Raw genomic sequence first — 57,671 nt, forward strand, 5'->3', positions numbered from 1 at the left:
TAATAGTTGCTTGAGACTGAGCAGAGCTACCTGAACGCTCTGAGAATGAGCCGAATGAGTTCAATGAACTTGAACGAAGAGCGTCAGCTACAGTGAAATCACCTTCCATTTTGATATCAGCAGATGTGATGCTGATTACAGGTGATGCACCTTCAAGGTCAGTACGCTTGATGCGTGAACCTGTTACTTGAATGCGTTCAACTTTCTCTGCACTGTCGTCTTCAGCTGCAACAGTCGATGCAGAAAATGCAGCTGTTGATGCAGCACCAAAAGCAATCGCTAAGCGAACTGCTTTAGAAACTTTTTTATTTAACATTTGATTCTCCCTGGACCACTATATTGTGGCTATATTTAGCATAAGCTTGTTTATTATTTGTTATCACATCAGGACTGCGACCAACAAATAATAAACAAATTAAACAAAATATCCAGACATTTGTTTATAAAAAATTAATAAAAAACCACAAATGAAACCAAACTTTAATCTATCGCGCAAAATTCGTACAAAGACATCCATAGCCAAAACCCTTAGAAATAGGGACAAAAAGCAATATTCAGACCTTAAAACATTCGAATTTGCTTATTATTTCCAAATGAAATAATAGTACCCAAATCTGCAACTATCATTTCAGCTATTGGCAACAATTGCTTATTAACATAAACACCATAATCGTAATGATGTTTACCTGTGTAGTACTCAGCGCCACAATCGGTGTACACATATTCAATTATTTGCCCACGCTTGAAGCTAACAGTAGGATTTTTAACTATATATTGCTTAGCTGCTTTAACATGAGGAGGGATATTTTTTTGATAGTCTGTCAAATGCTGCCCTAATCGTTTACGGTAGACTAACATTGAGTCAAATTCACCTGCATAAAGCTTTTTGACATAATTATCAAATGCTTGGATTATTAAATCCTGGCTATTCTGTTCACTAAATAAAATTTTGAAAAGCTCTCTTTGAAATTGATGAGCCAATTCAGTCCAATCACTTCTGACTGTTTCCATTCCTTTAAAAACAAGTTCGCTAATTCCATCTTTAACCACATTTCCGACATATCGCTTTTTAGAACCCGTTGTTTTTCCTCTAATCGTGGGCATAAAAAAAGGGCTATAGTGGATTTCGAACTCAATTTCTAAAAAACTGTCTATTTTATAATGTTGTTGTAACTCGTGCTGCCAACGTATGTTTATTTTTCTTGCCAGTTCCGTACCGATTTCATTACAGTCTTGAGGATTCAGCTCATCAACTAATTTCACAAATGTCGAGTCAGTATCTCCATAAATTACTTCATAGCCCCATTCTTCAATCCACTGCTTGGTAGTTTGCATTATTTCATGACCACGCAGAGTGATTGAACTAGACAAGCGTGGATCATAAAAACGGCACCCTTTTGAACCTAACACTCCATATAAACTATTCATAATGATCTTAATCGCCTGCGAGAGCATAGGTTGGTCATTATCTTTGGCGACCTGTCTTTTAGCAGCGAGCTCTCGAATCAGTTCAGGTAAATGATGTTCGGTTCGTGAAAATAGCGCTTGATTAAAACCCTCTATTGCATTTTCTGGGCTTTTTAAACCCTCAATCAAGCCAAGTGGATCTATACAAAATGTTCTCATTATCGATGGATACAGGCTTTTGTAATCGAGCACGAGTATATTTCTATAAAGCCCTGGTTGTGATGGCATAACATAGCCACCGGGGCTGTCGAATGTTAGGCCATGATCCCCCAAATTGGGAGCTACATAGCCACTTCTATGTAATAAAGGTAGGTAGAGGTTAGTGAAAGCGGCAACAGATCCCCCCATTCTTTCAAGCTCTAAACCTGTTAACTGACTTCGTACAACTGCAAAATCGAGTAACCTAAGCTTTTCAAAAATACGCAGTACTAAAATGCAATCTTGTCTGTTGTAACTCGCAAGTGAAAGTTTATCTTCATTAAACTGACGAATGATCTCAGCAAGACGGTCGTCGGTGCTAATCAGTTTATCTTCGCCAAGCTCAATGCTTGCTACATTGGCAAGACTGAAGTTATCGTAATGATAGGTTGCATTTTTTAAGGTATCGATACCATCAATCACAACCCGACCAGGTATAGTTAAGCGGGTAAAGCTACCAACTCTCAACTGCATTTTTTCTTTATTGCGCCCTAAAGGTAACTCAACCCCAAGCGCTTCAGCACGTGCATGTAATACAGTAAAATCAAACTCAATGACATTCCAACCTATAATCACATCTGGATCTATAGTTTGAATAAGCGAGCAAAGGTGGTCTAGTAAATCAATTTCATCAACACACCATTGAATGCTAAATGGCAGTTCACTGGTATCTTGTGGCTGTCCTATCATTAACACCATATCGATGTTTTCGCCCACTAAGCCAACTGAAAATAGTACTCCCTCACCATTACATTCAATATCGAGTGACAAGCTTGAGAATCGAGGCGTAAACTCGCTATTTTTTTTGAATTTAGCATCAGTTAATACTGGATATGGGTGGCTTTTAATTAAACGACCTTTGGCCCAAACAGATCCTCTGATAAAACGCTCCATTAAAAACCTATCGACTGGGCGGATATCATCTTCATAGACTTTTATATGCTGTGCTTTGAGTCGTTTAGCTGCGTTGTAATAATGTTTCAATGAAGAGAAATAACAAGAAACCACTTGTTGCTGCATGAAGCTTTTAAGCTTCACATGCTTAATTTCGCAGATGATCCCATACTCGTTGAACACGCTTGTTGCAGCGTCTAATTGTGATTTATTAATAAAAAACACAGCGTGTTGTAAAGAGCTAATTAGCTTTACAGGCCCCTGCTGAGATAATATCCACACCACAATAGAAATGCCTTTAGCGCTATCATAGCATTGGGTGGAAAGAATAAAGCCAGAAACTAACTGCATGTTATTAGACCTTTTTTCGGAAATTTAGGCATTTTAGTTAAACAAAGCTAAGTGGATTAGCTAATTAAAGTAACAAGTCGCTTGTAGTTGCCCAGTTAAATCTCTAAAATTAATTACTGTAATTATATACATACTTTAGGTTATCTGGGCATGCTTTCTGACTCTTTAAAAAAAACAATTCGGCAAATTCATAAGCATGTTGCTGATAACCTCACCGATTACCGCCCTAGAAGTAGTCAAAACTATTTAGTTGCCGAAATAGCAAAAACGCTGGCTGGCGAGTACCATAAAAGCCAACGCATCTGTGTTATTGAAGCTGGTACAGGAACCGGCAAGTCGCTGGCTTATTGTTTAGGTGCAATGCCTTTGGCGATGGCCAAAAAAAAGAAATTAGTGATTTCGACGGCCACCGTTGCCCTACAAGAGCAGTTAATTAATAAAGAACTGCCGTTTTTTAAAGAACACTCTGGCCTTGATATTAAGTTTGATTTAGTGAAAGGACGACAGCGCTATATATGTGCGCAAAAACTCAGTGCTGCAGTAAATGGCGATAGCCAAACGCAAATGGAGTTTATGCCGACCCTATCATCGCCGCTCTCAGATATGGAAACCAAATGCTTAAAGCAACTTTATGATGCTTACTCAAAAAAGCAATGGCAAGGTGATCGCGATAGTTGGGCTGATACTATCCCCGATAAAGTTTGGAATTTAATAGCCTGTGATAAGCACTCATGCCAACGACAAATGCGTGCTCATCAGCTGTGCCCTTTTCATATGGCGCGTCAGCGTCTTATGCAAATGGATGTGTTGGTGATCAACCATTCTTTACTGCTGGCTGATCTAGACCTCGGTGGTGGTAAGATTCTTCCTGAGCCTGACGATACTATTTACGTAATTGACGAAGCGCACCATTTAGCTCACATCACCCGAGACTTCTCATCTGCAGCAGCAACAATCAAAGGCACCATAGATTGGCTCGACAAGCTTGTTAAATTCGCTGGTAAAATGGCAAATGTATTAGTAGGACAAAAAGCAATTGGGCAAAATTTTAAGCTGAGTGACAGTATCAATGATGCTGCAAAAAACTTAAAAGTCGTACGTGATATTCTTGATAATGCGGATTTTAGCTACAACAGTGATGATACCTATCGTTTTGAGCACGGTGAGATCCCTGCATCTTTACATGCTAAAGCAAAAGATATCAGCGATGCCACTCTTGATGCTCTAAGAGCACTAAACAAAATGCACGATACCTTGGTACAAGACGTAAGCGATGGCGATATAAAACCTTATGTAGCTGATCCTATCTTGGCTGAAAGTGGTCATTACATTAACCGTCTAGAGTTATTAAACAAATTGTGGTTTAGTTATGCAACAAAAGGCGAAGGTATTCCCCATGCTCGATGGATCAAACGCCTAGAGTATAAGAACCATCACGACCACTTACTCAGTGATTGCCCTATTGAAGTTGGCTATTACTTAAAAGATAAATTATGGAATCAATGTGCTGGTGCTGTGCTTTGTTCAGCTACTTTAACTGCACTTGGCTCATTTGATCATTTTGCTTATGAATGCGGCCTAGCCAAAGAAGAAGGCGTCAAATACATCAAAGTTCCCTCGCCGTTTGATTATCCTAAACAAGCAACACTGCATATTCCTGCAAGCCACATCGAGCCAACAGATAAAGCCTTTAGTGATCACTTGGCTGAACAATTACCTAAGTTTCTTGATGATAAAAAAGCTAATTTAGTCTTGTTTGCTTCTTATTGGCAGATGGATCACGTAGTAAAAGCACTGCGCAGCAAAGGAATTGACGTATTAGTTCAGGGTGAAATGTCTCGAGAAGCATTATTGAAAAAGCATAAAGCGAATGTTGACTTAGGTCGCGCAAGCTACTTATTTGGCACACAAAGCCTATCAGAAGGTCTAGATTTACCGGGCAAATACTTAGAAAACCTCGTCATTACAAAGATTCCGTTCGCGGTGCCTACCTCACCAATAGAAGAAGCACAGGCTGAATTTGTGCAAAGTAAGGGGGGGAATCCATTTTTGTCTATTACTGTACCTGATGCAGCAAAGAAATTAGTACAGAGCTGTGGTAGACTACTTCGAAAAGAGAATGATCAAGGACGAATTATTATTCTTGATCGCCGTTTAGTGACCAAACGATATGGCAAAGCCATGCTCGATACCTTGCCACCCTTTAAAAGACAAATTGATTATTAATGTTTGAATTAGCTTTAGATCCAACAACATGGGCACTCCTTTGCGCAGTAGCGCTGGCTGCAGGCTTTATTGATGCCATTGCTGGCGGTGGCGGCATGCTAACTGTACCAGCCTTATTGACAGCCGGTTTACCACCGCATCTCACTCTAGGGACCAATAAACTTGCAGCCAGTTTTGGCTCATTAACTGCAAGTGTGACATATTTTCGGAAAAAGTTATTTAACCCCCGGTTTTGGGCTGCGTCTATTTTAGCAACTGCCATAGGGGCACTTGTAGGTACATTAGTTGTAGATTACTTGAGTATTGAGTTTTTAAATAAATTACTACCGGTGGTGATTATTTTAGTGGCTTGTTACAGTCTCTTTGGCAGTTTAAGTACGACTGAGCATAACGAATTACCTGAGCTTGATGGCAAAACCAAAATTAAACAATGGCTACAAGGACTTGGCCTTGGTTTTTTTGATGGTTTAGCAGGCCCTGGTACTGGCACCTTTTGGACTGCCTCAAATAGCCTATTATATAAGATGAGCTTATTGCTAAATTGTGGGCTTGCTCGCTCAATGAACTTTGTTTCGAACTTTATTTCATTGATCACCTTTGTTGCGCTGGGCCATGTGAACTTTTTGCTTGGTATAACAATGGGCTTTTTCTTGATGTTAGGTGCCTGGTTAGGTGCGCATTCAGCAATTAAATTTGGTAGTAAAATGATCCGCCCAGTATTTAATACTGTGGTTATAGTGTTAGCATTAAAGTTAATCTATGAGGCTTATTTGTAAATGCATTCTCCTGCTTTTGACAAACTATGCGAGCAAATATCTAGGCTTAAACATCAAGCAAGCCAATTTGATAACGGCAACCTATTTGCTAAAAATCGCTACATGCAGGCACAACCAAGTTTGTTTGATAAGGCAGTATTTGCGACTAAAAGTATGAAACTTGCAGATTATGTAGCTGAAATAGAAGAAGAGTTAGCTAACCTGCCCCCAGCAGAACATCGCCATGCTTACCAATATGCTTTAGAGCGAATTGCACAGCAAGTTCAGGCTGTTTTTAATGTTATTAAATCAACACCTGTGTGGGCAAAAGAGAACAAATACAGTTTTAAACCCAAGAGCAAGCCACAAATATATAAACAAGCAGTTAAAAAGATCATACAGTCTTCACATGAACTTTACGATGAGCTCAAGCAAAACCATGAGTTTGAGCGCCGCTTAGTTTTAATGATTGAAGAAAGAAAGCTTAAACTTGATGCAGCTAGCCCAGCAAAGGCCACTGAAATAAATAAAGAGATCTTAGCTTTACACGCTCGTTTGGGTCGCTGTCGAAAAGCAATTTCAGCCACTGAAGATAAAATTCAACAAGTAGAAAAACAGCAGCTGAGATAATGTTTTACTACCACCCAAGTTATTCAGCGTTAGCTTTACCTGAGCGTCACCGCTTTCCGATTGAAAAATATCGCATGTTAAGGCAGCTTGTTAGCGACTTTATTGATGAGCAGCACTTCATTACCCCACAAAAAGCCACTCGCGCGCAGCTTGATCTATGCCATGACCCTGATTATGTCGACGCTTTTATAACAGGTAGCCTTGACAGCAAAGCGATAAAAAAAATGGGTTTTCCTTGGTCTGAAGCCTTAGTCGAACGAACACTTTATTCTGTCGGTGCAAGTATTCAAGGTGCTGAATTTGCACTACAACAAGGTGCTGCATTTAACTTAAGTGGCGATTATCACCATGCTTTTACGAGCTATGGTAGTGGTTTTTGTATTTTTAATGACTTAGCAATAGCCGCAGCACACTTAATTGAGAGCGAACAAGCCGATACCGTATTAATCTTTGACTGTGACGTTCACCAAGGTGATGGCACAGCCGAAGTAACACAAGCACACCCTCAAATAATTAGCTGCTCTATTCATTGCCAGCAAAACTTTCCGCGTATCAAGCAGCAATCAAATTACGACTTTGCTTTAGAGCATGGCACCTCAGATGCTGAATACCTTGAGACAGTAAATCAAGCATTAGCCTTAACAATTAGACTCCACCAGCCTGATATCATTTTGTACAACGCCGGCGCAGATATCGCAACGGATGATGAGTTAGGACACTTTCATGTCAGTTTAGAGGGCGTGTATCAACGTGACCATTTAGTATTAAGCCAAGCAAAGGAAGCAAAAATCCCACTCTTTGCAGCCATGGGCGGTGGCTATCAACGAAATGTAAGCCGTTTGGTTGATGTTCATGGTCAGCTTTTTAGAGCCGCTGTCGATTTATTCTAAGGCTTGGTATACACTTAAATATGACTTTTCTACTAGGTTGTTGGTATATGAAATTGCATGATGACATCCACAATTACTATGAAAAACTTGTTATTGAAGATATCGCTAAGCGCAAGTTAGATTCGTTGTATAATGATGATATTATGGCGGATTTATGCTGTACCGTACTTAATCAATTACCTGCTCGCTATATTCGCTATGACGTTGATATGGAATTTTATTTACCACAAACAGAGCGAATAAAAATGGAGCAACGCGTACAAACGGCTATCGATGTAGCAATCAGCCAAGTTGCGAAAAAAAAGGAATTACAAAATGAGCAGTGACTTAGAAAATGCTCCTGACTACATAAAAATCGCTGTTGATCTCATTATGCTCTTAGAGCAAAACGATGTGCCTGCCGAGGACGTTTTAGCAGCATTAGAAATCGTTAAATCTGACTTCGAAAAAAAACTTCCACAATCAACTGATTAATAGTCCGAAAATGGCGAGTATTGGGGCATAAATTTGATATGCTCAGGTTTTATAATTTAAGAATGTAAAACCATGTCATTGCCAAGTTTATTACGCTTATTCATCCTTGCTGCTATTTGGGGCGCTTCCTTCTTATTTATGCGCATGGCAGCGAATAGCTTAGGCCCTGCGGTATTAATTGAGTTAAGAGTTGGCTTTGCAGCAATTACACTGTTTATTTTTGCGTTGTACTTACGCAAGAAACTTGCGTTCGCGACCCACAAAAAGCATTTTTTCATTATTGGTGCGCTTAATTCCGCCATTCCCTTTTTATTGTTTGCTTATGCAGCACAAACAATTAACGCTTCAACCTTATCAATATTAAACTCAACAACCCCAATTTGGGGTGCCATCGTCGGTATTATTTGGAGCAAAACTAAACCCACTAAAAGTATGCTGCTTGGCTTGCTGTTAGGTTTAACGGGCGTGGCCATTTTAGTGGGGCAAAATAGTCTCACTATCGACAGCCAAGCCATTACGGCAATTGTTGCTGCGCTGTGTGCTTCACTCAGTTATGCCATTGCATCCCATTACACCAAACATGCACCAAAGTTGTCTGCTTTTGATAATGCCCATGGCAGTATGTGGGCGGCAAGTATTATGGTACTCCCGCTTATTTTTATTATTCCTGCCAGAGAAATGCCAAGTAACGAAGTTATGCTTGGTGTAGTGGCACTCGGTGTGCTGTGTACTGCTGTAGCATATATCCTGTTTTTCCGTTTGATTGATGATATTGGCCCAACCTCAGCACTGACTGTTACCTTTTTGATTCCACTATTTGGCATAATATGGGGTAATCTAATTTTAGATGAACAAATTGGGCCGAATACCTTAGTTGGCGCACTGTGTGTTATAGCAGGCACCATGCTGGTCACTGGCTTTATCCGTATCAAGCCGTTTTTAAAACGAAACACCTTGTAACAGAATGCAAATTGCATTTTTAAATACAACCTATACTCTATTAGGGACTAAAAATGGAAGGAGAAGTGTATGTCAGGTACTACCATGGTGGTGTTAATTGTGCTGATATCTGTGGGATCTGGGGTGATTTATGATATGTATAAAAAGCATCTCGAATTCAAATCACGCACCTTAAAAAATTCAAAAGAAGCGAACGAGCATGTAGCAGAAGTGACAAAAGAGCTGCAAGAGTTAAGAGAGCGTGTGCAAACGCTCGAAGCCATTGTCACCGATTCAAGCTACAACGTAAAACAAGAGATTAATAAACTTTAATTAAGTTAGCTCTAATTAAGATAATAATGCACTGTATTGATCAAGCACTGGCTGATAATAATCGGCGTCTTGATTCAACATGCGTTGGTAATGAGCACATAATTGCTTTAAATAAGCTTGGTGCTCTTTACTTGTTAGTTGCCACATTTGCTGTCCAATGCGGGTGATGAGCTGCGATGATGACGCACTCATTACGATGATTTCGTAAAAGCGTTTATTTTCACAAACCAACTGCTCAGACACGAGCCCTAATTGTAGTGTTTGTAAATAACTGCGAACTTGATAACTGTGATGTACAGGGCAAACAATAAAGTCGATGTAAGTATTTGGGTTTTGGCTAACAATCTTAGCTAAAAACTGTACTAACAGCTCTCCCCCTACTCCTGCAATAATAACTAGGTGGCGTTTTTGTGGGTCTGGTGTAATCGCTGCAACATCTTGGCAATGCACCTGCCAGCGTCCGCGTTGCTCTTCGTTGCAAAAGCGTTCTAGTTTATCATTTAGTGCCTGCATTAACTCAGGCACTATATCAACGAAATGTATTAACTGTGCTTTATCTTGCTGTAAAAGCTCAATCCCTAACAAACCGTGGTCGCAGCAGCAGTCCCAGATTTCGTCATAACCTGAATCAACTAAATCAACGATGGCTGATAGTCGTTTACTCAGTGCCATTAGTTTGCTGTTTTATAAACTAAAGCTTTTAGACTACGATCACTGTCTACTTCAACAAAGCCATCGGTAGCTGCGAGTCGCTCAACAAAGCTAATTGCCCCTTGCGTATGATCGCTAATGAGATCTTTAAACGCCTGCTCTGAAAGCTCAGGACTATTCGCACACAGTAGTAATTGAGTGTGTTCATTTAGTAGCTCAGGTAAACGACGCAGAATTTTTTGATAATCCTTGGTCAATATAAAGCTGCCTTTTTGAAAGCTAGGTGGATCAACGATGATCAATTCATAGGGCGCAGATTTCTTTAGCTTACCGAATGACTTTAAAATATCGTGCGGGAAATAACTAACACCTTGCTCAAAACCATTTAACTGATGATTTTGTTTACCCGTTCGAAGCACACCTTTATTCATATCCATATTTATAACTTGGTCAGCACCACCTTGCATTGCTGCAACAGAAAAACCACAAGTATATGAAAACAGGTTGAGCACTTTTGCGTTTTTACTATTGGCTTGAACAAACTCTCTGCCACGGCGCATATCAGGGAAAATTCCCGTGTTTTGGCGACTCAGTAAATCAACTTTAAACTTAATGCCATTTTCACTGACAAGGTGTTCTTGTGGTAATTCGCCAAACATTAGCGCATTACGGGTATTAATCCCGCTACGTTGCTGGTATACCAATGCAGTAACAAGCTCAGGCGAGTTCTCTTGCGCCCATTGCCATAGGGTATCTGTTAATTGCGCAAGTACCTGCTCATCTATTTCTTCATATGAAACTAAAAAGAGTGCGGGCGGATAAAAATCCAAATTAATGTGGCTCAGCTCAGCCACTGAGTGGCCACGACCATGAAATACACGGCATAATTCATTAGCAGCAAGTGGCGCCTCTGCTAATGCATTTAAAATGGCAGAAAAATCGTTTGTCATCATCTTTAGTTAATTAACTGTTGTTGTAATTCGTGAATCTCATCTCGCACAGAAGCCGCTTTTTCAAATTCAAGGTCGCTGGCGTAGGCATGCATTTTCGCTTCAAGGGCTTTAATTTGGCTGGCAATATATTTTGCGCTGAGCACTTTTTTAGACTCTTTACGCACCAATTTAAGATTATCTTTAGGACTTGCTTCTTCGCCCAGATCCATAATATCGGTGATACTTTTCACCAGTGCTTGCGGCTCAATACCGTGCTCAAGGTTATAAGCTTGTTGCTTTTCGCGGCGGCGATCTGTTTCGTCAATGGCTTGTCGCATAGAATTAGTAATGCGGTCGCCATACAAAATCGCTTTACCATTTAAGTGACGAGCAGCACGACCTATGGTTTGAATAAGCGAACGAGTAGAACGTAAGAAACCTTCTTTATCAGCATCAAGTATCGCAACCAGTGAAACCTCTGGCATGTCGAGACCTTCTCGTAATAAGTTAATGCCCACTAACACATCAAATACACCAGCACGCAAATCGCGGATAATTTCGACCCGTTCAACGGTGTCGATATCTGAGTGCAAGTAACGCACTTTTACATCATGGTCGTTGAGATAATCGGTTAAATCTTCTGCCATACGCTTAGTTAAAGTGGTTACAAGTACCCGCTCGTTCACTTCAACTCGTTTATAGATTTCTGAGAGTAAGTCATCAACCTGGGTGCCCACAGGGCGAACTTCAATTTCTGGGTCAATAAGCCCGGTTGGACGAATAACCTGCTCGGCAACCTCCCCTGATGAGCGCTCAAGCTCAAAGTCACCAGGTGTTGCCGACACATAAATAGTTTGCGGCGCAATGGCTTCAAATTCTTCAAAACGTAATGGCCGGTTATCTAATGCTGATGGCAAGCGAAAGCCATACTCAACAAGATTTTCTTTACGGCTTCTGTCACCTTTGTACATAGCGCCAATTTGCGACACTGTAACGTGTGATTCATCAATAATCATCAATGCATCATCGGGTAAGTAGTCAAGTAAAGTCGGCGGCGGATCGCCCGGTGTTCTACCAGATAAGTAACGCGAGTAGTTTTCGATGCCTGAGCAATAACCAAGCTCGGTCATCATTTCAATATCGTACTGGGTGCGCTGCGCAATACGTTGCTCTTCTATAAGTTTGTTGGCACTGAGTAATTGAGCTCGGCGATCTTTCAACTCATCTTTAATTTTATCTATGGCATCGAGAATTTTTTCACGGGGTGTTACATAGTGCGTTTTCGGGTAAATAGTCGCGCGTACTATGTGCTTCTCAACAGCCCCAGTTAGCGGATCAAAAATACTTAAGCGCTCAATTTCATCGTCAAACATTTCCACACGAACGGCATAAGTGTCAGATTCAGCAGGAAATATATCAACTACTTCACCACGAACACGGTATGTGCCACGGCTAAATTCAATATCGTTTCGTGTATATTGCAGCTCAGCAAGACGACGCAGCATATCGCGCTGATCGACGGTTTCACCAACCTTCAGCAATAGCATCATCTTCATATATGAGTCAGGGTCGCCCAAACCATAAATAGCAGATACCGAGGCCACAATAATTGTATCGCGTCTTTCTAAAAGCGCTTTGGTAGCACTTAAGCGCATTTGCTCAATGTGCTCATTGATAGACGCATCTTTTTCTATAAAAGTATCACTGGCAACAACATAAGCTTCTGGCTGGTAATAGTCGTAATAAGATACAAAATACTCAACCGCGTTATGCGGGAAAAACTCTTTCATTTCGCCATAAAGCTGTGCGGCGAGTGTTTTATTGTGTGCCATGATAATGGTTGGGCGATTCAAATCATTAATAATATTGGCCATGGTGAAGGTTTTACCCGTCCCTGTAGCCCCTAATAATGTTTGATGAGCAAGCCCAGCCTCAAGGCCATCTTTTAACTGTGCTATTGCCGTTGGTTGGTCACCACTTGGCTTAAATTTAGAAACTAGTTGGAAATGGTCGCTCATGAATGACACTCCTTCATATATGACTCACTTAACCCATCAACTTCTTTGATGAACCATTTAAAGGCTACCACTGCCGTAAATAAATTACCGATGGCTGCACCAATAAAGAGTCCTTTTAAACCGGCAATTTCACTGCCAACATAAGCAAAAGGTACATAAAAAACAAACAGACGAACCACACTTAAAATCAGTGCATTCATTGGCTTATGCAGGGCATTAAATGAAGAGTTAGATAAGATAATTATTCCTTGCAGACCATAACTTAGCGGCAAAATATAAATGAATAGCTTAATCACATCCATTACTGCTTGCTCTTTACCAAATACATCAGCGATAAAACCAGAGGTTAACAGCAGTAAAATATAAATAGCGAACTGCCAAATCATCACAAACTTTAAAGTTTTTGTGTAGGCTTCTTTGACACGTTCAAACTTACCCGCCCCAAAGTTTTGACTAACAAATGGCGGCAAGGTCATCGACAAAGCAAGTACTACAAGGCTTGCAATAGATTCAATTCGGCTTCCTACACCAAACGCCGCGACGGCTTCAGGACCATGTTTAGCCACTAATGCTGTCATGACAGCCATTGCAATTGGCGTTAACATATTTGCGCCAGCCGCAGGTAAACCAATTTTTAGGACTTTTCGAATTGAGCTCAATGGCGTTTGCGAACCAGCATGCAAACTTAACAACCCATTCTTAACAGCAAGAATATAAAGGATGATAATTACTGCCACTGCCCAAGCTATGACACTTGCGATGGCTGCACCTTGAATTCCTAAAGCGGGGATAGGCCCAAAGCCAAAAATAAGCATAGGGTCTAAAATGGCATTAATGAGCCCCGCCCCACCCATTACTATGCTCGGTGTTTTAGTATCGCCACTGGCACGTAGCACAGAGTTTCCGACCATTGGGGTAATTAAAAACACACTGCCTAAAAACCACACACTCATGTAATCATGGATCAAAGGCAGTACTAACTCCCCAGCCCCAAGTAATTTAAAAATAGGTTCGATAAATACATAACCGACAACCGATAAAGAAAACACCATAACAACAGCGACAAGTAATGACATACTTGCATCAAAGCGCGCCTCGTCTAGCTTGTCGCTGCCAAGTGCTTTTGCAATAACTGCTGAAGTGCCTATTCCTAAACCGATAGCAAGGCTGATAACGGTAAACGTCACGGGAAACGTAAAACTCACCGCAGCGAGAGGTTCAGTTCCAAGTAAACTGATGAAAAAGGTATCTACCAAATTAAACATCATTAGTGTAATCATTCCAAAAATCATCGGAATGGTCATTTTCTTTAAGGTCGGCAGAATGGGAGAGTTTAAAAGATCAGGTTTAGATTTGCTCTGCGGTGTCACGCTCATAAGAATATTTTGCCTCTTTATCTTAGCTTGTAAGTTTAAAGCATCCTCGGCTTGCAAGCTATGCTTTATTAAAAGAAACAAACGAGATAGATAAAACTCCTTATTTTGATGCTTTCATTGATAAATAGTGACTAACCCCTATAAAAAACAAAATACAAACATCATTAATATCTTTATTACAATTAAAAGGCAGATATCGCTGTTTTTTTACACACTAAATACTGTTGTTTCATCGTCACAAATAATTTTACTAATCAATTCAGCATGGCTTCAGGTAAAAATATTAACCTGCTGATTTAATTAGATTTAAAAAAACTGAATTAAATACTTGAAATTGCTAGAGCGCCCTATATTTCTGGCATCAACGCTGTTCTTAAAGTTTCATAAACAGAGTTATCCACAGAAATCGTGGATAACTCTCTGTAAGCCGCAAATATAAAGGCTTTTAACAGCTATCGATCTTTGAGTTAAGCTTAAAGACTGAAGTGTATTATTTTAAGCCTTTTAATTGTTCCGCAATAGAAATCAGCAAAAATTTCTACAGCCTGAACCAAAAATGAAAACAACAAACAAGGATGCAGTAGCTTTTTTTAAAACTAAACAACTGATTTAAATGATTAAAAAAACACCAGCTAAGCTTTGTTAAACTGCCATATTTATTTATTGGCAAAAAAACCTATCGTTTCTGTGAGATAAATACAGCTAAAAAATACGACTCGATACAGTTACAAACATACCAATGTTTAAAAATTCAGTACTGTCGTTTTGTGATAAATACAAATACTAGATAAGTAATTATTTTCTCCGTTAAATTGTAAAAAACATCTTAACTAATACTTTTTTGACGTTTAAAACCACAAGCCTGCTCAAAAAAAATGCAATGATAGCGTTTTAGCGACATAAAACTTTAACTGAATGGCGCTATCCAACATGATTTCAAGCCATATTTTGCTCAGATCGAACATAAAAACATCGAATAAGCTTCTTTTTTGAATTTATGAAGTTTTTATGTTGACACTTTGCAATGCTGTCATTAATATTTCGCCCCGTTGAAAGGCATGACGCTTCCCCCTTAGCTCAGTTGGTTAGAGCGACGGACTGTTAATCCGCAGGTCCCCCGTTCGAGTCGGGGAGGGGGAGCCAAGTTTTTCAGCCATAAACGATTCCCCCTTAGCTCAGTTGGTTAGAGCGACGGACTGTTAATCCGCAGGTCCCCCGTTCGAGTCGGGGAGGGGGAGCCAAGTTTATGAATATGATTGTTCCCCCTTAGCTCAGTTGGTTAGAGCGACGGACTGTTAATCCGCAGGTCCCCCGTTCGAGTCGGGGAGGGGGAGCCAAATCATAGCACCACACTACTCTATTTAGTTCCCCCTTAGCTCAGTTGGTTAGAGCGACGGACTGTTAATCCGCAGGTCCCCCGTTCGAGTCGGGGAGGGGGAGCCAACTCCAAGAATCTATTAAACTTTCATCTACAACTATTCTTCGATTGTATTAGACTTTAAAGCGCATATAATCTACTCTACTTTAAGTAATTTCTATACTTTGCTATAGAATATGATGCAAAATTATTACAGCAATGAATCAAGGAATTGATTCCTTCCTTTTCGCTTTTAAAAGATAAGAAAAATGGCTGGTTTTAAAAAACTAATATTTATACAACTTATATCTTGGTTACTGTTTACCGTTTTAGGTGGCTATCTAGTTGCTCTTAGTTTTGATAGCTCAGTGAGTGATACGCAAAAAAAAGCACAACTGACCGTTAATTCATACATTAGCGACTTAACAATGGATGACTTATCTGCAGAGAAAATCCAACGTACATTTGCTGATGCGAGTATCTTTTCAAGCTTTACTCTTCGTGATCACGCTGGTAAAACCCTTGTAGCAGTTCAATCATCAGAGTCGCTTCCGCTTCTAGCAGAGATGGTTAACAGTTCATTTAATTCTATCCGTCCGCAATTTGCTGTTAACAATGCTTCTGATATAAAAGTTGAATTTACTATTAATGCACAAAGCCTTGCCAATTTAATGCAGCAGGCGATGTTCGTTGTTATCTTAGTTTCTGGTCTTATTGCCCTTCTCCCTATTTTCTTTATGAAGAGCATGTTTAAGCGACTTAATCGTAAAATCAGCACCACTATTGCTGATATTGTTGATATATACATTAACCAGAATCAGGTAGGTGGCGACCTTGAACAAGCGATAGACACGTCGCGAATTAAAAAGCTAAGTAAAGATTTAATCCCTTCGTTTAATCGTTTGTCTCACTTTTTACAGACAAAACATGATGATATTCAAAATAACGCATTAAATATTAAAAAAGAAGCGTACAAAGATGTTGTAACCAACTTAGGTAACCGCAACATGTTTGTTGAGTATTACGAGAAAAATATTGAAAACTCAGATAAAAGCACTTTTGGTTCGCTTGCCATGGTGCGTTGCAGTGAGTTACAAGCAATAAACCAAACCCGTGGCTACCAGAAAGGAGACGAGTACGTTAAAGGTGTTGCTGATATCATCAAACATATCAGTGGCACGTACACAAATAGCCAAGTTTTTCGTTTAAATAGCTCAGATTTTGCTGTGGTTTTACCGAACACACCACTAAAAGAAGCTGAACGCTTTGGTGATAATCTACAATCTCGTTTCACTCAATATCAACAAAACCAAGAATTAAGCTCTGTAGCAAATACAGGTATCGTTGGTTATGAAAAAGGTAAGCCTTTAGGTGAGCTGCTTTCAGTTGTTGATAATGCAATGAGTATGGCGCAGTCAAAACAAGCAAATGCTTGGCATGTACAACGAGAAACAGACTTAGTAAATAATGCTAGCGCAGGTTTTGGTAACCAGAACTGGCGTAAAGTGATTAACGAAGTTATTGAATCTAAACGTGTACATTTAGTAATGCAAAATATTATGCCGGTTGGTAAGAGCGTTAAAGCTTATGCTGAGATTCAAGTAAGATTTAAAACTGCTGAGAACCAAACATTACCAACGGCTTCATTTTTAGCTATGGCTGAAAAGCTAGAAATGGCAATGGAAATTGATCGATTGATTATCGATACTACTCTGGACAAAATTAAGACTCGTAATTTTTCTGAGAAATTCTTTGGCATTAATGTAACTGCATCAAGTGCCCATAATGATCAATTTGTGATCTGGCTTGAGCGCCGCCTATTAAAAGACAGTAATATCGCCTCTAAGCTTATATTTGAAGTGAGCGAGTTTGGCTTACAACAAAATATTAAAGCAAGTAAACGCTTTATCGATATGGTGCATCGTGTAGGTGCGCGTATCACTGTAGAGCGTTTTGGTGTTGGTTTAACGTCATTTAAATTCTTTAGAGACTTAAAACCTGATTTCATCAAAATGGATGCAAGTTATACCCGCGGCCTTGAAGAAGATAAAAATAATCAATATTTTATGCGCTTAATGGTTGATCTTGCTCACCGTATTGGCGTGAGTGTTTTTGCAGAAGGTGTTGAGAGCCAAGAAGAGAAACATATCATTGAAACTTTATGTTTAGATGGCGTACAAGGCTATTACATCGAAAAGCCAAAAGACATTTAAGCCCCCTACCCATGGCCCAAAAAACCACACGTTTTTTGGGCCTATTCTATTCATTAACCTTGCTTTAACAGTTTAATCATAAACAGCTTTGTTAATTTTAGCTATTCGTCCCTGATGTGTTGTGTCAGCCCCCAGAAAAAAGGATAATAGTGCCGATTTTAAACTCGTGAGGCACGCATGACAGAATATGTCTTGTTATTGATTGGCACCGTGCTAGTCAACAACTTTGTTTTAGTACAGTTCTTAGGTTTATGCCCTTTTATGGGTGTATCAGGTAAGTTAGATACCGCGATCGGTATGTCTTTAGCCACAACCTTTGTGCTTACACTAGCTTCTGTAACGAGTTACCTAGTGAATCATTATATTTTGATTCCACTTGATATCGCCTTTTTACGTACTATGAGCTTTATTCTAGTGATAGCGGTAGTCGTGCAATTTACTGAAATGGTCGTAAGAAAAACCAGCCCGACACTTTATCGCTTATTAGGGATTTTCTTACCGCTTATTACCACCAACTGTGCCGTGTTAGGTGTTGCTCTACTAAATATCAAAGAAGATCATTCGTTCTTGCAATCTGCTGTGTATGGTTTTGGTGCAGCTGTAGGTTTTTCTCTTGTACTGGTTTTATTTGCAGCTTTACGTGAACGCTTGGCAGCTGCAGACGTCCCTGCACCATTTAAAGGTGCGTCAATTGCTATGATCACCGCAGGCCTGATGTCGATGGCCTTTATGGGTTTTACAGGATTAGTGAAGTTTTAATATGACCTTGTTTTATGCTTTGATAGCGTTAGGTTCATTAGCGCTAATATTTGGTTTAATTTTAGGTTTTGCCGCCGTGCGTTTTCGCGTTGAGAGCAACCCTATTGTTGACCAAATTGATACCATTTTACCGCAAACACAATGTGGCCAATGCGGCTACCCTGGCTGTCGTCCATATGCTGAAGCGATCGCCAATGGTGACGAAATCAATAAATGCCCACCAGGCGGCGAAGCCACGGTAAAAAAACTCGCTGATTTAATGGGTGTTGAAGCAAAACCGCTGGCTGGCGGTGAGCAAGCAGATCCTGTTAAAACCGTTGCCTATATTCGTGAAGATGAATGTATTGGTTGTACCAAATGTATCCAAGCCTGCCCTGTTGATGCGATTGTCGGCGCAACCCGCCAAATGCACACTGTATTAATCGATGAATGTACCGGTTGTGACTTATGTGTTGAACCGTGCCCTGTAGACTGTATTGATATGCTGCCTGTAAAAGAAACCAAACAAACTTGGAAATGGCAATTAAACGCAATCCCTGTGACTCAGGTAGATTAGGAGCACAGATGGAAAAGTTAATAGATCAAATTAAACAAGGCAAAGTGTGGTCTATACCTGGGGGCATTCACCCACCGGGTCAAAAGCTGCAATCAACAACACACGCAATTGCAAGACTGCCACTACCAGATAAGCTTGTTGTATCTTTAAAACAACACATTGGTGCTAACGGCAAACTAATTGTTGAAAAAGGCCAACAGGTACTTAAAGGCCAAGCATTAACTAAACCAAGCGGTAATTGGTCTGTGCCTGTGCACGCACCAACATCTGGACTTATCAGTGATATTTGCCCAATGCCATCTGCTCATCCATCAGCATTGCCTGAGCTTAGCGTGATTATTGAACCTGATGGTGAAGATAAATGGTGCGAGCTTCACCCTGTGTCTGATGCAAAAGCACTTTCCCATGATGAGCTTGTAGATATCATTCACCAAAGCGGTATTGCAGGTATGGGCGGCGCTGGTTTCCCAACTTATGTAAAAGCAGATACCCGAAAAGCCATTGAGCTTTTAATTGTTAATGCCGTTGAGTGTGAACCTTATATCACCGCTGATGATATGCTAATGCGCGAGCATGCCGATGGCATAATTGCTGGCATTGAATTAATGCAGCAGCTGTTAAATCCACAGCTGACAATTATTGGTATTGAAGATAATAAGCCCGATGCCATTGCTGCCATGAAACAAGCAGCACAACATAACGACAGCATCATAGTGCAAACTGTGCCAACGGTTTATCCTTCTGGCGGTGAAAAACAGCTAATTAAATTACTTACGGGCAAAGAAGTCCCGAGTGGCAGTATTCCTGCCGATATTGGTATGCTGGTGCAAAATGTTGGTACCTTGTTTGCGGTAAATCAAGCCGTAAATGAAGGTAAACCTCTAATTGAACGCGTGGTGACAGTAACGGGTAACACCATTCATAAACAGGGTAATGTGTGGGCTTTACTAGGCACCGAAATAAAACATTTATTAGTTTGCCAAGGCTTTTCGCCAGTTCCACAGCAACGAGTGGTCATGGGCGGTCCAATGATGGGCTTTACCTTACCAACTGTGCGCATTGGTGTCGTTAAAACCACAAACTGTATTTTAGCCCCAGATCACCAAGAGCTTGCAGAACCAGGGGAGGAAAAAGCCTGTATTCGTTGTAGTGCCTGTGCTGACGCCTGCCCTGCTTCTTTGTTACCTCAGCAATTACAATGGTTTGCTAAGTCTAAAGAATACGACAAACTCAATGAGCACAATTTATTCGATTGTATCGAATGCGGTGCCTGTGCTTATGTATGCCCTAGCGAAATCCCCTTGGTGCAGTACTATCGCGTTGCTAAAGCTGAAATAAAAGAGCAGCAAGCAGAGCAAATTAAAGCAGAGCGAGCAAAAGAACGTTTTGAAGCACGTAAAGAACGTTTAGAGCGCGAACAAGAAGAGCGCCAAAACCGCCACAAACGTAAACCTGCTGCTAAGTCAGATGGCGAAAAACAAAAAGTGGCAGATGCACTCGCCCGAGTTAAAGCTAAATCTGATGATAAGGACAGTAAATCAGCTGTCGCTGCTGCTATCGCCCGTGCGAAAGCGAAAAAGCAAGGTGCAGAGCTTGAGCCTGATAACTCTGAAGTAGCTAAAGAGCGTGCAGCACGTAAAGAACAAGCACGTAAATACAAAGAGCAAAAAGCACAAGAGCAAGGTGAAGAAAGCGTCGATAAAGATGATAAAAAATCAGCTGTCGCTGCTGCTATCGCCCGTGCTAAAGCAAAAAAAGCCGCACAAGCTACAGAAGAAAACGTTTCTGCTGAAACTGACGCTGCGCCAAAAGATGACAAAAAAGCTGCTGTTGCAGCTGCAATCGCTCGAGCCAAAGCGAAAAAAGCCGCACAAGCTACTGAAAATCAAACTGAAGCTGAAGAAGAAGCAACACCTGTCGATGACAAAAAAGCCGCTGTTGCTGCTGCAATCGCTCGTGCTAAAGCGAAAAAAGCAGCACAAGCTGCTGAGAATCAAACTGAAGCTGAAGAAGATAGCGCGCCAGTTGATGACAAAAAAGCTGCTGTTGCAGCTGCTATCGCCCGTGCTAAAGCCAAAAAAGCAGCTAAAGAGCAAGTGCAGAGTGACGACTCTTCACAGCAAACTAATGATTCAAGTGCTGAGGCAGATGCCCAGCCACAAGCTGACGCTCCTGAATCTAACGAAGATAAGAAAAAAGCCGCCGTTGCTGCCGCTATCGCTCGCGCCAAAGCAAAAAAAGCCGCTAAAGAGCAAGCACAGAGTGACGATTCTTCAGAGCAAATAAATGATTCAAATGATGAGGCTGATGCCAAGCCGCAGTCTGATGCTCCTGAATCTAGCGAAGATAAGAAAAAAGCCGCTGTTGCAGCTGCCATAGCTCGAGCCAAAGCGAAAAAGGCCGCTAAAGAGCAGGCGCAGAGTGACGATTCATCACAGCAACAAGATGCTTCAAGCGATGAGGCTAATTCAAAACCGCAGGTTGATGAACCTGAGTCTAGCGAAGATAAGAAAAAAGCAGCGGTCGCTCGTGCCATTGCAAGAGCTAAAGCGAAAAAGTTACAACAAGAAGGAAACGATAAGTCATGAAACTAACCATGGCGAGTTCGCCGCATAATCATAGCCATAAATCATTAAGCCGATTGATGATGACAGTGATTGCTGCGTGTATTCCAGGCTTAATCGCGCAAGTTTTCTTTTTTGGTAGCGCTGTTTTAATTCAGCTTGTTCTCGCGCTAATTACAGTTAGCGCCTGTGAAGCCGCTGTTTTACTACTTCGTAAACGCAAAGTTTGGCCAACACTCAGTGATGGTAGTGCGTGGTTAACAGGCGTATTACTAGCGTTGAGTATTCCCCCTTTAGCGCCTTGGTGGATTATCGTAATTGGCTGTATGTTTGCAATTGTTATTGTAAAGCAGCTTTATGGCGGCCTTGGCTTTAATTTATTTAACCCTGCTATGGCAGCTTATGTATTACTACTTGTATCGTTTCCGGTGCAAATGACCAGCTGGTTACCTGTTAGTGATTTACTTGCATCTCCGATAAGCTTCTCACAGCAGCTGTCTGTTATTTTCAATGGCTTTACCAGCGCTGGTTTTAGTGTTGATCAATTACGTGTAGCGATTGATGGCACAACCATGGCAACGCCGCTTGATACCGTTAAAACAGATGTCGCCCATCACCTAACGGTGGCTGAGAGCATGAGTAAGCCTCTTTTTAATGACTGGTTTGGCCTTGGTTGGGGCTGGGTTAACCTCGGCTTTTTAGTCGGTGGTCTTTATTTATTAAAAGCTAAAATCATTAATTGGCATATCCCTGTTAGCTTTTTAGCCTCATTAGCCGTGTGCAGTGGTATTGGTTATATTGCAGCTCCTGGCACAGAGCCAGGCGTGGTATTTCACTTATTCAGTGGTGCAACCATGTTAGGGGCATTCTTTATTGCTACCGATCCTGTTTCTGCATCAACCACAAATAGAGGTCGTTTAATTTACGGTGCGTTAATTGGTCTACTTGTTTACTTAATTCGTACTTTTGGTGGTTACCCTGATGCAGTGGCATTTAGTGTATTGCTATTAAATATGGCAGTGCCTTTAATTGATTACTATACGCAACCACGTACTTACGGCCATGGAGTGAAATAATGATCCTTTCCTCAATGACTAAAAATGGCGCTATTCTTACCGCATTTGCGCTCATTACCACAGGCACTGTGGCCCTGACTCATAGCCTGACTGCTGAGCGTATTGAAGAGCAAGAAAAGCAACAACTTGCAGAGCAGCTGCAACAAGTACTTGATGCCCATCATTACGACAATCAATTGTACAAAGATTGTGTCGTGATCACCGATGAGCGCTTAGGTCCACGCCCAGAGCAAGTTATTTATCGCGCTTACAAAGATAACAAGCCGTATGCTTTAGTGATGCGCCATGTAACACCAAGTGGTTATAGTGGCGATATCAACTTATTAACGGCGGTTTTTGCCAATGGTGAAATAGCGGGTGTTCGTGTTACTAAGCACGAAGAAACACCGGGCCTTGGCGATAAAGTTGAGGTCAAAAAATCAGACTGGATCACCCTTTTCAAAGGCCAAAATGTACTGGGTGAAGATGATAGCCGCTGGGCTGTTAAAAAAGATGGTGGCCAATTTGATCAATTTACAGGTGCAACCATTACACCGCGTGCCGTTGTCGGCTCAGTAAAACAAGCAGTGCTGTTTGCCCAAGCTGAATTTGATAATCTGTTTGCTGCACCAAACATCTGTCAAGGAGCCAAGTAATGAGCCAAGTTAAAACCTTATTTAAAGATGGTATGTGGGCTAATAACCCTGCCCTTGTGCAGTTATTAGGCTTATGCCCGCTACTTGCCGTTACTTCTACGATTACCAATGCATTAGGCCTAGGTTTAGCGACGTTATTAGTACTGGTTGGTTCTAACGTCACCGTATCGATTGTGCGAAACTGGGTGCCTAAAGATATTCGTATTCCTGTTTTTGTGATGATCATCGCAGGCTTTGTAACGATAGTTCAGCTAATGATGAATGCCTATACATTTGGTCTTTATCAATCATTGGGGATTTTTATTCCACTGATTGTTACCAACTGTGCCATTATCGGTCGCGCAGAAGCATTTGCCTCTAAAAATACAGTGCCACTTTCAGCCTTTGACGGCCTGATGATGGGACTTGGCTTTATGCTAGTTTTAGTGGTGCTTGGGGCAATGCGTGAGCTTATTGGTCAAGGTACGCTGTTTGATGGTGCCGATTTATTATTAGGACCATGGGCCGCAGCACTTCGAATTGAAGTATTTAGTTTTGATAACCAATTTTTATTAGCAATCTTACCACCGGGTGCCTTTTTAGGACTTGGTTTACTGATTGCTGCAAAAAATGTCATTGATACACAAATAAAATCTAAGCAAGTTGTTACTCCAGAAGTAGAAAAAGGTCCAAGAGCCCGAGTAACAAGTTTAACTTAAAGGAGAGCACGCACCGTCACTGCGTGCTTTACGCCACCATGAATAAAGAAAAACGCTATGAGATTTTATCTCGTCTACGTGAGCAAAACCCGCACCCAGAAACAGAGCTTGAATACTCAAGCCCTTTTGAATTATTAGTTGCGGTTACCTTATCAGCACAAGCAACAGATGTGGGTGTTAATAAAGCAACCCGTAAGCTATTCCCTGTTGCTAACACGCCTCAAGCGATTCTTGATTTAGGCCTTGAAGGCCTTCGCGATTACATCAAGACCATTGGCTTGTTTAATTCTAAAGCCAATAATGTCTATAAAATGTGTGAAATTCTGGTCAATAAACATAACTCAGAAGTACCAGAAAATCGTGAAGCGCTCGAAGCATTACCGGGTGTTGGCAGAAAGACTGCAAATGTTGTTTTAAACTGTGCCTTTGGCTGGCCAACAATTGCTGTCGATACGCATATTTTCCGCGTATCTAACCGCACTAAGTTTGCTATGGGTAAAGATGTGGTGGCTGTAGAACAAAAACTAGAAAAAGTGGTACCTAAAGAGTTTAAGGTCGATGTACACCACTGGTTAATCCTGCATGGCCGCTATGTGTGTACTGCACGTAAGCCTAAATGCGGCAGCTGTATTATCGAAGACTTATGTGAGTTTAAGGAAAAGACTGAGTAGTTAAAGTCTACTCTAAGACGAACAATTTTAAGGTGAAGTTGCTCACCTTTTTCTATCACCTCAGTAAGTTCATTTTGCAGATTGTGCCAAACACAAGGTTTGGCACGATAATCCTAGCCATTATCGCTGGTTTTGGCTCACCTGCTTTTTAATAAACTCTCGCGTATCATTTAACAACGATACTCTTGCTGGTTCGTGAACATACATCATGTGACCACCGTGATAATAGTGATAGTCAATTTTATCAGCGTATATACCGTGTCTGTTTAAGGTGTATTCTGCATCAAAAAATGGCGTGACAATATCGTAATACCCTGAGGCAACCATCACTTTCATTTGCGGATTACTGCGAAGCACATAATTTAAATCTGGCGCGGTATTGACGTATCTTGGCTCCCATCCTTGTCCATCAGGAGCAGTACGCCAGCGCCAGTTATCTGATAACTCAGGGTCGCCAGGGTTTAAGTATTTTCTTTTCCACTGTACGTTTAAATCTGTACGCATGTATTTCATCAGTGCCGCTTTATATGCAGGCCCTATCACTTTAGACGCATCTTGCTTAGGAGCCGCTGTTAAATCGTCTCTTTCATCAAGCTTATAGCGTCCATCAAGCAAGCCTACTGCGACACCCTCATCACGCAATAACTCTTTAGCGAATCTAAAGGCGTTAATACGTAAATCAACCTGCTCAATATATTGTTTGCTTAGCCCTGTATAACGGTGAAGACCGTCAACAATTCGCGTTCTGTCAGCTTTACTAAGGGCATTACCCTTAAATAATGCTGGTAGTAATTCATCAACTGCAAATTGTCGGCTCGCATCTATAAAGGCTTCAAAATTTCCTGATGTGTCTACTTTTTTATGATACCAAGCAGTTGCAGCAAGTGTGGGTATGTAGGTGATGTAAGAAATGATGTTGTCATCAACATAAGGGCTTGAACCTTGATAGTCTAAAGCTTGCGACACAAAAATAATGCCATTTACATTAATCAGGTGTTTATCCATAAGTACTTTAGAAACAGCAGCTGCTCGAGTTGTCCCATAGCTCTCTCCCAATAAAAATATTGGTGCATTCCAGCGATTTTCTTTTGTTAGCCACTGGGCAATAAAATCAGCAATAGAGGCTGCATCTTGATTCAAGCCCCAAAAGGACTTGCTTTCAGTTTCACCTAATGCACGCGAGTAACCTGTGCCAACAGGGTCAACAAACACCATATCAGTCACATCAAGAATCGTCTCAGGCGCATCTTTTAATTCGTAAGGAGCCAATCCAGGAGCCGTTGCATCGCTTGGTACCACGACACGTTTCGGGCCATAAGCACCCATATGTAACCAGTTAGACGATGAGCCCGGACCACCATTCCAGATAAATGTAACAGGTCTATTTTTGTTGTCGTCTGCAGCTAGGTAATCAAACGAAAAGATAGCAGCAGTTGGCTCTTCGTTTTTGTTTAATAAATAAGTTTCACCGGCTACAGCTTTGTATTTCAGCTTTGTACCATTAAAGGTGCCTTTATGCTGGGTCACAAATTTAGTGGCTTCAGGTATCGACTTTTTACTGTTGTTTGATTCTGAGACTTCATCTGCATTAACCGCGCTTGTACAAAACGCAAACAATGTAGAGATGACTACAGCTTTGAAATTGGCAACATACGCCATGTTTTATTCTCCCTAGCAGGCTTATTTTTATCTGTATCTGGCTTAAGTGGCTTTATCACTCAGTGCTCAATTAACCTTTTACTTGAGCGATTACTTTTACAGCAAGCACATGTAATTTCAACTATCTGCGTTTAACACGCAAAAAAGCATAATCTGTATCGGGACAAAAAATATCAAAGTATTAATTTCACAAGCTCCCATCCTTTCGTTATGCTGTTGAGTAATGTGAAATTTTTTATGAGAGTTGCTATGTTACCTTTACTTCGTATCTTGTTAATTGAGCAAGATCCAGCCACTTTGCAAGAGCTTTCAACGAACCTAGCAAAAACAATCCCTAATTTTGAGCGCAGTGATGTTGATATCGACATTATTGAGTGCATTGAGCTTAAGCAAGCGTTGAAATGTGTAGAGGAAGATGGCGATATTCAAGCTGTGGTACTTAGCTGGGATGTATTGAATAATGGCGAGCGCACCTATAGCCGTTTTATCGAGCAATTAAAAGGCATACGCCTAGAACTGCCTGTCTATGTTATTGGTGACGATACGAAAGGCTTGGAGATAGTCAACGAGTCAGAAGAGATTGAGTCTTTCTTTTTTAAAGACGAAGTCATCTCAGACCCTGAAGCTATTTTGGGCTATATGATCAATGACTTTGATGACAGATCAGAAACTCCATTTTGGACCGCCTATCGTCGTTATGTCGGTGAATCAAACGATTCATGGCACACACCTGGTCACAGTGGCGGTGCTAGCTTTAGAAACTCTCCGTATATTAAAGATTTTTATCAGTTTTATGGCCGTAACGTATTTGTTGGCGACCTATCGGTTTCTGTCGACTCGCTTGGCTCACTGTCTGACAGCACCAACACCATAGGCCGCTCTCAAGAATCAGCTGCGGCGACATTTGAAGTAAAACATACCTACTTTGTTACCAATGGGTCATCTACTTCAAATAAGATTATTTTGCAAACTTTACTACGTAAAGGCGATAAGGTGATCATCGACCGAAACTGCCATAAATCAGTACATTATGGCATTTTGCAATCGGCTAGTTTACCTATTTACTTATCGAGTATTTTAAACCCTAAATATGGTATCTTCGCGCCCCCTTCACTGGCTGACATCAAGCAAGCGATTGAACAAAATAGCGATGCTAAATTACTGGTTTTAACTGGCTGTACCTACGATGGTCTGCTTAGCGATTTAAAACAAGTAGTGGAATTTGCGCATCAGCACGGTATTAAAGTGTTTATCGACGAAGCGTGGTTTGCTTACTCGCTTTTCCACCCGAGCTTACGCCACTACTCAGCTATAAATGCTGGCGCAGATTATGTTACCCATTCAGCACATAAAGTGGTTTCAGCGTTCTCTCAAGCGTCTTATATTCATGTTAACGACCCTGATTTCGATGCCGATTTCTTCCGTGAGATCTACAGTATTTACGCAAGTACTTCTCCAAAATATCAACTCATTGCTTCGCTGGATGTATGTCAAAAGCAATTAGAAATGGAAGGCTATAAATTACTGAATGCCCTGCTGAATCACGTTGCAGAGTTTAAGCAGCAAATGGCTTCACTCAAACATATAAAAGTGCTCGATAAGCAAGATTTCATGGATATATTCCCTCACTTTAGTGGCGATAACATGGGTCACGACCCACTGAAGATCCTTATCGATATTAGTGAGTTACCTTATTCATTAAAGGATATTCATAAATTCCTATTAGATGAAATTGGCCTTGAAATCGAAAAATATACGCACAGCACCATTTTAGTTTTACTGACTCTTGGCGGCACGCGCTCGAAGATCATTCGCCTTTACAATGCGCTGAAGAAACTCGATAGCGGTAAAGTAAAACTCGCCACTTCAATGAGACGAACACGCTTACCAGAGAATCTACCCGCTATAGACTTAGCCTGTATTCCTAGTGATGCGTTCTATGGCGAACGTGAATCTGTGCCAATTAGCAAAAGTAACAACCGAATTTGTGCCGGATTAGTCACGCCTTATCCTCCTGGTATCCCACTGTTAGTGCCGGGGCAACATATCACTAATGAGCATATCGAATACCTTAAAGAGTTGGCGGGACAAGGTTTGACAATTCAAGGGAGCTTTGATGGCGAAATTTATGTACTAAAAGGTAAAGTGAAAAGCTAAACGTACGTTTAAACCTGAAATACCTCATTTTTATGCAGCAATCCCTATTCATTGCTGCATAACATCACCCTTTTCATAGCAAACGCTTTATGCTTTGTCTCAATGCTACTGTGCAAGCAATCGAAATATCTTATAATCCATTTTCAATAATTTTAATGCGCAGCCTTACTGCGCTATTAGAATTGTACGAATTTAAAGACAAGAAAGAGGATGCTTAAAATGCGCTTATTACACACAATGCTTCGCGTTGCTGATTTAGATAAATCAATTGAATTTTATACGCAGGTATTAGGTATGAAAGAGCTGCGCCGTGCAGACAACGAAGAGTACCGCTACACCCTTGCTTTTGTCGGTTATGGTGACGAAAAAGATTCGACTGTGCTTGAGCTTACTTATAACTGGGATACAGACAGCTATGATTTGGGTAATGCATACGGTCATATTGCTATCGAATTTGATGATATTTATAAAGCTTGCGAAGACATTAAAGCTGCTGGCGGTAATGTGAGCCGAGAGCCGGGTCCAGTAAAAGGCGGCACAACTGAAATCGCATTTGTTAAAGACCCAGATGGTTATGCGATTGAGTTAATTCAGAAAAAAGATAACAACACTTTTTGATATATAAATACTGGCTATTTCAGCGATTGCTGAGATAGCCACTTTGCGAGTACTTTTTCTAGTTCAGCAAAATTAATTGGCTTTGCGATATGGTCACTGATACCAACTTTTGCGCTTGTTTCGATGTCGTCTTTCATTGCATTGGCACTGATGGCAATAATCGGCGTATTAAAATCTGGCCTTGCAAGTAAATTTTTGCTGGCAGTTAAGCCATCCATCACCGGCATTTGAATATCCATTAAAATCAGTGCGTAATCCTGTGTTAGAGTTTTTTCACAAGCAATTTGACCGTTTTCGGCCAATTCATAATTTAGACCTAATTGAGTTAAATACTTAGTAATAACAATTTGGTTAATCGGGTTATCTTCAGCAATTAATATTGGCTTGCTGACCGCTTTAAAATCGAACTGAGTGTCTTCATCAGGTTGGTGTACTTTTGCGTTAGCGTCCTGTGGGTTTAGTGATTTAAAATTAACATTAATCTTAAACTCGGTGCCTTTACCAAGTTCACTAACAATAGCAATAGTGCCTCCCATTAAATCAATCATTCCTTTACTAATGGCAAGCCCAAGACCGGTCCCTCCATATTCACGAGTGGTACTACTTTGCGCTTGTACAAAGGGATTAAACAGGGCCGTTATTTTATCTTCAGCGATACCTATACCTGTATCTTTTACCGATAATACGACGGCTGTTTGGTGTTCATCTCGGCTTTGCAGAGTTAGCGAAAGAACGATCTCCCCTTGATTGGTAAACTTAACGGCGTTAGAGAGCAAGTTAATTAGCACTTGCTTAACGCGTATTTCATCACATTCTACATTCAGCGATTGTAATGAGGAGACCTCGAGCCGGCAGCCAACCCCTTTGGCATCACAACTCGGTTTAAATAGTAAGATAAGGTCATGGCAAAGCGCGACTAAATCACATTGTCGCGACTCGAGCTCTATTTTATTGGCCTCTATTTTTGAAAAGTCGAGAATATCGTTAATCACGGTTAATAACACATCACTACAGTTATTTATTTGCCTTACAAACTCTGCTTGCTCTTTTGTTAGCGTGCTTTTATTGAGTAGCTGCAAAAAGCCCACAATACCATTCATCGGAGTGCGTATTTCATGGCTCATATTGGCTAAAAATTGGCTTTTAACTTGCTCAGAACGCTCAGCTCGAAGCTTTTCTAATTGCAACGAAGTAATTTGTATATCAATGGTATCGGCCATGCTGCTGAGCGAATCTGCAATATCTTTAAACTCTTGATAATGAAAATCGTCTGTATCTTGTTTGTAATTACCTAATGCATATTCACGGCTAAGAGCAGTAATACGATTTAGCGGGTTATGGAGTCGTGCCGTCAACCAACGCACTAAGAAAAATGAAATGATAGAGAGTCCTACAATTAACAACCCTGCTAATATGGCCGTTTGCTTTACAGCGCTGGTGTAAGCAGTTTTTGCTTCATTTATGTGGAACTGTAAACTGGTTAGCTTACCTTTATAATAGACATTACTGATTGAGGCCTGCTCCATTAATTTGCCGTAATCGCCAGCATCACCCACGCTATATAAAATGTTTTCTTGTGCTGAAATTTGTACTTGCTTTCCCGCTTGATAAACCGGTTGCTCATTATGTATAGCAAGCCACTTTAACGCCTCTGATAAAGGCACAAAAGACACTAACACGCCCGTTTTAATTATTGGCTCACTGAGAGAATCTTGCTCATGTAGCAAGGTAGATGTAATAGCCAGTAAGGCATTTTGTGTTGCCTGTAGAGGTGCGAGTAGCTCAGTGACTTGTGGATTATCGATAATTTGAATTGTGTTTTGCTCTGTTGATGCTTGAGCGCCGTCGAGAATGCTTCTAGTGAGTTTGTAATTCAAATTTAAAGAGCTAATAGGGTAACCTTCAACTATAAATCCTTGATTATCTATTACAATCGATGCTTTTATCTGTGGATTCTGGGCAACAAACTCTTTTAGCAGCACAAGCGCAAACTGTGAGTACACCACTTTATTAGGCAGTTCAGTAATTGCCTTAGTGCTACTAAGCAATTGACTGTTTTTCTCTAGTTTGAATAGTAGCTGTTCGAGGCTGGCCGCATTATTTCTAGCTTGCCACTGTAAACTGGTGTTGGCTTGATCAATTGAGCTTAAATAGAAGCGCCCTATCATCAAACCTGCAAGAATAAATAAGGGAATAATGACCAGTAGTAAAACACTGATAAACAAAGCGCGACTAAAGCGTGGACTACTCATTCATTCCCTTCATTGGCAATCGAGCGCTCTGCCAACCCTTGCATAAAGAGCCCCGCTTGCTCAGCAGTTAAGGCACCGCTACCATAACGAATAAAGCCTTTATTCAATACCTCCCACACGATGATCATAGATGCGGTAGAGGGCATAGGTTTTGTGAATTGTATGGCATCAGTTAAGGTTGCTAACTCTGTGCCTTGTTGTGCTTTTAGGTTATTTAACACCTCAATGTTAATTGGAATATCTTGAAGCTTTTGCCAAACCAGTGTTTGGAATTTTTCTGCTTGAACCAATTTAGCAAATTTAAATAAGCTTTCTTTATTTGCCCCGTTTAAGCCATCGTTTGGAAACGCCAGTACAAAGGTAGAGTAATAAGGCTGCATATACTCACCATTGAGTTTAGGTAACTGTTGCATCCCTAAGTTATCACCAAGCGTCTGTTCATACGTTTTTAATGCCCATGCACCATCAATGGTGAAGGCGGCTTGCTGCGCTTTAAATGCATTATTTGAGCAAATGTAATCGCACTGTCTATCAACCAGGTTTTGTTTATTTAAATCCCAAACAAATTTGAGAGCAGATTGCATTGCTGGGGTGTTTAACTGAACCTGATTATCTGTAATTAGCTCACCATTAAAAGCCGATAAAAACGGAATAAACCAGTACATTTCCATAAAACTCCATGTAACAAGTTTAACCTCTTCAGGCAATGATGATTGAAATCGGTATATATCCTGCCAGTTTTCTATCGGCTCTTTTACGTACTGCTTATTATAAAAAAGTAACAGGTGATTGCCTTGAATGATGGGTATTCCTAAGAGCTTATTGTTTACCTTTGCAGTTTCTAGGGTTCGCTTATCTGTAGTATCAGCTATGAGTGAGTCTGGGATAACGCTATAGTTGGCATATTTATCAAGGCCTAAATGATCTGCGGGTACAATAATTACGTCTGTTGATGTGCTGGTACTGGCATTTTGTACCAACCTTACTTTTAGTTCTTTTTGGTCAACCAAGACGGAATTAACAGTTAAACCACTTTGCTCTGCGAACTCACTAAGCAATTGGTTAAAGTGTTCATGTTTCATGGTATGGGCTAGGTTTATCGTTGCTGAATAGCTATCAAACGTCACTATTAGCATCGCCATCCAAAATACTCGCCACACGCTAACATCTACTTAAAAAGAGTGAAATTACCCTTTAGTTAAGCACATATGCCGTAAGTTGCCTAGCTTAATCAAGGGTTTTCTTAAACCTAAATGCAGCCACAGCTAAGCCCAAAATAGTAAAGACTGAAAGCCAAATTAAGTCATTACTCATGCTTATTAGGTTAACCTCTTTTAGCACTATCCCTCTTATTAGCCTTAAATAGTGCGTTGCAGGTAAGCATTCTGCAAGCCACTGCGCAACCTTTGGCATGCCTTCATAGGGAAATACAAAACCTGATAATAAAATCGAGGGTAAAAGAATGAAAATTGTCATTTGCATTGCTTGAAGCTGGTTTTTAGCGATGGTCGAAAGCACTAAGCCAAGCACTAAACTGGCACATATAAAAGCAAAGGTTGCGACAACCAATGCAACTAAGCCGCCACCAAAAGGAATGTGAAACAAGACCTTGCCCATGCCTAAAATAATAAATAACTGAATAAAACCAATAAAGATATAAGGCACTACTTTACCAATCATCAATTCAAGTGAGCTTAAAGGTAAGGTGATTAAAAGCTCCATATTACCTCGCTCTTGCTCTTTAACTATGGCAGCAGAGGTAAACATAATCATCGTCATGGTTAAAATAACAGCAGCTAAACCTGGCACAATATTAACCGCTGAGCGCTGCTCTGGGTTATAAAATAAGGTTGTCTCAAAGGTTGGGTAAGTTCTATTCGCAGGTTTATCGAGAAGCTCTGCAAGGGGCATATTTCGCAGCGATTTTACACTCGACGCTACCATTGTGTCTGAGCCATCAACTAACCAATGCGCAATTGGCCTGACTAACGACTCATTACTACCATCAGGTAAACCAAAACCAACGGTTGGGTGCTGAGCAAGTCGGTTTGCCACATCGTGAGGTATAAAAAAAACGGCGCGGACTTTCGCACTGGCGATTGCTGTTTGTGCTTGCTCTATACTGTCGTAATAATCTGTCACCTTAACCACATTTGTGGCTGATACTGTTTGTACTAAAATGCGACTGAGCGCGGTTTTACTATGATCGACCACGGCAACAGGGATATCTTTCACGTTGGTGTTAATAGCGTAACCAAATAGAATCAGCTGGATAAGGGGGATCATCACCACCATCGCAAAGGTCATTCTATCGCGGCGTAATTGTAATAATTCTTTGCTTACAATTGCTTTTATCCGGCTTAATGAAGTAATAATTTTCATTGTCTACCCTGCCCTGTACAGGTTACAAACACGTCTTCAAGGCTTGGGCGAACGCTATTTACTTGCCATATATCCTGACAAAATGATTGCTGTTTTATGAACTCAACGGGGTCTTGAACATCTTTTTTTACTAATACTCGCAGCTGTGCACCTAACTGAGTTGCCGAGATAACATGGTCGATTGTTGCGAGTTGTTTTTTTAATTCTCTGGTTTGCGCCCCTGCGATTTCTACTACATGAGCATGCATGTCTGTCATTAATTGCTTTGGTGAGCCATCCGCGCGCTTAATACCTGATTCTAAAATGGCTAAACGATGGCAACGCTCAGCTTCATCCATGTAGTGAGTGGTAACTAATATGGTGGTACCAGCATTACTTAAATCAAACAGTGTTTCCCAAAAGTCACGGCGATTTTGTGGATCGACTGCCGATGTTGGCTCATCAAGAAATAAAATTTTTGGTTTATTAATCACTGCAGCAGCCAATGCTAAGCGCTGTCGTTGGCCCCCACTCATACTTCCGGCCATTTGACTTGCTCTTTGATCAAGGCCGTAGGTGTGAAGTAGTTCGTCTATTCTTTGTTGTTTTTGCTGTTTTTTTAAAGGGTAAAGCGCAGCCATGAATTTGAGGTTTTCAAGCACGGTCAAGTCGCTATAAAGTGAAAACTTTTGCGTCATATAACCAAGTTGTGTTCTGAGCTTTTCAGCATCTTTTGGCAGACTCAAGCCAAGCACATTGATATCACCAGAAGTTGGCTTCAATAACCCGGTAAGCATACGGATTGCAGTCGTTTTACCACAGCCATTTGGGCCTAAAAAGCCATAAATTTGCCCTTGTTCAATGTCTAGATCAAGGTTATCAATCGCTTTTAAATCGCCAAATTGTTTTATCAAACCTTTGGCCTGGATCACCGACTCAGTCATGGCATAACCACTTGAGCAGGTACGCCTGTCGGTAAGTTATTTTCACTTGCGGGTAGTGTTACCTCGGCAAGATACATTAATCGCGCGCGTTCTTCTTGATTTAGGGCATAAAAAGGCGTGAACGCCGGCTCTGTCGCAATCCAGGTCAGTTCGCCCTGAATATTTTTATCTATACCATCGACGCGAACCGTAAGTGTCATGCCCTGATTGAGCTTGGCACGATATGGTTCAGGGATATAAACGCGTGCGTAAGGTGCGCTATTTGCTTGAATAATAACGACTGGGCTGCCTTTAGTAACTCGCTCACCTACGTGCCAAGGTAAATTATCGACCCTGCCAGCACGCATCGCTTTAATTGTCAGATCTGAGAGGTATTTTTGCTGTACTTTTAGTTCTGCTTCTGCCGCCTGAACTTGCGCTTTCGCACTATTAATATCTTCAACGCGAGAACCATTTGTTAACTCATTTAAGTGCTGCTTTGCTGATTCTAAATTAGCAAAAGTCTCATCTCGTGCAGCGGTAGCACTGTCTAAGGTTTCTTGGCTTGCAAGTTTATCTTTAACTAAGGTTTTTGCACGGCGAAAATTAGCTTCGCTTTGTGTATATGCAGCATTGGCTGCTGCTACTTTGGCTGATGCGGCAGCAACTTCTTCGGGACGAGCACCATTCAAAGTTTTTTCAAGAAATGCAGTGGCTTGAGCTAGTTGTGCTTGTGCTTTGGCGACAATCGCTTGCTGAAGTTCGGCATCGAACTTTGCAATCACCTGCCCTTTTTCGACCAACTGGCCTGCTGAAACGGGTAGTTCTATCAGAATTTCGTTAGTCGTTGCAGGATGGATCACACGCTCACGTTCAAGCGTACCCAGCGCCACTCCCTCATTTGAGTCAGAGCAAGCTGTAATGACTAAAGAAATTAGTATGAGTACAACACGTTTAGCTAACATTTTAATTTCCTTATGGTTAGCTGATGAGTTGCTAAATACTATAAAGTATTAAAATGATCAGTAAAAGTGATCAATAGGAATTAAAGTTTTAGAAATATATGTGGTTTATATCGTAAAGATATATGGAGAATAAAGAGTATTTATTTGAAAAGGATTTTTTCTACTTGAAATGAGATTAAAAAATATAATCTTGATAACACGTTAACTTACTTAACGTAAGTGGCGTCCCCAAGAGATTCGTACTCTTGATAACGTCGTGCATAGATTGCGCGGTGTTCACCGTCCCACTACACATAACCTACTTGAATAAGTGGCGTCCCCAAGGGGATTCGAACCCCTGTTACCGCCGTGAAAGGGCGGTGTCCTAGGCCTCTAGACGATGGGGACGCAGAAATTGATTTGCAAATCATTGATTTGCTATTTCTGCGTAAGATGAGACCGAGCCTGCGAGGCGAATGGCCTTAGCTTAAACAGAAAGTTTCTGTGTCACTAGGACAACTGAATAGTTAGACTCGATTCAGACGAGGTTTTAATAACACAACACTTTTAATAAGTGGCGTCCCCAAGGGGATTCGAACCCCTGTTACCGCCGTGAAAGGGCGGTGTCCTAGGCCTCTAGACGATGGGGACACAGAATGTGTCACTAGGACAACTGAATAGTTAGACTCGATTCAGACGAGCTCTTAATAACACTACACTTTTTGTAAGTGGCGTCCCCAAGGGGATTCGAACCCCTGTTACCGCCGTGAAAGGGCGGTGTCCTAGGCCTCTAGACGATGGGGACACAAAATGTGTCACTAGGACAACTGAATAGTTAGACTCGATTCAGGCGAGCTTTTAATAACACAACACTTATAGTAAGTGGCGTCCCCAAGGGGATTCGAACCCCTGTTACCGCCGTGAAAGGGCGGTGTCCTAGGCCTCTAGACGATGGGGACACAAAATGTGTCACTAGGACAACTGAATAGTTAAACTCGATTCAGGCGAGCTTTAATAACACAACACTTGTAGTAAGTGGCGTCCCCAAGGGGATTCGAACCCCTGTTACCGCCGTGAAAGGGCGGTGTCCTAGGCCTCTAGACGATGGGGACACAAAATGTGTCACTAGGACAACTGAATAGTTAAACTCGATTCAGGCGAGCTTTAATAACACAACACTTGTAGTAAGTGGCGTCCCCAAGGGGATTCGAACCCCTGTTACCGCCGTGAAAGGGCGGTGTCCTAGGCCTCTAGACGATGGGGACACAAAATGTGTCACTAGGACAAAGTGATAGTTTTACTCATATCGGAGCTAAGGTTACTTAATCAACATGCAAGTACTCGAGACTAGCATATATAACTTGTTGGCAATTGCTCACTTACAAAAGTAAGTGGCGTCCCCAAGGGGATTCGAACCCCTGTTACCGCCGTGAAAGGGCGGTGTCCTAGGCCTCTAGACGATGGGGACGCAGAAAACTGCAACCCTAGGACAAACACTATGCAAATTTGGTGGAGCTATGCGGGATCGAACCGCAGACCTCTTCGCTGCCAGCGAAGCGCTCTCCCAGCTGAGCTATAGCCCCGACTTTGCATACACACTACCAATTAATATTGGCTGTGTATCGCTGAGTGCGGGGCGCATTCTATGCAGCCCCCTAAATAAAGTCAACAGTTTTTTATCTAACTTTATTTAAATGATTTAAATTTCAACAAGCTGACTAAATATCAATCCGTTACGCAGACATTTCGAACAGTATAATAAGGAATTGACTAAATTTTACAATTATCAATACTGATACCGAGATTTAAGTATACATTACGTGATATTAAACATTACAAAAGGTATACATTTATATGCAAATTTAAGTTAGCTAAACTATCGGTTAAATCCCAACGGAGAGCCCCCCGCCCTCTTTGGTTTTAAACACAGCAAAATTGCCAGCTATTTAGTTATTCAGTTTTAATATTCAACATAAGTTGTGTTTTAAAAAATGACAAGCATCGTTAAAACAACATCGAGTTCAGTTAAATTAGAGGAAAAAGAGTAACGATGACAACGCCACAGATAAGCTTATGAATATAAATTGCATATTTGTTCGCCAAAAAATGCTTAAAAGCCATGTCATTGTTTATAAAAGCTGCATCTAACACATTTTTACTCATTCAAGTGTTGACACATTTACAACTCTATCTATAATAGCGCCCCACAACAACGCAGCAATACGTTGTTTTTAGATATGGGTCGTTAGCTCAGTTGGGAGAGCATCGCCCTTACAAGGCGAGGGTCACTGGTTCAAGTCCAGTACGACCCACCATTATTAAAATAATGGTTTTCATATCTAATTTCTTAATGGGTCGTTAGCTCAGTTGGGAGAGCATCGCCCTTACAAGGCGAGGGTCACTGGTTCAAGTCCAGTACGACCCACCATTAAGAAATATTGCATGTAATATGGGTCGTTAGCTCAGTTGGGAGAGCATCGCCCTTACAAGGCGAGGGTCACTGGTTCAAGTCCAGTACGACCCACCATTAAATAAATTTTGATGGTGTTTCATATTACAAAAATCTAAATGGGTCGTTAGCTCAGTTGGGAGAGCATCGCCCTTACAAGGCGAGGGTCACTGGTTCAAGTCCAGTACGACCCACCATTATTCAATTAATGGTATTTCATTTAGATTTATCTTCGCGGGTCGTTAGCTCAGTTGGGAGAGCATCGCCCTTACAAGGCGAGGGTCACTGGTTCAAGTCCAGTACGACCCACCATTTACTTTTTGAAGCAAAAAGCTAAAAATGGTAGCGAAGAAAAAGATTATATGGGTCGTTAGCTCAGTTGGGAGAGCATCGCCCTTACAAGGCGAGGGTCACTGGTTCAAGTCCAGTACGACCCACCATTTAATCTAAAAACAAAATTTATATGTGGGTCGTTAGCTCAGTTGGGAGAGCATCGCCCTTACAAGGCGAGGGTCACTGGTTCAAGTCCAGTACGACCCACCACATATAAACACTTCATAAATACTTTCTTTAAATCTTCTTTATTTTATTTCTAATTTTCAAAAGCATCGCCACTATTTACAAAACACAGGCTCGATGATTCAAGTCCAGTACGACCCACCACATATAAAACCTCTTTATTATATCTCTAGTTTTCAAAAGCATCGCCACTTTCTATAAAACATAGGCAAATGGTTTAATTTCCCCCACTGTTCAACAAGCCTAAATACCTAAAAGCTGATCTTTCATACTTCTCGCATTTTCGACAAAGACCTTAGCCAAACTTTTAATAGCAGCAAAAGCTGTAATTTGCCTTGTCAGCAGCTAGACTGTTTATTATAGTCACTGTTAATGTCACTCGGTCGCAAGTCTAATGCCTGCAAAGATTTTTTCGAACGCTAAAATTTTAATAGTCGAAGAGCAACCACTTGCTCAAAGCTATATGAAACAATCATTAGAGGGGTTGGGGTTTCGTCAGTTACGTTTTGCAGAGCATGCCAACTCAGCAAAAGAGCAGTGCCAAATAGAGCAATTTGATCTAATTGTTTGCTCTTTTAATCTGAGTAAGCAACAAGATGGCTATCAGCTATATGAAGAGCTGAAAATGAAGCGCCTAATTAAAAACTCCACTGGCTTTATTTTTATTTCTGCTGAAACAAGTGGCTCTCTTGTACACAGTGTCTTAGAGCTGCAACCTGATGATTTCCTTGTTAAACCTTTCACTATCAATGAATTAAAAAATCGTATCGAAAAAGTACTGATGCGAAAAAATAATTTACACCAGGTATATCAACTTATTGATGACGAGAACGATTCAAAAGCAATAAAAAAGATCGACGAATTATTACAAAACAAAAGCCACAGTTTTAGTGCTATTTTACTTAGACTGAAAGGCGATGCCCTACTTCGACTAAAACGTAATGAAGAAGCTAAAACCTTTTTTAAATCTGTTCTTGATATTCAAAAATTCACTTGGGCAAAGGTAGGCTTAGTTGAAGCTTTGATTGCATGTAATGAGCATTCACTTGCACAGCGAATGTTGAAAACGATGTTACAACGCAGTGAAACTCGTTTAGTTGCTCTGGACCTGCTAAGCCGACTAGAAATTAAACTTAATAAGTATGATGAAGCTCAACAACTAATTAGCCAAGCTGTTGATATTGCACCACGTAACATTAACCGTCAAAAAGCTTTGAGCCATGTATCCTTACTTAATCATGATTATGAAAAGAACTATTTAACACAAAAAGATATTGCGACTTACGCAAAATTTTCTATTCATGATCATCCTGATATCTACCTTAATGCGGCACGCGCAGGTATCGATTTTGCGCTAACGACTGATCAAAGCGATCAGATAAACCGAATATCTAGGCAGACTAATCAATATTTAAATGATTTAAAAAAGCAATTTCCCAATAGTAATAATCAAACTCAAATTGATGTACTAAATGCTCGATTACATTACTTAAAAGATGAACACCAAAAAGCAAAAGCGCTTATCAATCAACTTGATGAGAGTGATACACAAATTCGTTCTGTTGATGGTGCCCTCGACAAAGCCAAAGCATTCCATGAATTAGGTTTTCATCAAAAAGCGCAAAGGCTGTTTAACCAAATTATTGACCATTGCGAACGTCACCCATCTGTCAGTGATCCTGTTTATTTAAGATATATTCAACAGCAACAAACAGAACGTCGAGATATCAAGTTAGGCCCTAAAGAGCTTAACAACCATGCAGTAACCCAGTTTAATAAAGGACAACTCAATACAGCTCTTGAAGCCTTTACGCAAGCATTTAGGGTTATGCCCAAAAATGCCAGCATCGCACTTAATTTATTACAATGTTTGTTCGATACTAATAATCAAGGCCAGTCTTTTAATTTATCACTTGCTAGAAAATGCTTTACTTTACTTGCTAGCCAAGAGCTCGAATATGAGCAAGCAATACGATTTGAAAAAATTAAAGCACAAGCTGATAAGTTAAATATTAAGTTAACGGAGTAACCGAAAGATGGCACCGCGTTTGTCAAAACTTATCAAGCCTTTTATTACAGCAGCGATTTTTTTTTACAGTGCCAACAGTTTTGCTTCCTCTACACTGCATTACTGGCAACAAGCAAACATAGATTGGCGCAGTGAAGCCGGAAGTCATATAAATATTCTTGCAGACGAACAACCAGCATTCACAGCGTTAAAGCCTTATATACCATTATTTGAACAGCTAACGGGGATCTCGGTTGGCTTTCATGCCTTAGAACAATCACAAATGCGAGCGCGCCGCCATCAAGATTTGAGTGAAGGCTTAGGCTTGTACGATGTATTGCCTATGGGAATTACTTTTTTAGGAGAAGCGCAAAGCCAAGGTTGGATAGAGCCTCTTCAGCCCTATTTAGATAATCCCAAGATAACTGATAAAACATGGTATCAGCTAGACGACATTAGCGATCGAAGCTTAGCACTATGTAAGATCAATGATATTTTGTATTCATTGCCCTTTGATTTTTCGGCGCCAATCTATTTTTACAGAAAAGATCTATTTGAACGGTTTAACCTTAAAGTACCTGATACTTATGAAGAGCTCTACGCTACAAAGATAAAGTTACAACGCGCTATTGATGCAACGCCAGATCTTATTGGAATGCATGCATTTGCGGCGCGCACATTGCCAGGTGCGGGGCTAAACACCTGGACAGTTTTGCCAGTAATGCGTGCATACGGGGCACAAGTTATCGATGAGCAAAATATGTCTGTGTTTAATAGCACTGAAACAGCGCAGAGTCTAAGAGTGTACCGAGATTTAGCGACAGGGTATGGAAATCCTGATAATAGCCGCTTGCTGCACTTTTATGAAATCCGCCGCTTATTTAAACAAGGTAAGCTGGCATCCGCATTTTTAGCTTCCCATTTTTACAATGAAATAGACACAGCTGAAGAGTCTAATATTTGGAATAAATGGGAAGCAGCCCCTTTGCCCAAAGGTCCCATAGCAAGAGAAACCTCCCCTTGGGCATGGGCGTTTGCTATAAATAGCAAGTCCAACAAAAAAACTGCGGCTTGGCTTTTTATTCAATGGGCGACAAGCGAGCAAACGTCATCGCTACTTAGTACTGGCGGCTCCCCTCCCAGAAAAAAAGTGTGGCACGAAAAGTTGTTTACCTTGGTAAATAAACCCGGGTTTAATACTACAATGTTGTGGGTATTTGATCATGCCACAGCTGATCGCCTACAAGCTGGAATGGTAGAGTTCCCTGTCATTGGTGAAATTATCTCGCAAGCATTTAGCCAAATATTCTATGGTGCAGATATAAACCAGACAATTAAAACAACTGATAAAAAAATTAATGAAACAATGCACACATTCAAGTCAAGGAGTGAAAACTAGCAATGAGGATAAGCATTGCCCACAAAATTCTGATGATAATCGGATTCACCATTACCCTCATTTTAGGGGCGAGTACCTCATTGCATGTGATGGAGTTAAAAGAACAAACACTTCTAAACATGAGTGAAAAAGCAGATGCTATTGTGTCCCCTATGCTGTCAGAGATAAAAAAGCTAACGAAAGATAATAGTGTCGGTAGTTGGGTGATGAAAGTTCAAGGTATCTCCTTAAAAAATATTCTAAAAAATAATACATTTGATGATCTCAAAACTATTTACTTTATCGATCAAAATAACTTTATTGCTGCACACCCTGATAACAGTAAGGTTGATACTTTAGAAACTAACCAGCAAATCCTGAAGCAATTGAACCCTGCACTAAACACAATCATTCCACTGGATGAACAATATGTAGTTTCGGTCCCCATTAATAGTTACCAAAACGAAAATATTGGCTACGTGATTGTTAGTTTTTCAGATACTGACTTAGCTGCAAAGACAAAAGCTATCATCAGCAATGCTGTTTCATTATTTGCGATATACTTACTCACAGCGCTCATCATTGCTTACATCATTATTCGAAGAATCATTTTGCAGCCCATTGAGCAGCTAGTCGAGTTTTCGCATGCAGTGACTACAGGTGATTTAAATTGCCCTATAAATATTAAAAGCCAAGACGAAATTGGTACTCTTGCAAGTGGTTTTAAAATGATGCGTGCTGCAGTTAGGCAACAAATCAATAGTATGCATGAGCAACATAGCTTACTTGAAGAAACCGTTGCTAAGCGCACCCAAGAGTATCTTGATGCTAAAGAGCAAGCTGAGCAATCGAATCAAGCTAAGAGCCGCTTTTTAGCTAATATGTCACATGAATTAAGAACACCACTTAATGCCGTATTGGGCTTTAGCCAATTATTACAAGACAGTGAAACTGATAAAAATAAGCGTCGTTATCTAGAAGCTATTTCAATATCGGGTAACTCATTACTTAACGTATTGAACGATATTCTTGATTTATCAAAAGTGGATGCCGGTAAAATGCAACTTGATATTGATCGAGTTGAGATCCCTACCATGTGTCACGAACTCAACATGATGTTCTTACAATTAAGCGCTCAGAAAGATCTTGAGTTACAAGTTACTGCTCATCCTGATCTAACAACACCTGTGCTGCTAGACAGTAATAAACTTCGTCAAGTACTAACAAACTTAATCGGTAATGCTATTAAATTCACCTCCCAAGGTAGTGTAAAAGTGTTTTTTGATTTTAAAGCGCATAATGACAATAGCCATATTGATATTAAAGTACATGTTAAAGACACAGGTAAAGGCATTCCTAGTGATCAACAAGAGCTCATTTTTAATGATTTTGAACAAGTACAAGGGCAACGTAGCTCTGAGTTTGGTGGCACAGGACTTGGCTTAGCTATTTCATTGCGCTTTATTAAGTTAATGGGTGGAGAGTTATCGGTGATCAGCGAAAAAGATCGAGGCAGTGAATTTATTGTGTCGATACCGAATGTTGAATTAGCCGAATCTAAAAACGAAGTTGAACATCGTAATTACCCTGCTATATCAAGCTATCATTTTAATCCAGCGCGCATTTTGATTGTTGATGATATTCCTTACAACCGGGAATATTTAGAATCCTTCTTATCACGCTGGAGCTTTACAATAGATACAGCTATTAATGGTGAAGATGCTCTAATGAAAATTGAGCAAAACCAACCTGACCTTATCATAATGGATTTAAAAATGCCGGTAATGGGTGGATTAGAGGCAAGCCAGTTAATTCGCAGTGATGATCGTTTTAAACATATTCCAATAATCGCGGTAACGGCTTCAGCGATAAGGGATGATAAGGTGCAATCAAGTATTTTGACTGACTACATTATTAGCAAGCCAATTTACCGTGAGCACCTTATTTTTATCATCGCACAGTATTTAGATTAATCACGTTTTTTCATCGCTATGGCATTCATGCAATAGCGCAGACCACTAGGCGCTGGGCCATCAGGAAATACATGGCCCAAATGCGCGTCACAGACATTGCAAATCGCTTCAATACGCTGCATACCATGGCTAGAGTCAGCTACATAAGCAATGCTTTCAACACTGCTAGGCTGAGTAAATGACGGCCAACCAGTGCCACTGTCGAACTTTTCATCACCATCAAATAATAAATTGTTGCAACAGACGCAGGCATATTGACCAGGTTCAAATATCGTACATGAATCAGAGCTATGCGGACGCTCAGTCCCTTTTAAACGAGTAACATAGAATGCATCTTGTTCGAGCTCAGCTTGCCACTCAGATGGTGACTTTTCGACTCGACGCGGAGGTGTTGGGTTACCGTTATGGGCAAACTCTAAAATATCTTGCCAAGTTAACATAGTGCTCCCTCAAGGTTGAATACAACTATTGCACAGTACATCACAAGCACAGCCAAGAGCAAGTGGCATTAATTCGCTTGTAAACGGATATCTATTTGCGCACGTTCGCGCTCAGAAAGCAGTTGCGATAAATGGCTATTAATTTTGTCACTACTAACACTCAATACTGCTGTGCTTTTTTGTCCGTTGACGTCAGTAATATGGATAATACCTTCACCCACTTCAATCTGCTTAATTTGACCAATTAACACAAACTCAGCCTTGCGTTTAAAATCAAACAGCCCAGAAAGGCTAATGAGTGCTAGCTGATTAACATCGCGTTTTAATAAGTCAGTAATGGGGTTACGCGCTACAAATAGCGGCGTCACTCGATAAATGCTTGATAGTGTTATAAAGCCCCATAACATCACAAACAGTGAAAATGCAGCACTGTGCCAAAGTGGCGTAAATACCCATATAGCGATTAATACGAATGCGATAGTAAATGAGATTTTTGCTAAAAGCTTATTAATTGCCAACATATTGCTGCCCTATTTTTTTGTTATTGGATCTGGCCAATCATTGAAAAAGACAGACAAGTATCTGCTTTTTAATAAATATAACAGTACCCATAACACCAGTACCATTTGGCAAGCTAAGAACAACGAAAACTGATAGTGGCTGTGTGCAGCCTGATAGGTTAACCAACTTAAATCTGTGATTGCACATAGAATTAATGGCCAGCGCATATAACGCCAAATCGACGCAAAACGTTTTGCACTATCTGCGTTTTCTTGTGGCCGGCGCAAGCAAAAGATCACCGCAGGTAATAAAGCAATCGCAGCAATGGCAATAGCGATAAAAAAATCAGCTTTAGATTTAAAGAACAACGACATGATATTTAGATCAGGGCGACGACTCAGCGCCGCCATCAGCCAAATAAAATAACTACGCAAAAGCACAAGTAAGGTTAAGTGGAACGCCACAGGCGTCCGGTAAGTGCCGTGTTTATCCCAGTATTCTGGGCCGTAGCGATTCATATTTGGTTCTTCTTATCAGCAATGATGCCAAGTACCAAAAAGGCTGCTGTAAGTGTAAGCGCCAGCCATTTAACACCGAGTAGCATTAGCAATTTACTTAAAAAAGGCGTCACAAACACCACAAGTAAGCCCATACCAAACCCTGTGACCAGCACAAAGCAAAGCACACGAATAATAAAGTGACGACGCGCCACAAAGCGCTTGGTCACTTTAATAATATCGTTTGCATACAAGGATATAAAACACACCACCAGCAATAATGAAATATTGTAAAGGTGTGGTTGTAGCCAACTGCCGATTGTTAAAGCAACTGACGACAATGCCTGCAATAAACTATCCATTGTGCTCACTTAAAAGCGCAATGAGGTCTGCCTCTGTTAATACATCAATGCCTAAATCTTGTGCTTTGGTTAATTTTGAGCCCGCTTTTTCGCCCGCGATCAGTGCATCTGTTTTCGCCGAAACACTGCCCGACACTTTCGCACCTAACGCTTGTAAACGCGCTTTTGCATCATTACGGTTAAGCTCGCTCAATGTGCCGGTTAGTACGTAGGTTAAACCCGATAATGGCTGTGCATCGGCACTTGGGGCTGTTAGCGCGGGCCAGTTAATACCTTGCTCAATTAGCGCGTTAACCACGTCCAAATTATGCTCTTCAGTAAAAAAGCCACGAACGTGCTTGGCAACAATTTCACCTACGTCGCTTACTTCAGTTAACGCATCAACACTTGCTTGGGTGATTTTTTCTAGGGTTAAAAAATGGTTTGCTAGGTTTTGCGCTGTTGCTTCACCAACCTCGCGAATACCTAACGAATATAAGAATTTAGCTAATGTTGTTTGCTTAGCTTCTTGCAGCGCGTTAACTAAGTTCTTAGCAGACTTAGGGCCCATTCGCTCAAGTGATTCAAAATGACCTTGTTTAAGGGTAAATAAATCAGCAGGTGTTTTGATAAGCTCACGGTCAACAAGCTGATCAACAATCTTGTCGCCTAGCCCATCAATATCAAGCGCTTTACGTGACGCAAAGTGCTTAATGGCTTGCTTACGCTGCGCTTGGCAAACTAAGCCACCTGTACAACGGGCAACCGCTTCACCCTCAATGCGTTCCACATGTGACTCACAAATTGGGCAAGTAGCAGGGAAAACAATATCTTTGGCGTCTTCAGGACGGCGCTCAAGCACAACTTGGGTAATTTGCGGGATAACATCACCTGCACGGCGAATAATTACTGTATCGCCAATTTTAACGCCTAAACGGGCAATTTCATCGCCATTATGAAGCGTTGCATTAGATACCGTTACGCCACCAACAAATACCGGCTCTAATCGTGCTACAGGGGTGATTGCGCCTGTGCGCCCTACCTGAAACTCAACATCAAGTAATTGTGTGATTTCTTCTTGTGCAGGAAATTTAAAGGCAATAGCCCAGCGCGGCGCACGTGCCACAAAACCTAAACGCTCTTGCAGCTTTTTGTCGTTTACTTTAATTACCACACCGTCAATTTCGTAAGCCAGCTCACTACGACGTGCTAAAATGTCTTGGTAATAATCAAGTGCAGCTTGCTGTCCTTCAACCAGTTTAGTTTCTGGGCAAAGTGGTAAACCCCAATCTGTCAGTTTAGCAAGCTGTTGGTAATGATCTTCTGGTAACTGACCATCCGCAACAAGCCCTGTACTGTAAGCGTAAAACATCAGCGGGCGTTTTGCTGTTACTTTAGAATCAAGCTGGCGTAAGCTACCTGCAGCAGCATTGCGCGGGTTTACAAATACTTTCTCGCCACGTTTTTCGGCTTCACTGTTAAGCTTGGCAAACCCGGCACTATCCATAAATACTTCACCGCGTACTTCAAGCTCTGACGGGAAGTCATCGCCGCGTAACTTAAGCGGCACATTACGTATTGTTTTCACGTTTTGGGTGATGTTTTCACCCACCATGCCATCACCACGGGTAGCTGCTTGCACTAACACACCGTCACGGTAAATAATCGATACCGCAAGGCCATCAAGCTTTGGCTCACAACAAAAAGTTAACTCACTGCTGTTCATTAAACGTTCTTTAATACGGCGATTAAAGGCAGCAAACTCCTCTTCAGAAAACGCATTATCAAGTGACAGCATAGGTACTTGGTGAGTGACTTGCTCAAACTTATCAAGTGCAGCACCACCAACTTTTTGTGATGGCGAGTCAGGGCTTTGGAACTCTGGATTAGCTTGCTCAAGAGCGCATAATTCACGCATTAAACGGTCATATTCAGCATCAGGAATGCTTGGTGCATCCAGCACATAATAATTATGGTTATGCTCTTCTAACTGGGCTCGAAGTTGGCTAATTTGCTCAAAGATAGGGCTGGACATGAAAACCTCAAAAATCTACATAAAAAAGCCACTTAGACGACTTAACGCCAAGTGGCCTAAAACTTATTATCTGTGCGTGCGATTAAGCTGAGAAGCTGCGAACTTTCTCAACATATTCACGTACGCTTTCAACCGTCATCTCTTCACGGTTGCTATCTAAAATAGTCGCACCAAATTCATCAGCTAGTTTTTTAGCTGCACTGTGCAACATATTAAATGCACTTAAACCGTCACCATCACATGGTAAGGTCATAAATAAACTGATACCCGCGGTACTAAACTGCTCCATGTTATCGATATCAAACGTACCTGGGTTATACATATTCACTAAACGAAATAACACCGGACCTGTACCAGCAGGGTCTAAATGGCGGTTAAAAAAGCCCTCTTCAGAATACTTAAAGCCTAACATATTAACGGCTGGCAATAGCTGGCTGCCATTCATAACTGCATCTTCAGGCATCTGCAAATGCACAATAATGAAGTCAGTTGGTGGCTGTGCTTCTTGCTCTTCGTCAGTTTCAGTCTGCTCTGCTTCAGGTGATTCTGAAATCTCATCTGAAACAACGGGTTCATCATTATGTTGCGCGGAAAAGCTTAAATCTCCAAACTCAGGCTCGTCACGTTCTTGCGACTGAACTGGAGCAGGCTCTGATATCTCAGAAGTTGTTTCATTCGGTTCGACCCGTTCTTGCGCTGGCGCATCTGGACTGTCCTTTTTACGCACCGACCATAAGCCGTGAATTAATAAACCACCAATGACAAATACACTGATTACGATTAAAGCCCATCTTAATTCTTCGGCCATCCCCTCACCTTTATTATTTGATATGCCTAACTAAATTTATGCATGTGCCATTTGCACAGCTTGTTCTATATCTACAGCAACCATTCGTGAAACACCCGGTTCAGCCATAGTTACACCGGTCAATCTGCCTGCCATTTCCATGGCAATCTTGTTATGACTGATATAAATAAATTGTACTGATTGTGACATCTCTTCTACCAAACGGCAAAAACGACCCACGTTTGCATCATCCAATGGCGCATCCACTTCATCTAGCATACAGAATGGAGCTGGATTGAGCCTGAATATTGAAAACACTAATGATAATGCGGTCAGCGCTTTTTCTCCACCACTAAGCAGGTGAATTGTCGAATTTTTCTTGCCTGGTGGCCTTGCCATGATGCTTACCCCACTTTCGAGTAGATCATCACTGGTCAATTCAAGGTAGGCACTACCACCGCCAAACACTTTCGGGAATAATTCCCCAAAGTCTGTATTTACTTGTTCAAACGTGGCCTTAAAACGATTTTTTGTTTCTCGGTCAATTTTTTGAATCGCCCCTTCAAGGGTATTTAACGCTTGTGTTAAATCATCAAGCTGCTGATTTAAATAATCACTACGCTGCTTGGCCTGCTCAAATTCATCAATTGCTGCTAAGTTTACTGCGCCAAGCTCATTTAAAGCTTGGGTGGTTTTAGTCAACATAGCTTGCATACTATTTAAATTGGCACTGTCAGGCAGTTCTTCAAGTACTGTTTTTAAATTTTGTTCCAGTTCTTCAAGTGGCTCTGAAGCGGCTTGTGCTTTAACGATTAAACTTTGCTCATCCAGTGCCAATGCTTGCAACTGCTCTTGTAACGTAACCAACTCAGATTGCGACGATTTCAGCGCTGTTTGCTTATCAGCAAGCTCCTTTTTAGCTTGACTCAAGGCCGCTTGCAAGTTTTTCAGCTCAACGTCACTTTGTTGATGCTTTTCAAGCAATAGCATGATTTGCTCTGCCACCTCTTCAAGCGGGATCACTAACTCTTCTAGTTGCTCATTAAGTTCTAACACAGCCTCACTTGCAGCACTTTGGGCGGCATTGGCGTGTTGCAATTTGGTTTCGCTAAGTTGACACTCACTGCGAGCTTTTTGTTCAGCCAAATTTGCTTGGTGAGCCTGCGTTTTATATTGCTCAAGCTGAGACGCAACTTGGCGATAGTTGTTATTTGCCTCAGTTTGTCGTTGTTTAGCCTGCTCGAGTTCTGTTTCCAGCGTTAATTGCTGTTCTAGCAATTGCTCAAGTAAACTCTGCTGGGCTTGTTGCTGCTCATCGGCATTTTGCTTTTGCTCAGCCAGTAAGGTTTCACGCTGTTGTAACTTAACAAGCTGGTTTTGCCACTGCGTTTGCTGCTCAAGCAACATATCGCGTCGAGTGCTAGCCGATGCAATCTGCTGAGCCGCTTGGTGAATTCGCTCTCTGTGTTGCTCTTTGTCAACGATGAGCGTTTTCTTATGTGCTAGATGCTCGTTTAGCAATTGCTGCTTGGTTTCTAATTGCTCGTTGAGCTCTTCATCTAACTGCTGTGCATCGCTAAGCTGAGCATGCTTTAAAAGCAAAGAATTGTCGGCGTCTTTATTGGCATCGGTGTGAAAGTTACGACCATGAATACAGCCTTCTTCATCAATCACTGCCAGCCAATATGGATCCGCCAAAATAGCGTCATCAAAACAAGGTTGAAATGCAAACCGTGCTAATAAATCAGGGTAAGCACCCGATTCGATATAATTAGCTAATGACTCTTTTGGCACAGCCGCACACGCATTAGCAGGCCAAACACTGTTAGCCTCTTTATGTTGACTGACCTTTAGATGCTCAAGGCCAAGTAGGGCTTGTTCAATTAGCGGCTCAAAGCCAGAAGCCACCTTTAACTGCGCCAATAGAGAGACACTTTCGCTGTCGGTTTGCTCTGATAACAAAGAGTTAAGCGCTGCAATACTGGCTTTGTTTTCATTACTATGCTGTTGAACCCGTCTAAAATCTTGCTCTAAATGCTGTTGCTCTTTATCAGCTTGTTCTAGATTCTGAGTGAGCTTATTAAGCGCACTTTGCTGCTGAGCAAGCTCTTTAGTCAGTGTTTGAATATGCTGTTGTTGCTCAGCAATTTGCGCTGCAACAGGAGTTGCTTCAAGCTCACTAATTTCAGCGGCAAGTTGTGCCTGCTGAGATTCAAGTTGCGCAAGAGTCTGTGCAAAGTGAGCCTGTTGACTCTTTGCAACATTAATATCACTAGCATGAGTTTGATTTTTTTGTAAGGTGCTTTGGTATTGCTCATCAGCACTTTGTTTATACTGATGTTGTTCAGCAACTTGTTGCTCTACCTCTGCAACTTGCTCAGCGCACAGTAAACTTTGCTCAATCGCTTCTTGTAGCAGCTCTTGTAACATTACAGCCGATGCATGTTGCTCTTCTTGCAGCTCTTTGTTTTGTAACTGCAGTTGTTGCTGTTTGATAAGGTTTTGGCTAAGTGTTTGTTGTTGCTGCTTTAGGCTAATCTGTTGCTGCTCTTTGCGGGTTAACTCAGTGTGTGTTTGATGCTGAGCCTGCTGAGCATCTTGCAATTTTTGCTGCTCAAGTTGCACCTGATTTTCAAGACTTGCTAACACATCATCATGGCCAGAATGCGCTTCTTTAAAGAACTGGATTTGCTCTTTAAGTTTATTGATTTGCTCGGCTTTATCGATTTGTTGCTGGTGTAGCTTCTGCCACTTTAAGACCGCAATTTGTCCTTTTAAGGTGCGCTCAGTAGCTTTTAGTTCTCGGTACTTTTTTGCATCGACTGATTGCACTGCAAGCTTATCGAGCTGTGTTTGTAACTCTTGCCTTACATCGAGCAAACGTTCAAGGTTTTCGCGGGTGCTTTTAATGCGGGTTTGCGTTTCACGACGACGCTCTTTGTATTTTGAAACGCCAGCTGCTTCTTCTAAAAAAACTCGTAAATCAGCTGGTTTGCTCTCAATTAAACGCGAGATCATGCCCTGCTCTATAATCGCATAGCTGCGCGGGCCAAGACCTGTTCCTAAGAAGATATCGGTAATATCACGCTTACGGCATTTACTACCATTTAGAAAATAAATTGACTGACCATCTCGGGTCACTAAGCGCTTAATCGCCACTTGGTTTCGATCAGCAAAGGTATTCGGAAGATGGCCACTGGTGTTATCAAACACCAACTCAACAGAGGCTTGCGAAATAGGTTTTCGATTAGTAGAGCCATTAAAAATAACATCGGTCATGGCATCGCCACGTAAGTTTTTAGCTGAGCTTTCACCTAGCACCCAACGCACTGCATCGATGACATTTGATTTGCCACAGCCGTTCGGGCCGACAACACACGTCATCTGATCAGGAAATGGGATCTTAGTGGGTTCAACAAACGATTTGAAACCCGCTAATTTTATGGTGCTTAAGCGCATCTAATTGTTTTACCGATTTTTATTGTTATTCTTCAATTTAACCCATTTTAGGGTAAAAGGTTAAGCGTGGCGCTTAAAATTATCTAAAATTATACCTGTTGCCATGGCTACATTAAGCGATTCTGCTTGGCCATAAGCCGGAATAGTGATTTTATCAGTAACTAAGCTTTCGCAATCAGCACGAATACCATGAGATTCACTGCCCATGAGTAATACGGCATCTTGCTTAAGAGCAGTTTTGTGAATGTTCTCACCTTCTAAAAATGCACCATACACAGGAAGATTTAAGCTAGGCAAGTAACTGGTTAAGTCGGTTTGTGAGACACACACGCGAGCAAATGACCCCATAGTTGCGCTGATGGTTTTCGGATTATAAGCATCCGCACTGTCAGTGCTGGTAACAATATGCTTAATACCATACCAATCAGCAACACGAATAATGGTACCTAAATTACCCGGATCCGACACGCCATCAAGGGCTAAAATAAGTCCTGATGTTGGTAATGCTTGCTGACTTGGCATATCAACAACAGCAATGGCGGCGTTGTTACTAACGAGCGTGCTGGCTTTAGTTAGGCTGTCTTCGTCTGCTTCAATGACTTGATGGGCTGCAAGCGCTGTTTGATGCGCAGAAATAAATGCAGGAGTCGCAAAAATATGAGCAACACTTAAACCACTGTTTAGTAATTCAAGTACATTTTTTTCGCCTTGAACAAGGTACTGGTTATATTGTTTTCGGTACTTCTTTTGACCTAATGCACGAATTAGTTTCAGTTGGTTTTTTGAAATCATAACAGCCTCATAAAATGATGTTTTAGTATATCACCAAGGTCACAGATTCTGTACTCGAAAAACCAAGGGGAAAGTGCCAATTGCTTATTCAATCAGCACTTTTAAGAGACACTAGCTAATAAGAGTCATTAACTAATTTTCGTCAGCCATTCATTTAACCATGGCTCAGTAACAGGCCAAGGCTCAAAATCTTCGCAGGCATCAATTTCTAAACGATGACCGACAGGTTTTGCCTGTAAATCGCGAAATAGCTCATCAAAGCTGCGACCTGCACCACAAAACGTATCGCCATAACTGCGGTCGCCCATAGCAATAATGCCGTATTGCTTGCCTGTTAACATAGGGAATTGATCGTTTAATTGGCTATATAAAGCGACTAAGTTATCAGGAATATCACCCTGACCCGTTGTTGATGTGATCACCAAAATATGTGACGCAGCCAGCATGTCATCAACCGTGCCATTTTCAACTAATTGCGCTTGATGCTCTGACTTTTCAATAACTTCAATAACTTGCTCGCTTAAACGCTCAGCACCGCCGTAGACACTGCCGACAAAAATACTAATGGTTGCCATAATAATCCTTTTCTTCTGTTGGCCAGCCAAGTTGCTGGCAAATCGTTAACATTGCATCGCCTAATGGCGCTCTAATTGTTATTGGTTGCTTGCTATAAGGGTGCACAAACTTTAATTCAGAGGCAAATAACATTAAACGACGAAGCTGAAAATGCTCTCTAAAAAATTGATTATGCTGATTATCACCATGATTTACATCACCAATAATAGGCAATGATAAATGTTTTAAATGACGACGAATTTGATGTTTGCGACCAGTTTTTGGAAAACACTCCACCAGCGAGTAACGAACTGTTGGGTATTTACCAATTGGAATAGGTAGGCTTGCTTGGTGCAGGCAATGAAATTGCGTTTGTGCTTCTTGCGGTGCTTTATCTTGATCAGCAAACTTATCGGCAATTTTATCAAGCTCTTCTTTTAAAGGTTTATCTAAGAAGATTGATTCGTTTAAAAAGCCTCTTACTAAAGCCAAGTAACGTTTTTCAATTTGCCCATCAATAAATATCTGGTTCATGTCACGGGCTGCTTCTGAGCTTAACGCAAACAGTAATACGCCTGACGTTGGTCTATCTAAACGATGTACAGGAAACACGTGTTGACCAATTTGGTCTCGCAGCATTTGCATTGCAAATTGGGTTTCGTGTTTATCTAAAAACGAACGGTGAACCAATAAACCTGACGGTTTATCAATCGCGATGTAATTTTCATCGCGGTACAGAATCGTTAACTCGTCAAATTGTGGCTTAACAATCTCTTGCATGTTAGTTATCACTTAAAAGTTGATCGAGTTTTTGTAAAACGGTAATAACATCATTTCCGCCACTATGTTGTGCCAGCATCATTTCAGCCATAGGCGCAATTGCAAAATTACGGGGTAAAGGCTGAGCATGTGCTATGAGGGCGTGCATTTTTTCAAGAAAAACAAATTGCAGCCATTGCTCAAAAGCCATAGTGTCGTGGCAAAACGGTACACTAGAATTGAGCGCACTTGGGTCAATAGCTGTTGTTTGCCATAGTGAATGGCGTTGTAATGTGGATTCTAATTCGCGCAGCAGCGCCAAAGTCTGTTGATGCATTGTAAAACTCTTAATACCTTTTTACTTAGGGAAGGTAAACAGACCCTAGTATACCCTGTTCCAAGGCGCCATGGTATGGCGTATAATTCGCGGCTGATATAGATTAATAACGGTAATTGAGATTTTATGACTGAGCAGATCGCCACTTTAGGGCAACTTCTGGATGCAGCAGGTACCACTTGGCGTGCCTTCGATATTGGCAGACACATCACGAAATTAGACAAAAAACAATTTCTTGCCATTGAAGAAACAAAAATCCCTTACCCATACCCACTTGCTGGTCATGCTTGGCTTGCTATTCAATTTTGGGATGTAAAAGCGTCTAAAGAACCTTATGTATGGTTTTTAAAATTCCCACTTGATGAGCAAAGCCGTCTTGTAAGCGCAAGCCGCGATCACTTTGCAAATATGGTTATTGAAGCACTTGGTACAGAAATTACCGGCGAAAATGCCGAGGGCAAACTTGATAACAACCCGTATGTATTTACGCCAAACGCTAACAAGCTAGCAGCATTTAATGCGCAGGTTAAATGTTTACTTAAGCAAAGTGCTTCACAGTATTACGAATATGCTCAGCTGTATTTTTCAGGCAAACTGGGTTTTGATAATTGGCAAAGTGTTGCAGTACAAGGTATTGCTGACTTTGCGATGCGTTTAGATAACGACACTAATTTAGCAAATCTACAAGCCGCTTGGGGGCAATTACCAGTCGAAGTATTACAGCCGCTGAGTGCAATGCTTGAGCATGTGGCAATCGAACCCGTGTTTGCAGAGCAATTGTTAGCCTATGGTTTAAATGCGATAGAGCAAAAAGACGACATCGCCCTTGTTGCAGCTCTTAGAAGCTTATCAAAAACACCAGCACAAGGTTTAACCGCGCAACTGGTTGATGCTGTATTGCGCTCTGATATGAACACCCAGTCAGATGTACTATTAACGATTGCAGGGCGTTGTTTTAGCACCCTTGAAGACCCAGAACGCTTACATGTGTTTATGGATTGCTGTGCGCACCATACTGAGATTGAACAACTGTTTGTGAGTATTTTCACCGATTTAGTTGCAATTCCTAGTATTCGCCCTCACCTACTAGGTTTATTAAGAAAAGAAAATCGTAGCGAAACACTCGCTCGCGCAATTGGAAGGTTATTCTCGTAAATGGCAGGCTTGTGGACACTCATCATCATTGGCAGCATCATCTACTTTTTTTGGTTAAACAGAAAAGTAGCCGAAGCAGCTAACCTTCATGCACAAAGACAAATTGAGCAATTGAATGTGCAATTGATGAGTGTTGCTTGCAATAAACGCAGAGTGGGCATTTTAAAAAGCGGTAAACCTGGTATTAAAAGCGAGTTTATTTTTGAGTTCTCAAGTGATGGGCAAAGCGTGTATCAAGGCGTTTTGATCATGGAAAATGAATTACTTAAAAGCGTAGTAATACCGCCGCACAAAATTTAAGTTGCGAGTTGCGAGTTGCGAGTTGCGAGTTGCGAGTTGCGAGTTGCGAGTTGCGAGTTGCGAGTTGCGAGTTTTACAAAGTAATTGTTGGTGCGAGAAGTACAACCCCCAGAAAGAACTAAGGCGTAGCTATTAGCCACGCCCCAATCTTGCTACTTCCATGATTAAGTATCCGTACTTATGCCGAAGCTGCCTTTTTATCTATCCCCTGAACGGGTATACATCCGATACACCCACCATGCTACATCTTGTAACATTTAACACATCCTAGTGCCGTCCTCTTGCCATCAATGGCTATCCACTTCGTTTTCCAAACGCTCCTTTAGCTTCCTGCTAAATCATCCTTTGGTCAGTCCTTTTCAATCGCTCCGCGATCGTACTGCATCCTAGCAGTGTCCTTGTTCTTCCTTGCTTCCCTAGCACTTGTCCCTTTGCTTCCTGCTAAGCATCTTGCTTTGTTGCCATAATCCTAATCCTTAGCATCAGTTCAATCATTGAACCTGTGTCTTCTTGACATGATTAAGTTTAGAGAAAAGAGGAAATCTTGATAGGCATAAAAATGAATTTTTTCTTAGTCACAAAAATGCAAAAAATAATAAATCGTTTAAAATCATTAGAATAAGCTTTTTTGGGTACAGATTTAAAGGCATTAAACTGACAAAGCGCACAGCAATGTGAGACTTATCTCACATTGCTATTTCCAAAACGTCCTTTCGTCAATTTACTGCTTTAAACATTAAGTCTCCTTCGACTTGGTTAAAGCTTAGGGCTTTGAATACCTCAAACCCTTCAGAACTAAAGAATTCGCGCTGCTCAGGGCGAGTAACAAATACTGCTAAACCACTTGTTTGACTGCTTGACTCAACTAAATCATCAAGACCTCGTAGCAGATATCTGCCGAAACCTTGCCCCTGAAAATGTGGATCAACGGCAATGAAGGCTAAAAACAAATAATGGCCCTTGCTCGAAAGCGCTTCACGGATAGTTCGCTCTTTTTCTATAAGCTGATTAGTCTGCAAATAACCCGCACTGAGCATTAATTTTAAGCGCCAATGCCAATATCGTTCAGCTTGTAGTTCACTTGCTGAATCAAATACACAGGCAATCGCTTTTAATCTACTTTGCGAGTAAAGGCCTATTAATGGCTGTTTTTCTTGCCAGAAACTTGCTAGCTCTTCACGTACCAAAGCACGTAATTTAGTTTCATATTTACTTGGGTTATCTTGTTGAAACCCCAGTACATTCTGAAGAACAGGGTCGTCATGATAGGCTTGATAAATAAGGCTTGCGGCAGTGCTGATGTCTTCAGCACTAAGGTATTGCACACTTAAGGTTTCGGGTTCAGCAACTGTCAAAATACTCATCCTTTTATTTGTTTTTTTATTTTCGTACTAGACTATAAGGTATATACCTAACAGCGATTAAAGACAAATTCAGCGTAAGTTAAACTGCGGTTCATCATCATTAAGTTCAAGCAGTAATAAATATCGCCATACACAAGGAGCAGAACTATGGATACGACAAAACATGACATTTCGACCTTATTTGCACAACTTGGTTTACCAAGCAAAGAAAGTGAAATAGATGCTTTCATAGCATCGCATCAACTGTCAGATACCACCCTCTTACAGGATGCTCCATTCTGGGATGAATCTCAGCAGCATTTTTTAGCTGAATCGCTAGCTGAAGATGGGGCTTGGAGTGAGGTGATTGATGAATTAGACGCGCGACTGCGTCAATAAAAACATGAATGCTTATTTGTGGCCTAAATTGCATCTGCTTTTCGGCCACAAATAAGGAAAGTAATTT

General features: G+C 41.1%; 47 protein-coding genes, 19 tRNA genes and 1 pseudogene. 35 read left to right on the forward strand and 32 right to left on the reverse strand.

The window, feature by feature from the left end:
- Nucleotides 1–316 (reverse strand): annotated as a pseudogene (locus L1267_RS13415) (TonB-dependent receptor); the annotation flags it as partial.
- Nucleotides 317–561: 245 nt separating this feature from the next.
- Nucleotides 562–2,910, reverse strand: a complete 2,349-nt coding sequence (locus tag L1267_RS13420; RefSeq protein WP_235383162.1) for a DNA polymerase II — start codon at nucleotides 2,908–2,910, stop codon at nucleotides 562–564.
- Between the two features lie 150 nt (nucleotides 2,911–3,060).
- Between L1267_RS13420 and dinG the strand changes: the two genes are divergently transcribed.
- The 8 genes from dinG (at nucleotide 3,061) to L1267_RS13460 (ending at nucleotide 9,157) form a co-directional block, all read left to right on the forward strand.
- Nucleotides 3,061–5,136: an ATP-dependent DNA helicase DinG gene (gene dinG / locus L1267_RS13425; RefSeq protein ID WP_235383163.1), complete on the forward strand. Its 2,076-nt coding sequence runs from the start codon at nucleotides 3,061–3,063 to the stop codon at nucleotides 5,134–5,136.
- Nucleotides 5,136–5,912, forward strand: coding sequence for a TSUP family transporter (locus L1267_RS13430; RefSeq protein ID WP_135925372.1), 777 nt, complete (start codon nucleotides 5,136–5,138; stop codon nucleotides 5,910–5,912). The genes dinG and L1267_RS13430 overlap by 1 nt, the downstream gene beginning before the upstream one ends.
- On the forward strand, nucleotides 5,913–6,521 hold the full coding sequence (locus L1267_RS13435) for a primosomal replication protein (protein ID WP_235383164.1): 609 nt from the start codon (nucleotides 5,913–5,915) through the stop codon (nucleotides 6,519–6,521).
- On the forward strand, nucleotides 6,518–7,411 hold the full coding sequence (locus L1267_RS13440; protein WP_235383179.1) for a histone deacetylase family protein: 894 nt from the start codon (nucleotides 6,518–6,520) through the stop codon (nucleotides 7,409–7,411). The genes L1267_RS13435 and L1267_RS13440 overlap by 4 nt, the downstream gene beginning before the upstream one ends.
- 47 nt (nucleotides 7,412–7,458) lie before the next feature.
- Nucleotides 7,459–7,737, forward strand: coding sequence for a late competence development ComFB family protein (locus L1267_RS13445; protein ID WP_135925378.1), 279 nt, complete (start codon nucleotides 7,459–7,461; stop codon nucleotides 7,735–7,737).
- Nucleotides 7,727–7,885: a DUF2496 domain-containing protein gene (locus L1267_RS13450; protein WP_135925381.1), complete on the forward strand. Its 159-nt coding sequence runs from the start codon at nucleotides 7,727–7,729 to the stop codon at nucleotides 7,883–7,885. The genes L1267_RS13445 and L1267_RS13450 overlap by 11 nt, the downstream gene beginning before the upstream one ends.
- Nucleotides 7,886–7,957: 72 nt before the next feature.
- The gene (locus L1267_RS13455) at nucleotides 7,958–8,845 is read left to right on the forward strand and encodes a DMT family transporter (protein ID WP_138558017.1); all 888 of its coding nucleotides are present in this window, start codon (nucleotides 7,958–7,960) and stop codon (nucleotides 8,843–8,845) included.
- A 69-nt stretch (nucleotides 8,846–8,914) separates the two neighbouring features.
- The gene (locus L1267_RS13460) at nucleotides 8,915–9,157 is read left to right on the forward strand and encodes a hypothetical protein (protein WP_058583760.1); all 243 of its coding nucleotides are present in this window, start codon (nucleotides 8,915–8,917) and stop codon (nucleotides 9,155–9,157) included.
- Nucleotides 9,158–9,172: 15 nt separating this feature from the next.
- Here the strand turns inward: L1267_RS13460 and L1267_RS13465 are convergent, their stop codons facing one another.
- The 4 genes from L1267_RS13465 to L1267_RS13480 are packed head-to-tail and all read right to left on the reverse strand — an operon-like array spanning nucleotide 9,173 to nucleotide 14,134.
- Entirely contained in the window at nucleotides 9,173–9,829 is a 657-nt protein-coding gene (locus tag L1267_RS13465; protein WP_235383165.1) for a tRNA (adenine(22)-N(1))-methyltransferase, read from the reverse strand.
- On the reverse strand, nucleotides 9,829–10,758 hold the full coding sequence (locus L1267_RS13470) for a class I SAM-dependent methyltransferase (RefSeq protein WP_235383180.1): 930 nt from the start codon (nucleotides 10,756–10,758) through the stop codon (nucleotides 9,829–9,831). Before L1267_RS13470 ends, L1267_RS13465 begins: the two co-directional genes overlap by 1 nt.
- A 5-nt stretch (nucleotides 10,759–10,763) precedes the next feature.
- The gene (gene uvrB / locus L1267_RS13475) at nucleotides 10,764–12,758 is read right to left on the reverse strand and encodes an excinuclease ABC subunit UvrB (protein ID WP_235383166.1); all 1,995 of its coding nucleotides are present in this window, start codon (nucleotides 12,756–12,758) and stop codon (nucleotides 10,764–10,766) included.
- The gene (locus tag L1267_RS13480) at nucleotides 12,755–14,134 is read right to left on the reverse strand and encodes an MATE family efflux transporter (RefSeq protein ID WP_235383167.1); all 1,380 of its coding nucleotides are present in this window, start codon (nucleotides 14,132–14,134) and stop codon (nucleotides 12,755–12,757) included. Before L1267_RS13480 ends, uvrB begins: the two co-directional genes overlap by 4 nt.
- Nucleotides 14,135–15,200: 1,066 nt before the next feature.
- Here L1267_RS13480 and L1267_RS13485 point away from each other — a divergent pair.
- From L1267_RS13485 to nth, 12 genes are all read left to right on the forward strand, one after another.
- A tRNA-Asn gene (locus L1267_RS13485) sits at nucleotides 15,201–15,277 on the forward strand.
- Between the two features lie 21 nt (nucleotides 15,278–15,298).
- Nucleotides 15,299–15,375 (forward strand) — tRNA-Asn (locus tag L1267_RS13490).
- A gap of 19 nt (nucleotides 15,376–15,394) precedes the next feature.
- Nucleotides 15,395–15,471 (forward strand) — tRNA-Asn (locus tag L1267_RS13495).
- A 29-nt stretch (nucleotides 15,472–15,500) separates the two neighbouring features.
- Nucleotides 15,501–15,577: transfer RNA gene (locus L1267_RS13500), tRNA-Asn, on the forward strand.
- A 183-nt stretch (nucleotides 15,578–15,760) separates the two neighbouring features.
- Nucleotides 15,761–17,704: an EAL domain-containing protein gene (locus tag L1267_RS13505; protein WP_135925392.1), complete on the forward strand. Its 1,944-nt coding sequence runs from the start codon at nucleotides 15,761–15,763 to the stop codon at nucleotides 17,702–17,704.
- Between the two features lie 177 nt (nucleotides 17,705–17,881).
- Complete coding sequence (gene rsxA / locus L1267_RS13510; protein ID WP_135925394.1) at nucleotides 17,882–18,463, forward strand: electron transport complex subunit RsxA; 582 nt, start codon at nucleotides 17,882–17,884, stop codon at nucleotides 18,461–18,463.
- Between the two features lies 1 nt (nucleotide 18,464).
- Nucleotides 18,465–19,019, forward strand: a complete 555-nt coding sequence (gene rsxB / locus L1267_RS13515; protein WP_054563643.1) for an electron transport complex subunit RsxB — start codon at nucleotides 18,465–18,467, stop codon at nucleotides 19,017–19,019.
- A gap of 8 nt (nucleotides 19,020–19,027) precedes the next feature.
- Nucleotides 19,028–21,607: an electron transport complex subunit RsxC gene (gene rsxC / locus L1267_RS13520; protein ID WP_235383168.1), complete on the forward strand. Its 2,580-nt coding sequence runs from the start codon at nucleotides 19,028–19,030 to the stop codon at nucleotides 21,605–21,607.
- Nucleotides 21,604–22,659, forward strand: a complete 1,056-nt coding sequence (gene rsxD, locus L1267_RS13525) for an electron transport complex subunit RsxD (RefSeq protein WP_135925399.1) — start codon at nucleotides 21,604–21,606, stop codon at nucleotides 22,657–22,659. The genes rsxC and rsxD overlap by 4 nt, the downstream gene beginning before the upstream one ends.
- On the forward strand, nucleotides 22,659–23,294 hold the full coding sequence (gene rsxG, locus L1267_RS13530; protein WP_054563640.1) for an electron transport complex subunit RsxG: 636 nt from the start codon (nucleotides 22,659–22,661) through the stop codon (nucleotides 23,292–23,294). The genes rsxD and rsxG overlap by 1 nt, the downstream gene beginning before the upstream one ends.
- On the forward strand, nucleotides 23,294–23,992 hold the full coding sequence (locus L1267_RS13535) for an electron transport complex subunit E (RefSeq protein ID WP_105175132.1): 699 nt from the start codon (nucleotides 23,294–23,296) through the stop codon (nucleotides 23,990–23,992). Before rsxG ends, L1267_RS13535 begins: the two co-directional genes overlap by 1 nt.
- Nucleotides 23,993–24,030: 38 nt before the next feature.
- Nucleotides 24,031–24,663 carry an endonuclease III gene (gene nth, locus L1267_RS13540; protein ID WP_054553695.1) on the forward strand — a complete coding sequence of 211 codons (633 nt, stop codon included), beginning with the start codon at nucleotides 24,031–24,033 and terminating at the stop codon, nucleotides 24,661–24,663.
- A 120-nt stretch (nucleotides 24,664–24,783) separates the two neighbouring features.
- Here the strand turns inward: nth and L1267_RS13545 are convergent, their stop codons facing one another.
- A complete protein-coding gene (locus tag L1267_RS13545; protein ID WP_235383169.1) occupies nucleotides 24,784–26,322 on the reverse strand; it encodes a S10 family peptidase in 1,539 nt (512 codons plus the stop codon).
- Nucleotides 26,323–26,571: 249 nt separating this feature from the next.
- Here L1267_RS13545 and L1267_RS13550 point away from each other — a divergent pair, with 249 nt between their 5' ends.
- Together L1267_RS13550 and gloA are read left to right on the forward strand one after the other, a co-directional pair.
- A complete protein-coding gene (locus L1267_RS13550) occupies nucleotides 26,572–28,479 on the forward strand; it encodes an aminotransferase class V-fold PLP-dependent enzyme (RefSeq protein WP_135925404.1) in 1,908 nt (635 codons plus the stop codon).
- A 219-nt stretch (nucleotides 28,480–28,698) separates the two neighbouring features.
- Complete coding sequence (gloA, locus tag L1267_RS13555) at nucleotides 28,699–29,097, forward strand: lactoylglutathione lyase (protein WP_054553771.1); 399 nt, start codon at nucleotides 28,699–28,701, stop codon at nucleotides 29,095–29,097.
- 14 nt (nucleotides 29,098–29,111) lie between these two features.
- Here gloA and L1267_RS13560 read toward each other — a convergent pair whose 3' ends face one another.
- The 13 genes from L1267_RS13560 to L1267_RS13620 form a co-directional block, all read right to left on the reverse strand.
- Entirely contained in the window at nucleotides 29,112–31,349 is a 2,238-nt protein-coding gene (locus tag L1267_RS13560) for a hybrid sensor histidine kinase/response regulator (RefSeq protein WP_235383170.1), read from the reverse strand.
- On the reverse strand, nucleotides 31,346–32,491 hold the full coding sequence (locus L1267_RS13565) for a sugar ABC transporter substrate-binding protein (RefSeq protein WP_235383171.1): 1,146 nt from the start codon (nucleotides 32,489–32,491) through the stop codon (nucleotides 31,346–31,348). The genes L1267_RS13560 and L1267_RS13565 overlap by 4 nt, the downstream gene beginning before the upstream one ends.
- 85 nt (nucleotides 32,492–32,576) lie before the next feature.
- Nucleotides 32,577–33,725 carry an ABC transporter permease gene (locus L1267_RS13570; protein ID WP_235383181.1) on the reverse strand — a complete coding sequence of 383 codons (1,149 nt, stop codon included), beginning with the start codon at nucleotides 33,723–33,725 and terminating at the stop codon, nucleotides 32,577–32,579.
- Nucleotides 33,726–33,727: 2 nt separating this feature from the next.
- Complete coding sequence (locus L1267_RS13575; RefSeq protein ID WP_138558601.1) at nucleotides 33,728–34,654, reverse strand: ABC transporter ATP-binding protein; 927 nt, start codon at nucleotides 34,652–34,654, stop codon at nucleotides 33,728–33,730.
- Nucleotides 34,651–35,598 carry an HlyD family secretion protein gene (locus L1267_RS13580; RefSeq protein WP_138558602.1) on the reverse strand — a complete coding sequence of 316 codons (948 nt, stop codon included), beginning with the start codon at nucleotides 35,596–35,598 and terminating at the stop codon, nucleotides 34,651–34,653. Before L1267_RS13580 ends, L1267_RS13575 begins: the two co-directional genes overlap by 4 nt.
- 311 nt (nucleotides 35,599–35,909) lie before the next feature.
- Nucleotides 35,910–35,985 (reverse strand) — tRNA-Glu (locus L1267_RS13585).
- Nucleotides 35,986–36,152: 167 nt separating this feature from the next.
- A tRNA-Glu gene (locus tag L1267_RS13590) sits at nucleotides 36,153–36,228 on the reverse strand.
- A gap of 78 nt (nucleotides 36,229–36,306) precedes the next feature.
- A tRNA-Glu gene (locus L1267_RS13595) sits at nucleotides 36,307–36,382 on the reverse strand.
- A 78-nt stretch (nucleotides 36,383–36,460) separates the two neighbouring features.
- Nucleotides 36,461–36,536: transfer RNA gene (locus tag L1267_RS13600), tRNA-Glu, on the reverse strand.
- Between the two features lie 77 nt (nucleotides 36,537–36,613).
- Nucleotides 36,614–36,689: transfer RNA gene (locus L1267_RS13605), tRNA-Glu, on the reverse strand.
- A 77-nt stretch (nucleotides 36,690–36,766) separates the two neighbouring features.
- Nucleotides 36,767–36,842 (reverse strand) — tRNA-Glu (locus L1267_RS13610).
- A gap of 127 nt (nucleotides 36,843–36,969) precedes the next feature.
- A tRNA-Glu gene (locus tag L1267_RS13615) sits at nucleotides 36,970–37,045 on the reverse strand.
- 39 nt (nucleotides 37,046–37,084) lie between these two features.
- A tRNA-Ala gene (locus tag L1267_RS13620) sits at nucleotides 37,085–37,160 on the reverse strand.
- 656 nt (nucleotides 37,161–37,816) lie between these two features.
- Between L1267_RS13620 and L1267_RS13625 the strand changes: the two genes are divergently transcribed.
- The 10 genes from L1267_RS13625 to L1267_RS13670 all read left to right on the forward strand — a co-directional run bounded on the left by L1267_RS13625 (nucleotide 37,817) and on the right by L1267_RS13670 (nucleotide 43,904).
- Nucleotides 37,817–37,892 (forward strand) — tRNA-Val (locus L1267_RS13625).
- Nucleotides 37,893–37,929: 37 nt separating this feature from the next.
- Nucleotides 37,930–38,005: transfer RNA gene (locus tag L1267_RS13630), tRNA-Val, on the forward strand.
- Nucleotides 38,006–38,028: 23 nt separating this feature from the next.
- Nucleotides 38,029–38,104: transfer RNA gene (locus L1267_RS13635), tRNA-Val, on the forward strand.
- A 43-nt stretch (nucleotides 38,105–38,147) separates the two neighbouring features.
- Nucleotides 38,148–38,223: transfer RNA gene (locus L1267_RS13640), tRNA-Val, on the forward strand.
- Nucleotides 38,224–38,262: 39 nt separating this feature from the next.
- Nucleotides 38,263–38,338: transfer RNA gene (locus L1267_RS13645), tRNA-Val, on the forward strand.
- A gap of 52 nt (nucleotides 38,339–38,390) precedes the next feature.
- Nucleotides 38,391–38,466: transfer RNA gene (locus L1267_RS13650), tRNA-Val, on the forward strand.
- Between the two features lie 27 nt (nucleotides 38,467–38,493).
- A tRNA-Val gene (locus L1267_RS13655) sits at nucleotides 38,494–38,569 on the forward strand.
- Between the two features lie 370 nt (nucleotides 38,570–38,939).
- Entirely contained in the window at nucleotides 38,940–40,574 is a 1,635-nt protein-coding gene (locus L1267_RS13660; RefSeq protein WP_135925417.1) for a tetratricopeptide repeat-containing response regulator, read from the forward strand.
- A gap of 7 nt (nucleotides 40,575–40,581) precedes the next feature.
- Entirely contained in the window at nucleotides 40,582–41,952 is a 1,371-nt protein-coding gene (locus tag L1267_RS13665; RefSeq protein ID WP_135925420.1) for an extracellular solute-binding protein, read from the forward strand.
- A 32-nt stretch (nucleotides 41,953–41,984) separates the two neighbouring features.
- The gene (locus tag L1267_RS13670; RefSeq protein WP_235383172.1) at nucleotides 41,985–43,904 is read left to right on the forward strand and encodes an ATP-binding protein; all 1,920 of its coding nucleotides are present in this window, start codon (nucleotides 41,985–41,987) and stop codon (nucleotides 43,902–43,904) included.
- Here L1267_RS13670 and msrB read toward each other — a convergent pair.
- The 11 genes from msrB to L1267_RS13725 form a co-directional block, all read right to left on the reverse strand.
- Nucleotides 43,901–44,344, reverse strand: coding sequence for a peptide-methionine (R)-S-oxide reductase MsrB (gene msrB / locus L1267_RS13675; RefSeq protein WP_135925425.1), 444 nt, complete (start codon nucleotides 44,342–44,344; stop codon nucleotides 43,901–43,903). The genes L1267_RS13670 and msrB overlap by 4 nt on opposite strands.
- A gap of 68 nt (nucleotides 44,345–44,412) precedes the next feature.
- Nucleotides 44,413–44,865: a hypothetical protein gene (locus L1267_RS13680; protein WP_135925427.1), complete on the reverse strand. Its 453-nt coding sequence runs from the start codon at nucleotides 44,863–44,865 to the stop codon at nucleotides 44,413–44,415.
- A 9-nt stretch (nucleotides 44,866–44,874) separates the two neighbouring features.
- Nucleotides 44,875–45,363, reverse strand: a complete 489-nt coding sequence (locus tag L1267_RS13685; RefSeq protein WP_235383173.1) for a DUF2919 domain-containing protein — start codon at nucleotides 45,361–45,363, stop codon at nucleotides 44,875–44,877.
- On the reverse strand, nucleotides 45,360–45,704 hold the full coding sequence (locus tag L1267_RS13690) for a DUF3392 family protein (protein ID WP_138557824.1): 345 nt from the start codon (nucleotides 45,702–45,704) through the stop codon (nucleotides 45,360–45,362). The genes L1267_RS13685 and L1267_RS13690 overlap by 4 nt, the downstream gene beginning before the upstream one ends.
- Nucleotides 45,697–47,718, reverse strand: coding sequence for an NAD-dependent DNA ligase LigA (gene ligA / locus L1267_RS13695; RefSeq protein ID WP_235383174.1), 2,022 nt, complete (start codon nucleotides 47,716–47,718; stop codon nucleotides 45,697–45,699). Before ligA ends, L1267_RS13690 begins: the two co-directional genes overlap by 8 nt.
- Nucleotides 47,719–47,800: 82 nt before the next feature.
- On the reverse strand, nucleotides 47,801–48,526 hold the full coding sequence (gene zipA / locus L1267_RS13700) for a cell division protein ZipA (RefSeq protein WP_199527084.1): 726 nt from the start codon (nucleotides 48,524–48,526) through the stop codon (nucleotides 47,801–47,803).
- Between the two features lie 36 nt (nucleotides 48,527–48,562).
- On the reverse strand, nucleotides 48,563–51,964 hold the full coding sequence (locus tag L1267_RS13705; protein WP_235383175.1) for a chromosome segregation SMC family protein: 3,402 nt from the start codon (nucleotides 51,962–51,964) through the stop codon (nucleotides 48,563–48,565).
- 60 nt (nucleotides 51,965–52,024) lie between these two features.
- Nucleotides 52,025–52,756 (reverse strand): RNA methyltransferase, encoded by a 732-nt coding sequence (locus L1267_RS13710; protein ID WP_235383176.1) that lies wholly within the window; start codon nucleotides 52,754–52,756, stop codon nucleotides 52,025–52,027.
- 128 nt (nucleotides 52,757–52,884) lie between these two features.
- A complete protein-coding gene (locus L1267_RS13715; protein ID WP_130051870.1) occupies nucleotides 52,885–53,331 on the reverse strand; it encodes a flavodoxin in 447 nt (148 codons plus the stop codon).
- Nucleotides 53,318–54,091, reverse strand: a complete 774-nt coding sequence (truC, locus tag L1267_RS13720) for a tRNA pseudouridine(65) synthase TruC (protein WP_199527380.1) — start codon at nucleotides 54,089–54,091, stop codon at nucleotides 53,318–53,320. Before truC ends, L1267_RS13715 begins: the two co-directional genes overlap by 14 nt.
- A 1-nt stretch (nucleotide 54,092) precedes the next feature.
- Nucleotides 54,093–54,407, reverse strand: coding sequence for a YqcC family protein (locus tag L1267_RS13725; RefSeq protein WP_063706986.1), 315 nt, complete (start codon nucleotides 54,405–54,407; stop codon nucleotides 54,093–54,095).
- A 126-nt stretch (nucleotides 54,408–54,533) separates the two neighbouring features.
- Between L1267_RS13725 and L1267_RS13730 the strand changes: the two genes are divergently transcribed.
- Together L1267_RS13730 and L1267_RS13735 are read left to right on the forward strand one after the other, a co-directional pair.
- Nucleotides 54,534–55,562, forward strand: a complete 1,029-nt coding sequence (locus L1267_RS13730) for a DUF3549 family protein (RefSeq protein ID WP_135925456.1) — start codon at nucleotides 54,534–54,536, stop codon at nucleotides 55,560–55,562.
- Nucleotides 55,563–55,862: a DUF3301 domain-containing protein gene (locus L1267_RS13735; protein WP_063706982.1), complete on the forward strand. Its 300-nt coding sequence runs from the start codon at nucleotides 55,563–55,565 to the stop codon at nucleotides 55,860–55,862. It abuts the gene before it with no gap.
- A gap of 716 nt (nucleotides 55,863–56,578) precedes the next feature.
- Here the strand turns inward: L1267_RS13735 and L1267_RS13740 are convergent.
- Nucleotides 56,579–57,226 carry a GNAT family N-acetyltransferase gene (locus L1267_RS13740; protein ID WP_135925458.1) on the reverse strand — a complete coding sequence of 216 codons (648 nt, stop codon included), beginning with the start codon at nucleotides 57,224–57,226 and terminating at the stop codon, nucleotides 56,579–56,581.
- Between the two features lie 147 nt (nucleotides 57,227–57,373).
- Between L1267_RS13740 and L1267_RS13745 the strand changes: the two genes are divergently transcribed.
- Nucleotides 57,374–57,604 carry a DUF2789 domain-containing protein gene (locus tag L1267_RS13745; RefSeq protein ID WP_135925461.1) on the forward strand — a complete coding sequence of 77 codons (231 nt, stop codon included), beginning with the start codon at nucleotides 57,374–57,376 and terminating at the stop codon, nucleotides 57,602–57,604.
- Nucleotides 57,605–57,671 lie beyond the last annotated feature (67 nt).

The organism is Pseudoalteromonas sp. OFAV1, assembly GCF_021532595.1.
Classification (GTDB): Bacteria; Pseudomonadota; Gammaproteobacteria; order Enterobacterales; family Alteromonadaceae; genus Pseudoalteromonas; species Pseudoalteromonas lipolytica_C.

What these genes read in the sequence shown, in the direction of transcription:
- L1267_RS13420 (WP_235383162.1), bottom strand. Translation starts at nt 2,910, where the DNA reads ATGCAGTTAGTTTCTGGCTTTATTCTTTCCACCCAATGCTATGATAGC.
- dinG (WP_235383163.1), top strand. Translation starts at nt 3,061, where the DNA reads ATGCTTTCTGACTCTTTAAAAAAAACAATTCGGCAAATTCATAAGCAT.
- L1267_RS13430 (WP_135925372.1), top strand. Translation starts at nt 5,136, where the DNA reads ATGTTTGAATTAGCTTTAGATCCAACAACATGGGCACTCCTTTGCGCA.
- L1267_RS13435 (WP_235383164.1), top strand. Translation starts at nt 5,913, where the DNA reads ATGCATTCTCCTGCTTTTGACAAACTATGCGAGCAAATATCTAGGCTT.
- L1267_RS13445 (WP_135925378.1), top strand. Translation starts at nt 7,459, where the DNA reads ATGAAATTGCATGATGACATCCACAATTACTATGAAAAACTTGTTATT.
- L1267_RS13450 (WP_135925381.1), top strand. Translation starts at nt 7,727, where the DNA reads ATGAGCAGTGACTTAGAAAATGCTCCTGACTACATAAAAATCGCTGTT.
- L1267_RS13455 (WP_138558017.1), top strand. Translation starts at nt 7,958, where the DNA reads ATGTCATTGCCAAGTTTATTACGCTTATTCATCCTTGCTGCTATTTGG.
- L1267_RS13460 (WP_058583760.1), top strand. Translation starts at nt 8,915, where the DNA reads ATGTCAGGTACTACCATGGTGGTGTTAATTGTGCTGATATCTGTGGGA.
- L1267_RS13465 (WP_235383165.1), bottom strand. Translation starts at nt 9,829, where the DNA reads ATGGCACTGAGTAAACGACTATCAGCCATCGTTGATTTAGTTGATTCA.
- L1267_RS13470 (WP_235383180.1), bottom strand. Translation starts at nt 10,758, where the DNA reads ATGACAAACGATTTTTCTGCCATTTTAAATGCATTAGCAGAGGCGCCA.
- uvrB (WP_235383166.1), bottom strand. Translation starts at nt 12,758, where the DNA reads ATGAGCGACCATTTCCAACTAGTTTCTAAATTTAAGCCAAGTGGTGAC.
- L1267_RS13480 (WP_235383167.1), bottom strand. Translation starts at nt 14,134, where the DNA reads ATGAGCGTGACACCGCAGAGCAAATCTAAACCTGATCTTTTAAACTCT.
- L1267_RS13505 (WP_135925392.1), top strand. Translation starts at nt 15,761, where the DNA reads ATGGCTGGTTTTAAAAAACTAATATTTATACAACTTATATCTTGGTTA.
- rsxA (WP_135925394.1), top strand. Translation starts at nt 17,882, where the DNA reads ATGACAGAATATGTCTTGTTATTGATTGGCACCGTGCTAGTCAACAAC.
- rsxB (WP_054563643.1), top strand. Translation starts at nt 18,465, where the DNA reads ATGACCTTGTTTTATGCTTTGATAGCGTTAGGTTCATTAGCGCTAATA.
- rsxC (WP_235383168.1), top strand. Translation starts at nt 19,028, where the DNA reads ATGGAAAAGTTAATAGATCAAATTAAACAAGGCAAAGTGTGGTCTATA.
- rsxD (WP_135925399.1), top strand. Translation starts at nt 21,604, where the DNA reads ATGAAACTAACCATGGCGAGTTCGCCGCATAATCATAGCCATAAATCA.
- rsxG (WP_054563640.1), top strand. Translation starts at nt 22,659, where the DNA reads ATGATCCTTTCCTCAATGACTAAAAATGGCGCTATTCTTACCGCATTT.
- L1267_RS13535 (WP_105175132.1), top strand. Translation starts at nt 23,294, where the DNA reads ATGAGCCAAGTTAAAACCTTATTTAAAGATGGTATGTGGGCTAATAAC.
- nth (WP_054553695.1), top strand. Translation starts at nt 24,031, where the DNA reads ATGAATAAAGAAAAACGCTATGAGATTTTATCTCGTCTACGTGAGCAA.
- L1267_RS13545 (WP_235383169.1), bottom strand. Translation starts at nt 26,322, where the DNA reads ATGGCGTATGTTGCCAATTTCAAAGCTGTAGTCATCTCTACATTGTTT.
- L1267_RS13550 (WP_135925404.1), top strand. Translation starts at nt 26,572, where the DNA reads ATGTTACCTTTACTTCGTATCTTGTTAATTGAGCAAGATCCAGCCACT.
- gloA (WP_054553771.1), top strand. Translation starts at nt 28,699, where the DNA reads ATGCGCTTATTACACACAATGCTTCGCGTTGCTGATTTAGATAAATCA.
- L1267_RS13560 (WP_235383170.1), bottom strand. Translation starts at nt 31,349, where the DNA reads ATGAGTAGTCCACGCTTTAGTCGCGCTTTGTTTATCAGTGTTTTACTA.
- L1267_RS13565 (WP_235383171.1), bottom strand. Translation starts at nt 32,491, where the DNA reads ATGGCGATGCTAATAGTGACGTTTGATAGCTATTCAGCAACGATAAAC.
- L1267_RS13575 (WP_138558601.1), bottom strand. Translation starts at nt 34,654, where the DNA reads ATGACTGAGTCGGTGATCCAGGCCAAAGGTTTGATAAAACAATTTGGC.
- L1267_RS13580 (WP_138558602.1), bottom strand. Translation starts at nt 35,598, where the DNA reads ATGTTAGCTAAACGTGTTGTACTCATACTAATTTCTTTAGTCATTACA.
- L1267_RS13660 (WP_135925417.1), top strand. Translation starts at nt 38,940, where the DNA reads ATGCCTGCAAAGATTTTTTCGAACGCTAAAATTTTAATAGTCGAAGAG.
- L1267_RS13665 (WP_135925420.1), top strand. Translation starts at nt 40,582, where the DNA reads ATGGCACCGCGTTTGTCAAAACTTATCAAGCCTTTTATTACAGCAGCG.
- L1267_RS13670 (WP_235383172.1), top strand. Translation starts at nt 41,985, where the DNA reads ATGATAATCGGATTCACCATTACCCTCATTTTAGGGGCGAGTACCTCA.
- msrB (WP_135925425.1), bottom strand. Translation starts at nt 44,344, where the DNA reads ATGTTAACTTGGCAAGATATTTTAGAGTTTGCCCATAACGGTAACCCA.
- L1267_RS13680 (WP_135925427.1), bottom strand. Translation starts at nt 44,865, where the DNA reads ATGTTGGCAATTAATAAGCTTTTAGCAAAAATCTCATTTACTATCGCA.
- L1267_RS13685 (WP_235383173.1), bottom strand. Translation starts at nt 45,363, where the DNA reads ATGAATCGCTACGGCCCAGAATACTGGGATAAACACGGCACTTACCGG.
- L1267_RS13690 (WP_138557824.1), bottom strand. Translation starts at nt 45,704, where the DNA reads ATGGATAGTTTATTGCAGGCATTGTCGTCAGTTGCTTTAACAATCGGC.
- ligA (WP_235383174.1), bottom strand. Translation starts at nt 47,718, where the DNA reads ATGTCCAGCCCTATCTTTGAGCAAATTAGCCAACTTCGAGCCCAGTTA.
- zipA (WP_199527084.1), bottom strand. Translation starts at nt 48,526, where the DNA reads ATGGCCGAAGAATTAAGATGGGCTTTAATCGTAATCAGTGTATTTGTC.
- L1267_RS13705 (WP_235383175.1), bottom strand. Translation starts at nt 51,964, where the DNA reads ATGCGCTTAAGCACCATAAAATTAGCGGGTTTCAAATCGTTTGTTGAA.
- L1267_RS13710 (WP_235383176.1), bottom strand. Translation starts at nt 52,756, where the DNA reads ATGATTTCAAAAAACCAACTGAAACTAATTCGTGCATTAGGTCAAAAG.
- L1267_RS13715 (WP_130051870.1), bottom strand. Translation starts at nt 53,331, where the DNA reads ATGGCAACCATTAGTATTTTTGTCGGCAGTGTCTACGGCGGTGCTGAG.
- truC (WP_199527380.1), bottom strand. Translation starts at nt 54,091, where the DNA reads ATGCAAGAGATTGTTAAGCCACAATTTGACGAGTTAACGATTCTGTAC.
- L1267_RS13725 (WP_063706986.1), bottom strand. Translation starts at nt 54,407, where the DNA reads ATGCATCAACAGACTTTGGCGCTGCTGCGCGAATTAGAATCCACATTA.
- L1267_RS13730 (WP_135925456.1), top strand. Translation starts at nt 54,534, where the DNA reads ATGACTGAGCAGATCGCCACTTTAGGGCAACTTCTGGATGCAGCAGGT.
- L1267_RS13735 (WP_063706982.1), top strand. Translation starts at nt 55,563, where the DNA reads ATGGCAGGCTTGTGGACACTCATCATCATTGGCAGCATCATCTACTTT.
- L1267_RS13740 (WP_135925458.1), bottom strand. Translation starts at nt 57,226, where the DNA reads ATGAGTATTTTGACAGTTGCTGAACCCGAAACCTTAAGTGTGCAATAC.
- L1267_RS13745 (WP_135925461.1), top strand. Translation starts at nt 57,374, where the DNA reads ATGGATACGACAAAACATGACATTTCGACCTTATTTGCACAACTTGGT.